The organism is Microbacterium sp. CPCC 204701 (assembly GCF_004010105.1).
Lineage (GTDB): Bacteria > Actinomycetota > Actinomycetes > Actinomycetales > Microbacteriaceae > Microbacterium.
In genome coordinates this window covers 1-44,888 of the sequence record NZ_RRYE01000005.1, presented here as the reverse complement: position 1 = coordinate 44,888, position 44,888 = coordinate 1, and the positions used below count along the sequence as shown (strand labels likewise).

36 protein-coding genes, 4 tRNA genes and 1 pseudogene are annotated in these 44,888 nt (G+C 68.9%); 22 read left to right on the top strand and 19 right to left on the bottom strand.

All coding sequences use genetic code 11. The features are described from left to right. Positions 1-233: pseudogene (locus tag EIO58_RS18580) on the top strand (alanine racemase); the annotation flags it as partial. Between the two features lie 54 nt (positions 234-287). Here the strand turns inward: EIO58_RS18580 and EIO58_RS01380 are convergent. After that, a complete protein-coding gene (locus EIO58_RS01380; RefSeq protein ID WP_127817899.1) occupies positions 288-506 on the bottom strand; it encodes a DUF7455 domain-containing protein in 219 nt (72 codons plus the stop codon). Positions 507-674: 168 nt separating this feature from the next. On the opposite strand from EIO58_RS01380, the gene EIO58_RS01375 reads away from it, so the two are divergent. Next, positions 675-2,762, top strand: coding sequence for a DNA gyrase/topoisomerase IV subunit B (locus EIO58_RS01375; RefSeq protein WP_446723853.1), 2,088 nt, complete (start codon positions 675-677; stop codon positions 2,760-2,762). 40 nt (positions 2,763-2,802) lie between these two features. Here EIO58_RS01375 and EIO58_RS01370 read toward each other — a convergent pair whose 3' ends face one another. Next, entirely contained in the window at positions 2,803-5,262 is a 2,460-nt protein-coding gene (locus EIO58_RS01370) for a DNA gyrase/topoisomerase IV subunit A (RefSeq protein ID WP_127817898.1), read from the bottom strand. Positions 5,263-5,329: 67 nt separating this feature from the next. Between EIO58_RS01370 and EIO58_RS01365 the strand changes: the two genes are divergently transcribed. Beyond that, positions 5,330-6,445: an alkaline phosphatase family protein gene (locus tag EIO58_RS01365; protein WP_205789074.1), complete on the top strand. Its 1,116-nt coding sequence runs from the start codon at positions 5,330-5,332 to the stop codon at positions 6,443-6,445. Positions 6,446-6,458: 13 nt separating this feature from the next. Here the strand turns inward: EIO58_RS01365 and sepH are convergent, their stop codons facing one another. Further along, positions 6,459-7,496 carry a septation protein SepH gene (sepH, locus tag EIO58_RS01360; RefSeq protein WP_127817897.1) on the bottom strand — a complete coding sequence of 346 codons (1,038 nt, stop codon included), beginning with the start codon at positions 7,494-7,496 and terminating at the stop codon, positions 6,459-6,461. A gap of 259 nt (positions 7,497-7,755) precedes the next feature. Between sepH and EIO58_RS01355 the strand changes: the two genes are divergently transcribed. Further along, entirely contained in the window at positions 7,756-8,049 is a 294-nt protein-coding gene (locus tag EIO58_RS01355) for a DUF4193 domain-containing protein (protein WP_127817896.1), read from the top strand. Here EIO58_RS01355 and EIO58_RS01350 read toward each other — a convergent pair. Then, positions 8,024-8,527 carry a DUF3093 family protein gene (locus EIO58_RS01350; RefSeq protein ID WP_127817895.1) on the bottom strand — a complete coding sequence of 168 codons (504 nt, stop codon included), beginning with the start codon at positions 8,525-8,527 and terminating at the stop codon, positions 8,024-8,026. The two genes, EIO58_RS01355 and EIO58_RS01350, sit on opposite strands and share 26 nt — an antisense overlap. Before the next feature lie 12 nt (positions 8,528-8,539). On the opposite strand from EIO58_RS01350, the gene dut reads away from it, so the two are divergent. The 5 genes from dut (at position 8,540) to dxs (ending at position 15,401) form a co-directional block, all read left to right on the top strand. Then, positions 8,540-9,001: a dUTP diphosphatase gene (dut, locus tag EIO58_RS01345; protein WP_205789072.1), complete on the top strand. Its 462-nt coding sequence runs from the start codon at positions 8,540-8,542 to the stop codon at positions 8,999-9,001. After that, positions 8,998-9,597, top strand: a complete 600-nt coding sequence (locus tag EIO58_RS01340; RefSeq protein WP_127817894.1) for a DUF3710 domain-containing protein — start codon at positions 8,998-9,000, stop codon at positions 9,595-9,597. The genes dut and EIO58_RS01340 overlap by 4 nt, the downstream gene beginning before the upstream one ends. Continuing rightward, positions 9,594-10,361, top strand: a complete 768-nt coding sequence (locus EIO58_RS01335) for a DUF3159 domain-containing protein (protein WP_127817893.1) — start codon at positions 9,594-9,596, stop codon at positions 10,359-10,361. The genes EIO58_RS01340 and EIO58_RS01335 overlap by 4 nt, the downstream gene beginning before the upstream one ends. A gap of 136 nt (positions 10,362-10,497) precedes the next feature. Next, complete coding sequence (locus tag EIO58_RS01330) at positions 10,498-13,347, top strand: aconitate hydratase (RefSeq protein ID WP_127817892.1); 2,850 nt, start codon at positions 10,498-10,500, stop codon at positions 13,345-13,347. A 95-nt stretch (positions 13,348-13,442) separates the two neighbouring features. Beyond that, positions 13,443-15,401 (top strand): 1-deoxy-D-xylulose-5-phosphate synthase, encoded by a 1,959-nt coding sequence (gene dxs / locus EIO58_RS01325; RefSeq protein ID WP_127817891.1) that lies wholly within the window; start codon positions 13,443-13,445, stop codon positions 15,399-15,401. A gap of 7 nt (positions 15,402-15,408) precedes the next feature. On the opposite strand, the gene EIO58_RS01320 is transcribed toward dxs, so the two are convergent. The 5 genes from EIO58_RS01320 to EIO58_RS01300 form a co-directional block, all read right to left on the bottom strand. Continuing rightward, positions 15,409-16,086 (bottom strand): TetR/AcrR family transcriptional regulator, encoded by a 678-nt coding sequence (locus tag EIO58_RS01320; RefSeq protein ID WP_127817890.1) that lies wholly within the window; start codon positions 16,084-16,086, stop codon positions 15,409-15,411. A gap of 81 nt (positions 16,087-16,167) precedes the next feature. Beyond that, the gene (locus EIO58_RS01315) at positions 16,168-18,312 is read right to left on the bottom strand and encodes a 3-hydroxyacyl-CoA dehydrogenase NAD-binding domain-containing protein (RefSeq protein WP_127817903.1); all 2,145 of its coding nucleotides are present in this window, start codon (positions 18,310-18,312) and stop codon (positions 16,168-16,170) included. Between the two features lie 11 nt (positions 18,313-18,323). Beyond that, on the bottom strand, positions 18,324-19,529 hold the full coding sequence (locus EIO58_RS01310) for a thiolase family protein (protein ID WP_127817889.1): 1,206 nt from the start codon (positions 19,527-19,529) through the stop codon (positions 18,324-18,326). 72 nt (positions 19,530-19,601) lie between these two features. Next, on the bottom strand, positions 19,602-20,801 hold the full coding sequence (locus EIO58_RS01305; RefSeq protein ID WP_127817888.1) for a ribonuclease D: 1,200 nt from the start codon (positions 20,799-20,801) through the stop codon (positions 19,602-19,604). Then, positions 20,794-21,384: a DUF3000 domain-containing protein gene (locus tag EIO58_RS01300; protein WP_127817887.1), complete on the bottom strand. Its 591-nt coding sequence runs from the start codon at positions 21,382-21,384 to the stop codon at positions 20,794-20,796. Before EIO58_RS01300 ends, EIO58_RS01305 begins: the two co-directional genes overlap by 8 nt. Positions 21,385-21,409: 25 nt before the next feature. Between EIO58_RS01300 and EIO58_RS01295 the strand changes: the two genes are divergently transcribed. Continuing rightward, positions 21,410-22,645: an alpha/beta hydrolase family protein gene (locus EIO58_RS01295; RefSeq protein ID WP_127817886.1), complete on the top strand. Its 1,236-nt coding sequence runs from the start codon at positions 21,410-21,412 to the stop codon at positions 22,643-22,645. A 1-nt stretch (position 22,646) separates the two neighbouring features. Here the strand turns inward: EIO58_RS01295 and EIO58_RS01290 are convergent, their stop codons facing one another. Both EIO58_RS01290 and EIO58_RS01285 read right to left on the bottom strand, forming a co-directional pair. Further along, a complete protein-coding gene (locus tag EIO58_RS01290; protein WP_240658515.1) occupies positions 22,647-23,087 on the bottom strand; it encodes a SufE family protein in 441 nt (146 codons plus the stop codon). A gap of 41 nt (positions 23,088-23,128) precedes the next feature. Continuing rightward, positions 23,129-24,025: a sulfurtransferase gene (locus EIO58_RS01285; RefSeq protein ID WP_127817885.1), complete on the bottom strand. Its 897-nt coding sequence runs from the start codon at positions 24,023-24,025 to the stop codon at positions 23,129-23,131. 153 nt (positions 24,026-24,178) lie between these two features. Here EIO58_RS01285 and zapE point away from each other — a divergent pair, with 153 nt between their 5' ends. From zapE to EIO58_RS01270, 3 genes are all read left to right on the top strand, one after another. Beyond that, entirely contained in the window at positions 24,179-25,207 is a 1,029-nt protein-coding gene (gene zapE, locus EIO58_RS01280; protein ID WP_127817884.1) for a cell division protein ZapE, read from the top strand. A gap of 188 nt (positions 25,208-25,395) precedes the next feature. Then, on the top strand, positions 25,396-26,619 hold the full coding sequence (locus EIO58_RS01275; protein WP_127817883.1) for an ammonium transporter: 1,224 nt from the start codon (positions 25,396-25,398) through the stop codon (positions 26,617-26,619). 79 nt (positions 26,620-26,698) lie between these two features. After that, complete coding sequence (locus tag EIO58_RS01270; protein WP_127817882.1) at positions 26,699-27,211, top strand: type II toxin-antitoxin system PemK/MazF family toxin; 513 nt, start codon at positions 26,699-26,701, stop codon at positions 27,209-27,211. Between the two features lie 67 nt (positions 27,212-27,278). Here the strand turns inward: EIO58_RS01270 and EIO58_RS01265 are convergent, their stop codons facing one another. Continuing rightward, positions 27,279-29,414: a glycoside hydrolase family 43 protein gene (locus EIO58_RS01265; protein ID WP_127817881.1), complete on the bottom strand. Its 2,136-nt coding sequence runs from the start codon at positions 29,412-29,414 to the stop codon at positions 27,279-27,281. A 356-nt stretch (positions 29,415-29,770) separates the two neighbouring features. After that, positions 29,771-29,843, bottom strand: a tRNA-Val gene (locus EIO58_RS01260). 156 nt (positions 29,844-29,999) lie between these two features. Between EIO58_RS01260 and EIO58_RS01255 the strand changes: the two genes are divergently transcribed. From EIO58_RS01255 to EIO58_RS01245, 3 genes are all read left to right on the top strand, one after another. Beyond that, positions 30,000-30,072 (top strand) — tRNA-Gly (locus EIO58_RS01255). 54 nt (positions 30,073-30,126) lie between these two features. After that, a tRNA-Cys gene (locus EIO58_RS01250) sits at positions 30,127-30,200 on the top strand. Positions 30,201-30,227: 27 nt separating this feature from the next. After that, positions 30,228-30,302 (top strand) — tRNA-Val (locus tag EIO58_RS01245). 40 nt (positions 30,303-30,342) lie between these two features. On the opposite strand, the gene EIO58_RS01240 is transcribed toward EIO58_RS01245, so the two are convergent. The 3 genes from EIO58_RS01240 to EIO58_RS01230 form a co-directional block, all read right to left on the bottom strand. Further along, positions 30,343-30,555 (bottom strand): KTSC domain-containing protein, encoded by a 213-nt coding sequence (locus tag EIO58_RS01240; protein WP_127817880.1) that lies wholly within the window; start codon positions 30,553-30,555, stop codon positions 30,343-30,345. A gap of 62 nt (positions 30,556-30,617) precedes the next feature. Continuing rightward, on the bottom strand, positions 30,618-31,655 hold the full coding sequence (locus EIO58_RS01235) for an alpha/beta fold hydrolase (RefSeq protein ID WP_127817879.1): 1,038 nt from the start codon (positions 31,653-31,655) through the stop codon (positions 30,618-30,620). Continuing rightward, positions 31,652-34,075 (bottom strand): GMC oxidoreductase, encoded by a 2,424-nt coding sequence (locus tag EIO58_RS01230; protein ID WP_205789070.1) that lies wholly within the window; start codon positions 34,073-34,075, stop codon positions 31,652-31,654. The genes EIO58_RS01235 and EIO58_RS01230 overlap by 4 nt, the downstream gene beginning before the upstream one ends. A 316-nt stretch (positions 34,076-34,391) precedes the next feature. Between EIO58_RS01230 and EIO58_RS01225 the strand changes: the two genes are divergently transcribed. From EIO58_RS01225 to EIO58_RS01210, 4 genes are read left to right on the top strand one after another with little or no spacing between them, the layout of a single operon-like run. Beyond that, positions 34,392-36,236, top strand: coding sequence for a peroxidase family protein (locus EIO58_RS01225; RefSeq protein ID WP_205789068.1), 1,845 nt, complete (start codon positions 34,392-34,394; stop codon positions 36,234-36,236). Positions 36,237-36,246: 10 nt separating this feature from the next. Then, positions 36,247-36,711, top strand: a complete 465-nt coding sequence (locus EIO58_RS01220) for a nuclear transport factor 2 family protein (protein WP_127817878.1) — start codon at positions 36,247-36,249, stop codon at positions 36,709-36,711. Beyond that, entirely contained in the window at positions 36,708-38,069 is a 1,362-nt protein-coding gene (locus EIO58_RS01215) for a cytochrome P450 (RefSeq protein WP_127817877.1), read from the top strand. The genes EIO58_RS01220 and EIO58_RS01215 overlap by 4 nt, the downstream gene beginning before the upstream one ends. Then, positions 38,066-38,956 carry an alpha/beta hydrolase gene (locus EIO58_RS01210; protein WP_127817876.1) on the top strand — a complete coding sequence of 297 codons (891 nt, stop codon included), beginning with the start codon at positions 38,066-38,068 and terminating at the stop codon, positions 38,954-38,956. The genes EIO58_RS01215 and EIO58_RS01210 overlap by 4 nt, the downstream gene beginning before the upstream one ends. Before the next feature lie 50 nt (positions 38,957-39,006). Here the strand turns inward: EIO58_RS01210 and EIO58_RS01205 are convergent, their stop codons facing one another. Both EIO58_RS01205 and EIO58_RS01200 read right to left on the bottom strand, forming a co-directional pair. Then, entirely contained in the window at positions 39,007-40,467 is a 1,461-nt protein-coding gene (locus tag EIO58_RS01205; protein ID WP_127817875.1) for a hypothetical protein, read from the bottom strand. 18 nt (positions 40,468-40,485) lie between these two features. Continuing rightward, positions 40,486-41,559: an alpha/beta fold hydrolase gene (locus EIO58_RS01200; protein ID WP_127817874.1), complete on the bottom strand. Its 1,074-nt coding sequence runs from the start codon at positions 41,557-41,559 to the stop codon at positions 40,486-40,488. Between the two features lie 180 nt (positions 41,560-41,739). Between EIO58_RS01200 and thrS the strand changes: the two genes are divergently transcribed. Both thrS and EIO58_RS01190 read left to right on the top strand, forming a co-directional pair. Further along, complete coding sequence (thrS, locus tag EIO58_RS01195) at positions 41,740-43,731, top strand: threonine--tRNA ligase (protein WP_446723852.1); 1,992 nt, start codon at positions 41,740-41,742, stop codon at positions 43,729-43,731. A 47-nt stretch (positions 43,732-43,778) separates the two neighbouring features. Further along, complete coding sequence (locus EIO58_RS01190; protein ID WP_127817872.1) at positions 43,779-44,327, top strand: HIT family protein; 549 nt, start codon at positions 43,779-43,781, stop codon at positions 44,325-44,327. Between the two features lie 72 nt (positions 44,328-44,399). Here the strand turns inward: EIO58_RS01190 and EIO58_RS01185 are convergent. Next, positions 44,400-44,888 (bottom strand): PfkB family carbohydrate kinase (locus EIO58_RS01185; RefSeq protein ID WP_205789067.1); only part of this gene is annotated, 489 nt, incomplete at its 5' end.

Sequence of the window (44,888 nt, the reverse complement as noted above, 5' to 3'; positions counted from 1 at the left end):
GTCGCGCCCGCGTCGCGACGCCCGGCGGGTCGCGTACGCTCCTGCGCATCGGGCCGTTCGACGCCGACGTCGCGGGCTGGGACGGAGCGCGCATCGGCGACGAGGTGGTGATCTTCGGGTCGCCGGCCGACGGCGCGCCGAGCCCGACCGACCTGGGCGAGGCCGCCGGGACTGTCGGCGAGGAGCCGCTGCTGCGAGTCTCGCCGCTGATCCCGCGGGTCTACGCGGGCTGAGAACGGCGACGGCGCCCTCCGGAAGAACCGGATGGGCGCCGTCTCTGCCTGGAGTCAGGCCTGAAGTCGCTCGGTCTCGTCGTGCCACGATGTGGCGATGGTGCGCAGCTTCTCTTCGTACTTGCGGCCGTGGTGCGCGCAGAAGAGCAGTTCGCTGCCGTTGACCTCGGCCGCGATATAGGCCTGGGCCCCGCACGAGTCGCACCGGTCCACCGCGGTGAGGCGGTAATCGAGGACGGTGGCGTTCTCCGTGGGTGTCGAAAGCGTGGTCATCTCGTTCCCTCCTCGTATGCGTAGAACTCCGTTGCGGTCATGAAATACAACCACGGCCTGGATGCGAGAATGCCGCGAACCGGGGACATTTCGCTGAGCGCGTAGCGCGCGCCGTCGGGGAGCGTGTCGACCCTGCACCGGGCGACCCCGCGATTACGATGGGAGATTGTGACCGCCGAGTACTCCGCCCATCATCTCCAGGTGCTCGAGGGACTCGAGGCGGTCCGCAAGCGCCCGGGCATGTACATCGGATCCACCGACTCCCGCGGCCTCATGCACTGCCTCTGGGAAATCATCGACAACTCCGTCGATGAGGCGCTCGGGGGCCACGGATCCCGCATCGACATCGTGCTGCACGCCGACGGCAGCGTCGAGGTCCGCGACCGCGCGCGCGGCATCCCGGTCGACATCGAGCCGCGCACCGGGCTCTCGGGCGTCGAGGTCGTCTTCACCAAGCTGCACGCGGGCGGCAAGTTCGGCGGAGGCTCCTACGCGGCTTCGGGCGGACTGCACGGTGTCGGCGCATCCGTCGTCAACGCCCTTTCGGAACGCCTCGACGTCGAGGTCGACCGCGGCGGCAAGACGTGGGCGATGTCGTTCCACCGCGGCGAGCCGGGCGTGTTCGCGAACGGCAGCCCCGACTCGGCCTTCACGCCGTTCGAGGATCGCAGCGAGCTGCGCGTCGCGGGTCGCGCAGCGAAGGGCGTCACCGGCACACGCATCCGCTACTGGGCGGACCGTCAGATCTTCACGAAGGACGCCGCGTTCAACCTCCAGGAGCTCGAGCAGCGCGCGCGGCAGACCGCGTTCCTCGTTCCCGGGCTCGAGATCGTCATCCGCGACGAACGTCCGGCCTCGACCGCCGACACCGGGGCCCCGGTCGAAACGAGCTATCGCTTCGACGGCGGGATCTCGGAGTTCACCGAGTTCCTCGCTCCGGATGCCGCCGTCACCGACACGTGGCGGCTCACCGGCTCGGGCACGTTCACCGAGACGGTGCCGGTGCTGCAAGCGACCGGAGCGATGATCCCCACCGAGGTCGAGCGCGAATGCCATGTCGACATCGCCGTGCGCTGGGGGACCGGGTACGAGACCGTATCGCGCTCGTTCGTCAACATCATCGCCACGCCGAAGGGCGGGACCCACCAGCAGGGCTTCGAGCAGGCGCTCATGAAGGTGCTCCGCACACAGATCGAGCAGAACGCCCGCCGCCTCAAGGTCGGCAACGACAAGCTCGAGAAGGACGACATCCTCGCCGGCCTGACCACGGTCCTCACCGTGCGACTGGCCGAACCGCAGTTCGAAGGGCAGACCAAAGAGGTCCTCGGCACGCCGGCGGTGCGACAGATCGTCTCCAACGTCGTCACGCGCGAGCTGACGGCTCGCTTCACCTCGGCCAAGCGCGACGACAAGGCCCAAACGTCGCTTCTGCTCGACAAGGTCGTCTCCGAGATGAAGGCGCGCATCTCGGCGCGCACCCACAAAGAGACTCAGCGCCGCAAGAACGCCCTCGAGTCGTCGTCGCTGCCCGCCAAGCTCGCCGACTGCCGATCGAGCGACGTGGCCGAGTCGGAGCTGTTCATCGTCGAGGGCGATTCGGCGCTCGGCACGGCCAAGCTCGCGCGCAACAGCGAGTATCAGGCGCTGCTGCCGATTCGGGGCAAGATCCTCAACGTGCAGAAGGCGTCGATCAGCGACATGCTCTCGAATGCCGAGTGCGCCGCCATCATCCAGGTGATCGGTGCAGGCTCGGGCCGCTCGTTCGATCTCGATACCGCACGCTACGGCAAGATCATCCTGATGAGCGACGCCGACGTGGACGGCGCCCACATCCGCACGCTGCTGCTGACGCTCTTCTTCCGCTACATGCGCCCCCTCATCGAGGACGGCCGCGTGTTCGCCGCCGTCCCGCCACTGCACCGGGTGGTCGTCATGAACCCGGGCTCCAAGCCGAACGAGACGATCTACACCTACTCCGAGCAGGAGCTGCACGGTCTGCTCGCCAAGCTGAACAAGGCCGGCAAGCGGTGGCAGGAGCCGATCCAGCGGTACAAGGGCCTCGGCGAGATGGACGCCGATCAGCTGGCGACGACGACGATGGATCGTGCCGGCCGCACGCTCCGCCGCGTGCGGATGACGGATGCCGAGGCTGCGGCATCCGTCTTCGAACTGCTCATGGGGAACGACGTCGCGCCTCGCAAGGAGTTCATCATCGACTCCAGCGACCGCCTCGGACGCGAGCGCATCGACGCGTGACGCAGGCGCGGCTTCCCACGAATGAGGGGCCGGCCCGACGTCAGCGGACGCCGGTGCCGATCGCGCCGATCACGCCGTCGAGAGCGGTACCCGACGCGTCGCGCTTGGCTCCCGAAGCCGGAAGGGTGCGTGTGGCGCCGTCCGCACCCACAGCGCGCGGCTCGGTGCCCACCCAGGCGACGGTCACGGCGTCCTCGCCCTTCAGGAACCGCTGAGCCCGCACGCCGCCGGTCGCACGACCCTTCGCCGGGAACTCGCTGAACAGCGACACCTTGGCGCTGCCCGCGTCCGTTCCGGGGATCGCGGTCGTCGAGCCGGCCACCGTGACCACCACCGCCTCGAATTCCGACGGCCCGACGACATCGAACGAGACGACGTGCGCACCCTCGCTCAGGCGGATGCCGGCCATGCCGCCCGCCGAACGCCCCTGCGGGCGCACCGACGACGCGTCGAACCGGAGAAGCTGCGCGTCGCTGGCGATGAACACGAGTTCCGCACCATCCGAGGCGGGGGCGGCGCCGACCACGCGGTCGCCATCCTTGAGGGCGATGATCTCGATGTCGTGCTTTGTGCCCAGCTCTGAGGCGGCGACGCGCTTGACGACGCCCTCCAGGGTTCCGAGGGCGATCGGCGGGGCATCCGTCAACGGCACCAGCGCCACGACGTGCTCACCGCCCGAGAGGCCGAGATACTGGTCGGCGCGGGTGCCCGCGGCGAGCTGGACCGAGTTGCCCGGCACCGACGGAAGGTCGACGGGGGACAAGCGCACCAGGCGGCCCGCGCTCGTGACAGCTCCGAGATCGCCGCGTGTCGTCGCATCGACGGCCGAGCGGATCGCATCGTGCTTGGAGCGCCGCGCGGGCGGCACGATGCCCCCGCCCGGCGCATCGGCGGTGAGCTCCGCACGGACCATGCGCCCGGTCGCCGAAAGGAACACCCGGCAGGGGGCGTCCGCGATCTGCAGGTCCGCGGCTGCGGCGGCGGCACGCGACCGCGGCACCACCGGACCACCGTTCATCAGCAGCGTCCGCCGAGGTGTCCCGAACGCCTCTGCCGCGGCGTCCAGCTCGCGCGCGACCTGGGCGCGCAGGAGCACGTCGCTGGCCAGCAGCTCCTCGAGCTGGGCGATCTCGGCCTTGAGGCTGTCGCGCTCGGTCTCGAGCTCGAGGCGCGAGAACTTCGTGAGGCGCCGCAGGCGCAGTTCGAGGATGTACTCCGCCTGGGCGTCCGACAGGTCGAACACGTCGATGAGGCGGCCGCGCGCCTGCTCGCCGTCGTCGGAAGTGCGGATGACCTGGATGACCTCGTCGATGTCGAGGATCGCGATCAAGAGGCCCTCGACCAGGTGCAGACGCTCCCTGCGCCGGTTGAGGCGGTGCCTGCTGCGGCGGGTGACGACGCTGATGCGGTGATCGAGGTAGACCCTCAGCAGCTCGCGGAGACCGAGCGTCTGCGGCTGCCCCTCGACGAGTGCGACGTTGTTGATGCTGAACGAGTCCTCGAGAGGCGTCAGCCGGTAGAGGTGGTCGAGGACGGCCTGCGGATCGAAGCCCGTCTTGATGCCGATCACCAGGCGCAGCCCGTTGTGGCGGTCGGTGAGGTCGGTGACGTCGGAGATGCCCTGGAGCTTCTTCGCGTTGACGGCGTCCTTGATCTTGTCGATCACCCGCTCAGGGCCCACGAGGTACGGCAGCTCGGTGACGACCAGGCCGGTGCGGCGCGGGCCGAGCGACTCGATCGAGACCTTCGCGCGTGTGCGGAAGCTGCCGCGCCCGGTCGCATACGCGTCCTTGATGCCGTCGAGGCCGACGATGATGCCGCCGCCGGGCAGATCGGGACCCGGCACGAACTCCATGAGCTCTTCGACGGTGGCATCCGGGTTCTCGAGCAGGTGCGTGGCCGCCCCGGCCACCTCGATGAGGTTGTGCGGCGCCATGTTCGTCGCCATGCCGACCGCGATGCCCGCCGTACCGTTGACGAGCAGGTTGGGGAAGGCCGCCGGCAGCACCTCGGGCTGCTGGAACTGGCCGTCGTAGTTCGGGATGAAGTCGACGACGTCTTCGTCGAGGTTCTCGGTGAGCGCGAGCGCTGCCGCCGCGAGCCGGGCCTCCGTGTAGCGGGGCGCGGCGGGGCCGTCGTCGAGCGAGCCGAAGTTGCCATGGCCGTCGACCAGCGGCACGCGCAGCGAGAACGGCTGCGCGAGGCGCACGAGGGCGTCGTAGATGGGCGCGTCGCCATGGGGATGGAGCTTTCCCATGACCTCGCCGACGACCCGGGCGCTCTTGACGTGGCCGCGGTCGGGCCGCAGGCCCATATCGGACATCTGGAACAGGATGCGCCGCTGCACCGGTTTGAGCCCGTCGCGCGCGTCGGGAAGGGCCCGCGAATAGATGACGGAGTAGGCGTACTCGAGAAACGACGTCTGCATCTCGGAAGAGACGTCGACATCTTCGATACGACCGTGGTCGGCGGGTGCGGAGTCGGTGCGGGAAGCGGGCATAGACGTGTGAGGCCTCGGGTGACGGCGGAGCGGAGGGGCGGTTCAGCGGTATGCGAGACTGGCCCCGATGTCCCTCAGCCTACCCGTGGACCCGCCCCGGGCCCGGAGCCTCACCCGTGTCGTGCCCGAGATGTCGGCGGCGCTCGATGGCCGCTCGGACTGGCTCGCACCCGCAACGAGCGCGATCGTGTGGGTCGTGGACGGCCTCGGCGCGCACAACCTGTCGGCGCGGGCCGGGCACGCGCGCTCCCTGGCGGACGCGCGTGCGAAGCGGGATGCCGTGCGCACGGTATTCCCGTCGACGACGGCGGCGGCCCTCACGAGCCTGCTGACCGGCGTGATGCCGGGTCAGCACGGCATCGTCGGCTACCGGGCACGCGTGCCAGGGACGGACGACGTGATCAACCAGCTCCGCGGCTGGGAGACAGACGGCCTGCCGCCGTCCTTCCAGCGCGCGCAGCCCCTGTCCGCGACCCTCGGCCGGCCGTTCTTCGCGGTGTCGCGCCGGGAGTACGAGGGCACGGGCTTCACGGCGGTGACCCTCGCCGACGCCGTCTTCCACGGCTCCGACGATCTCGACGAACGCGTGCGCATCGCCGCCGACCTCGCGGCGCGGCATCCGGGATCCCTCACGTACCTCTACGCGCCCGATCTCGACAGCATCGGCCACAAGCGCGGCTGGGAGTCGGACGAATGGGTGGCGGTGCTGGAACGCGTGGATGCCGCGGCCCGCGCCCTGTCGTCGGCCCTCGCGCCCGGCACCGGTGTCATCGTGACCAGCGATCACGGCATGATCGATGTCCCCCGTCACCGCCACGTGCTTCTCGCCGACGGCGACCCGCTCCTGGACGGCGTCCACCTCCTCGGCGGCGAGCCGCGGATGCTGCACGTGTACACCGCGCCAGGGGCGGCCGATGCGGTACTGGCGCAGTGGCGCGAAGCGGAGGGCGCGCGCTCGTGGGTGCTGTCGCGCCGCGAGGTCGTCGAGTCGGGGCTCATGGGCGTGGTGGATCCCGAGGTCGCCGGGCGGATCGGCGACGTCATCGTCGCACCGCGCGCAGGCATCGCGTACTACGACGACCGGCTCTCAGACAAGGCGCCGCAGAGGATGGTCGGTCAGCACGGCTCGCTCACCGACGAAGAGCGGATCGTCCCGCTGATCCGCCTCGGAGCGTTCGCCTGATCTCTCTGCGGGGTCAGTCGTCGGTTCGTGCGCCGAAGACGATCTCGTCCCACGACGGCATCGAGGTGCGTCCCTTGCGGCGCCCGGCCTCGGCGACCGCCGGGGACGACGGCGGGTACTCCGCCGGCTCAGGCTGCTCGTCAGCAGGCGCGTCGTCGTACCCGGGCTCGAGGGCATCGAACAGAGCCACGGGCGCCGACCCGCGAGGCGGCGCGGCTGCCTCCTCGGCACCCGGCAGCGGCTCACGCTGCCCCCGTCGGCGTCGCAGAGCCTCCAGCAGGTCGGCGGTCTCGGCCGAGGTCACGGTCGGCTCCTCGGCACGCTTGATCGCGGCCTGCTGCACCGCCGGGGCGGAAGGTGCGGGAAGATCGGGCGACTCGAGGTCGGCGTCGGGCAGACGCCGAGGGCCGAACGCGCCGCTGTCGAAGCGGGACTCGTCCTTGGCCGGGACCACCTCGAGCGCACGGAGCCGGGGGATGAGGCCTTCGGGCAGTGAGCCCTGACGCGACAGCTGGATGGCGTCGTTGTTCAGCGGCGAGAGCGTGGAGCGGCGCGGGTCGAAGCTCCATCGCGCATCGTGGTCCACCTCGTTCGCTGCGAACTCGAGCTTGACGATCCAGCCGGTCGGCTCCTTCCAGCTCGTCCACCGCTCGCCGATGGCGCCCGCCTCGGCGAGCTTCGTGCGCACGGCGGATCCGAACGTCGCGTGCCCATCGCCGTCGAACTCGCCGCCCAGCAGCACCGGCACCGCGAGAGCCTGCCCGACGACATGCTCCCGCTCGGCGAGGACCGGGCCTTCGAACCTGACGACGTCCTCGATCCGCGTGCCGAGCAGCTCGGCGACCTCCCGTGCCGACAGTCCGGCACGGATGTGCGACTGGATCTCGCGCGGACTCGGACGCGGACCCTGAGCGTCGCCGTCGCGCTCCCGCCGCGCCCTGCGCAGTTCGGCGCGCAGCACGTCGTCGACGTCGAGCGCGAATCTGTCTCCGGACTCGGTCGCCAGGATGAGCTTGTCGTCCTCGGTGCCGATGACCTTGAGCTGTTCCATGCGAACGCCTCCGCTTTCCAGCCCGGCACACGGCTGCGTGGGTCCCGCCGGGCTCATGGCTGTCGATCCTGCCTGTGCGCCCCATGGTGTCACAGCGGATCGCGTGCGCCGGGAATATCCGGCGCGTGCCGCGAGTTTCACGGGAGCGCACACCGAGGCCCGTCCCCGCGCATTTGCCAAACGGGATGCGGTCGTGCAAACTATCGCCGCCCGCAACGGCAGCGCAACCCGCGATACCCGGAAGTTGAGATCTTCACGAATGGCCACCGATTACGACGCCCCCCGCAAGACCGAGGACGACAGCGAGTCGATCGAGGCTCTGAAGGAGCGCGTTCCCGACAAGCTCTCGGGCTCGGTCGATGTGGAGGACGCCGACAACCCGTCCGGCTTCGAGCTGCCGGGAGCCGACCTGTCGGACCTCGAACTCGACGTCGTCGTGCTGCCGCCTCAGGAGGACGAGTTCACCTGTTCGAACTGCTTCCTCGTGAAGCACCGCTCGCAGCTCGACCACGACACCGCCGACGGGCCTATCTGCTCGGAGTGCTCCGCGTAGCCTGAGCCCGCCGCACCGCGGCAGCGAGCCGATCCGGCGTCCGCGAGGAGATCACCCACGCGGTCGTCGGATCGTCGGGGTCGGTCAGCGGGATCACGACGATCCCGTCGATGCCTCCCCTGATGAGATGCCATGATCGCGGGTCGAGTCCGGCTCCGCGCGCGTGACGCGCATCGTCGCCCACGTGAACCTCCGGGTCGCCGAGGTGGCGGACGTCGATGTGCGCCGGACCCGCTCGCAGCTCGGCGTCGCGGACGGCCACGACGGGCGCCGCAGCGACCAGCAGCACGATCACGAGGACGCCGACGACCGCTCCGATCAGCAGCGCGGTGGTCGCGTCCACCGGTGTGAACACGAGGGCCGCCATCGGGGCGGCGACCGCGGCCGCGACGAGGATCCACAGGGAGGGCCCGAGCCGCTCCCGATAGCCGTGTGCGCGGGCGTTCGCCGCCCGGGTACTGCGCGCTGTCTTCTGCATTACCCTCGTTGGGTGACTGAAACGGTGGACGTCCCCATTATCGCCCCCGACGTTCCGGTGTACGCGCACCCCGGGGATGCCGGTGCCGACCTCGTCGCTGCGGAGGCGGTGCGCCTCGAGCCCGGCCGGCGTGCGCTGGTGGGCACCGGGGTGCGGATCGCGCTGCCCGAGGGCTACGTCGCCTTCGTCGTCCCCCGCAGCGGTCTGGCGGCCAAGCACGGCATCACGATCGTGAACGCGCCAGGGACCGTCGACGCCGGCTACCGCGGCGAGATCAAGGTCATCCTGCTGAACACCGACTCCGAGCACGCGCACGACATCGCCGTCGGAGATCGCATCGCCCAGCTCATCGTCATGCCGGTGCCGCGTGCCCGCTTCGTCCCGGTGGAGGCGCTCCCCGACAGTGCCCGGGGCGAGGGCGGCTTCGGCTCGACCGGCTACCAGAAGGACAACAAGGACGGAGTCCTCGCATGACCGACCCCACATCCGCCGACGGACCGCGCAAGGTCGCGCCCCTGGACCGCGGGACCGACGGCCCTTTCGACGAGTCCGAGGCGAACCCGGTCCGACCGTACATCGACCTCGGCGGCATCAAGATCCTGCCCCGCGAAGGGCTCAACCTGCGCCTGGAGGTCGAGGAGCAGACCAAGCGCATCGTCGCGGTCGGTCTCGACTACGCCGGCTCGACGCTGCAGGTGCAGCCGTTCGCCGCGCCCCGCTCGGCGGGGCTGTGGGATGAGACGCGCGAGCAGATCCGCCAGCAGATCCGCCAGCAGGGCGGGCGCGTCGAGGAGCGCGAGGGCCCCCTCGGGCCCGAGCTGCTCGCCGAGGTGCCTGTCGTCGCGGGACCCGAGGGCACCGCGGGCAAGCGTCTCGCGCGCTTCGTCGGCGTCGACGGACCCCGCTGGTTCCTCCGCGGGGTCATCGGCGGGGCAGCGACGAGCGACGTCGAGGCCGCGGCCAAGGTCGAGGAGCTCTTCCGCTCGATCGTGGTGGTGCGCGGGGGCTCGCCGATGCCGCCCCGCGACCTCATTCCGCTGCGCATGCCGGCCACTCCGGGCGTCGCGTGAGCGACGAACCGCGTCCCAGCGACGCCGGTCAGGACCCGGACGCCACGGCCGATGCATCCGCCCCGCTCACGCCGCCTCCCGCAGAGCCGAGCGCGTCCGACGTCCTGGGCGCGGCACTGGGCAGCGCGGCGCGCCGCGCGGGGCTGGACCCTGCCGAGGGCAAGAGCACGGGCCATGTGGTCTGGTCGGCGATGGGGGGCTGGCGCGGCATCCTCGAGTCGGTCCTTCCCAGCCTCGCGTTCGTGCTCCTGTTCACGTTCACCCGGGAGCTGGTGATCTCGCTCGGGGTCTCTGTGGGCCTCGCCGCGATCTTCACGATTGTGCGCCTCGTGCAGCGGCAGACCGTCAGCGCGGCGCTCGGCGGGCTGATCGCGACGGTCGCGGCCGCAGCACTGGCGCTGTGGACCGGGCGCGCGGAAGACAACTTCGTGTGGGGCTTCCTCACGAACGGCGCCTACGGCACGGCCTTCCTGATCTCGGCGATGGTCGGCTGGCCGCTCATCGGACTCGCCGTCGGCTTCCTGATGGGGGAGGGGACGCGCTGGCGCGCCGACAAGCGCAAGCGCCGCGTGTTCTTCTGGCTGTCGATCGCGTGGGCCGGACTCTTCGCCGCACGCCTGCTCGTGCAGCTGCCGCTGTACTTCGCAGGCGATGTCACCGCCCTCGGAACGCTGAAGCTCGTGATGGGTCTCCCGCTGTTCGCCCCGCTCGTCGCGGTCACGTGGCTCGCCGTGCGCGCGCTCTATCCGTCGGCGCACAAGTGATACATTTATCTCGATATCGAGATAAATTCTTCCCCGATGCGATTAGGTTGACCTCACTAGCAGAGGGCTCCGGAGCGGGGGAAGATGGGGATGCCGGGCTCTCGGCCCGCTCCCGCCGCCGACGAAGGAGACACACGTGTCCACGGTTGACAGCTTCGGTGCCAAGAGCACCCTGACGGTCGGCAGCACCGACTACGAGATCTTCCGCATCGACACCGTCGCGGGTTACGAGAAGCTCCCCTTCAGCCTCAAGGTGCTGCTCGAGAACCTGCTCCGCACCGAGGACGGGGCGAACGTGACGAAGCAGCAGATCCAGGCGCTCGGCTCGTGGGATCCGGATGCCGAGCCCGACACCGAGATCCAGTTCACGCCCGCGCGCGTCGTGATGCAGGACTTCACCGGTGTTCCCTGCATCGTCGATCTCGCGACGATGCGCGAGGCCGTCGAGGCCCTGGGCGGCGACCCGAAGAAGATCAACCCGCTCTCGCCCGCCGAGATGGTCATCGACCACTCCGTGATCGCCGATCTGTTCGGCACCGAGAACGCCCTCGAGCGCAACGTCGAGATCGAGTACGAGCGCAACGGCGAGCGATACCAGTTCCTCCGCTGGGGCCAGACGGCATTCAACGACTTCAAGGTCGTGCCGCCGGGCACGGGCATCGTCCACCAGGTGAACATCGAGCACCTGGCGAAGGTCATCTACGACCGCGCAGTGCCCGATCCTCAGGGGCAGAGCGTGCTGCGCGCCTACCCCGACACGTGCGTCGGCACCGACTCCCACACCACCATGGTGAACGGCCTCGGCGTGCTCGGATGGGGCGTCGGCGGCATCGAGGCCGAGGCCGCGATGCTCGGCCAGCCCGTGTCGATGCTCATCCCGCGAGTCGTCGGGTTCAAGCTCTCGGGCAACATCCCCACCGGCGTCACCGCCACCGACGTCGTGCTGACGATCACCGACATGCTTCGTCGGCACGGCGTGGTCGGCAAGTTCGTCGAGTTCTACGGCGAGGGCGTCGCATCCGTCCCGCTGGCGAACCGCGCGACCATCGGCAACATGAGCCCCGAGTTCGGGTCGACCGCCGCCATCTTCCCGATCGACGACGTCACGATCGACTACCTCCGCCTCACCGGCCGCAGCGAGCAGAATGTCGCACTCGTCGAGGCGTACGCCAAGCAGCAGCACCTGTGGCACGACCCTGCGATCGAGCCGGTGTTCAGCGAGTACATGGAGCTCGACCTCTCGACCGTGGTGCCGTCGATCGCCGGGCCGAAGCGTCCGCAGGACCGCATCCAGCTGACCGAGGCGAAGGCGCAGTTCGAGAAGGACATCGTCAACTACGCCGACGCGAGCGAGTCGACGTCGATCGTCGACCTCGAGTCGAAGCACTCCTTCCCGGCGTCAGACCCCGGCGCCGTGCCCGGCGAGGAGGAGCCCGTCACCCGCACGGTGCACATCGCCAGCGGCGGGCCGGCGGCGGCCTCCAAGCCCGTGACGGTCACGCCCGCGCACGGCAGCCCCTTCGTCATCGACAACGGGGCCGTCACCATCGCCGCGATCACGTCGTGCACCAACACATCCAATCCCTCGGTGATGCTCGCAGCCGGCCTCCTGGCCCGCAACGCGGTCAGGAAGGGCCTCAAGGCGAAGCCGTGGGTCAAGACGACCCTCGCCCCTGGGTCAAAGGTGGTGACGGACTACTACGAGAAGGCCGGCCTCACGAAGGACCTGGAAGACCTCGGGTTCTACACCGTCGGATACGGCTGCACGACGTGCATCGGAAACTCGGGACCCCTCATCGAGGAGGTTTCGGCCGCGGTCCAGCAGCACGATCTCGCCGTGACGGCGGTCCTCTCGGGCAACCGCAACTTCGAGGGACGCATCAACCCCGATGTCAAGATGAACTACCTCGCGAGCCCGCCGCTGGTGATCGCGTACTCGCTCGCGGGCTCGATGCACTTCGATTTCGAGACCGATCCGCTCGGCAAGGACCAGGACGGCAACGACGTGTTCCTGAAGGACATATGGCCGGATGCTGCCGAGGTCCAGGCGACGATCGACTCGTCCATCAGCGAAGACATGTTCACCAAGCAGTACGCCACGGTGTTCGAGGGGGACGAGCGCTGGAAGAACCTGCCCACTCCCACGGGCGACGTGTTCGAGTGGGATGAGTCGTCGACGTACGTGCGCAAGCCCCCGTACTTCGACGGGATGACGATGGAGCTCACGCCGGTCACCGACATCACGGGCGCCCGCGTGCTCGCGACGCTCGGCGACTCGGTCACGACCGACCACATCAGCCCCGCCGGCAACATCAAGGCGGAGAGCCCCGCCGGGCAGTACCTGGCCGCTCACGGGGTGGACCGCAAGGACTTCAACTCCTACGGCTCGCGCCGCGGCAACCACGAGGTGATGATCCGCGGCACCTTCGCGAACATCCGCCTGAAGAACCTGCTCGTCGGGGCCGTCAACGACGGCGCGATCGTCGAGGGCGGCTACACCCGGGACTTCACGCAGGAGGGCGGCCCGCAGTCGTTCATCTACGACGCGAGCCAGAACTACCAGGCGCAGGGCACGCCGCTCGTGATCTTCGGCGGCAAGGAGTACGGCTCGGGGTCGTCGCGCGACTGGGCGGCCAAGGGAACCAGCCTGCTGGGCGTCAAGGCGGTCATCACCGAGAGCTTCGAGCGCATTCACCGCTCGAACCTCATCGGCATGGGCGTCGTCCCCCTCCAGTTCCCCGCCGGGAAGACATGGGAATCGCTGGGCCTCGACGGCACGGAGATCGTCTCGATCACGGGTCTCGAGCAGCTGAACGAGGGCGTGACCCCGAAGACTGTGCACGTGACGGCGGCTCCGAGCGAGTTCTCGGCTCCGGGCAAGGAGACGGTCGAGTTCGACGCGGTGGTCCGTATCGACACGCCCGGTGAGGCCGACTACTACCGCAACGGCGGCATCCTGCAGTACGTGCTGCGCTCACTGGTCTGACAGCGGATCCACGGGACCGGATGCCACGGCATCCGGTCCCGTCTCATTGCCCCGGGTAGACTGGCAGGGCCCTCCGGGGCCGGAAAGGAGCGGGGATGTCGCTGCTGTCGTCCATCACCGGACCCCGCGATCTCGATTCCCTCAGCGTCGAGCAGCTCGAGGAACTGGCCGACGAGGTCCGAGGATTCCTCGTCGAGAACGTGGCCCGCACGGGTGGCCATCTCGGCCCGAATCTGGGCGTCGTGGAACTCACGATCGCCCTTCACAGGGTCTTCGACTCGCCCTCGGATCCCTTCATCTTCGACACGGGCCACCAGTCGTACGTCCACAAGCTCCTGACGGGCCGTCAGGATTTCGCGCGGCTGCGACAGCGGGGCGGCCTGGCGGGGTATCCGCAGCGGGCGGAGAGCCCTCACGACGTCGTCGAGTCGTCGCACGCCTCGAGCTCGCTCAGCTGGGCCGACGGCGTCTCGCGCGCGCTCACGCGCACCGGTCGCAAGGATCGGCACGTCGTCGCGGTCGTCGGCGATGGCGCGCTCACCGGCGGCATGACGTGGGAGGCTCTGAACAACATCTCCGACGACAACGACCGCAATCTGATCATCGTCGTCAACGACAACGGGCGTTCCTACGCCCCGACGATCGGCGGCATGGCACGCTACCTCAACCGCGTGCGCACGGCCGATACATACCGCACGCTGCACCGCAGCTCTGACACGCTGTTCCGCAAGCTCGGACCGGCGGCGCGCGCGGTCTACCGCGGCGTCCGCGGCGGCACGCACGGGTTCCTGTCTCGTCTCACCAACAACGCCGCCCTCTACTCCAATCTCGACATCAAGTACCTGGGCCCCGTGGACGGGCACGATCTGCCCGCTCTCATCGAGACGCTGGAGCTCGCGAAGGCCTACGGCGCCCCGGTCATCGTCCACGCGATCACCGAGAAGGGCCGCGGCTACGCGCCGGCACTGGAGGACGAGGCCGATCAGTTCCACGCCGTCGGGAAGATCGACCCGATCACCGGCGAGGCTCTCGCGAGCGCCGGCGACACCACGTGGACCGACGTGTTCGCCGAAGAACTGGTCGCGGTGGGCGAGGACCGCGGCGATGTCATCGCGATGACGGCCGCGATGCTGCGCCCGACAGGTCTCCTGCCTTTCGCACAGCGCTTCCCCGATCGGGTGTACGACGTCGGCATCGCCGAGCAGCACGCTGTCGCCTCGGCGGCCGGGCTCGCGTTCGGCGGGCTGCATCCGATCGTCGCGATCTACGCGACGTTCATGAACCGGGCCTTCGATCAGGTGCTCATGGATGTCGCGCTCCACCGGGCGGGCGTGACGTTCGTGCTGGACCGCGCCGGAGTGACAGGACCCGATGGGCCCAGCCACCACGGCATCTGGGATCTCGCCATGCTGCAGATCGTGCCGAACATCCGCATCGCCGTTCCGCGCGACGAGCCGCGCCTGCGCGAGGAGCTGCGCGAGGCCGTGGCCGTCGACGACGCACCCACCGTGATCCGCTTCCCGAAGACCGGCGTGAGCGCGGAGCTGCCCGCTCTCGAGCGGCTCCACGACGGCGTCGACGTCCTGCTGCGGTCCGACACGCAGGACGTCCTGCTCGTGGGTATCGGTCCGATGGCGCACATCGCCGTCGACGTGGCCGGTCGTCTGCGCGCCCAGGGGATCGGCGCGACCGTCGTCGACCCTCGGTGGGTCGTGCCGGTTCAGGCGTCAATCGTGGACCTCGCGGCGTCCCACCGTCTCGTCATCACCATGGAGGACGGCATCCGAGTCGGCGGCATCGGCACTCGCGTGCGCCAGGTGCTGCGTGAGGCCGGCGTCGACACGGCTGTCGACGAGCTCGGGCTGCCCGACGAGTTCATCGACCACGCCAGCCGCGAGCAGATCTTCGAGGACGCCGGACTCGCACCGGCCAAGATCGCCCAGGACGTCGTGGCACAGGTGCTCGGAACCCGCATCCCGGTCGCCCGAGGAGCCCAGACCAGCGAGATCCCGACACTCGGCTATCTCGCCCGCACCCGCAACGAGCGCGGCTAAGCACCCCTCAGGCGCGCACCTGACCGGCGAGAGCCAGGAGCTCGCGCAGCGGCGCCCGCAGCAGCGGCACCTTCGTGAGCGGCAGCGCGAGCCGCAGCAGGCGCAGCCCGCGCTCGAGCAGCATGCGCGTGCGCTCCTGGCCCGGGGAGCGGTCGTAGACCCAGAACAGCGCCAGCAGCAGGTGACCGAGCACGAGCGCGTGGGGGAGCGCCGCCCGGAACTCCTCGGGGACCGGACTCCTCGGCACCTCGACCGCCTCGCGGAAGAGCTCCTCGACAATCGCGAGCGCCGGCGCGGATTCCTCCGACAGCGGGTTGATCGGCGAGCGTGGCGAGACCGCCGCTGAGAGGAACTCCGGCGCGAACCGGTGATACGGGGCGAGCTGGTCGAGCCCCGTCCGATACACGATCCTCAGTCTGTCGACGAGATCGCCGGATGCCGCGAGCAGCGGTCCGGCGGCCGTGCGGTGCGCGACCTGCACGTCGAGGTAGAGCTCCTGCACGAGGTGGTTCTTCGAGGCGAAGTGGTAGTTGGTGGTTCCGACCGAGACCCCGGCCTCGTCGGCGATCAGGCGTATCGTCGTGGCGTCGTACCCGCGCTCCCGGAACGATCGCAGCGCGATCTCGCGGATGTGCGCGCGCGTGCGCTCGCTCTTCGTGCCCACCGGACCGGCTGAACTGAACATGTTCAAAGCATACGAGCCCGGGCGAGCGCACGAGAAGGGCGCGCCCTCGCGGGGCACGCCCTTCGTGTGGCCGTCGAGCCGTTACGACGCGATGCCGCGGATCGGCGGGTGGTGGAACGTGTCGCCGAAGACGCGCTCGGACGCTCCCTCGCGATCGAGGTAAGGCGACGCACCGCCATCGATGAACGGCCAGCCGGCGCCGAGGATGAGGCACAGGTCGATGTCCTGCACCTCCGGGACGACGCCCTCGTCGAGCATGAGTCTGATCTCCTGCGCGAGTCCCTCCTGGACGCGGCTCAGAATCTCGTCAGGCGACGCGGGGGTCGAGCCCACGGCGGGCTTGAGCACCTTCTCGGCCGCCTTGGTCCAGCCGGTGACGCGGCCGCCCTTGTCTTTCTCGACGACCTCGGGGAGCTCCGCCAGAGCGTGGAAGTTCTCGTTCGCGTAGAAGCGCTCCGGGAACGCGCTCACCATCGTGTCCTGCACGTGGGCCGCGACCTTCCAGCCGACCAGGTCGATGAGCTGAAACGGCCCCATGGGCAGGCCGAGCGGCGCGAACGCCCTCTCGACTGCCGCCACCGGTGTGCCCTCGTAGACTGCGCGCGCCGCTTCGCCCATGACCTTGGCGAGGAGGCGGTTGACGACGAAGCCCGGCGCGTCGGCGGTGAGGACCGCGTTCTTGCCGAGGTTCTTGGCGACGACGAACGCGGTCGAGAGCGCGGCATCCGCGGTGCGCGGCGTCTTCACGATCTCGATCAGCGGCATGACCGCCACGGGATTGAAGAAGTGGAAGCCGACGAGACGCTCCGGGTGGGCGAGCTTCGCGCCGATCTCCTCGACCGAGAGCGACGACGTGTTGGTCGCGAGGACCGCGTCCGCGGCTACGATCTGCTCGATCTCGCCGAACACCTGCTGCTTCACGCCGATCTCTTCGAACACGGCTTCGATCACGAAGTCGCAGTCCGCGTAGAGACTCTTGTCGGTCGTACCCGTGACGAGAGCACGCAGCCTGTTGGCGGTGTCGCCGTCGAGGCGTCCCTTCGTCTCGAGCTTCGCGATCTCGTCGTGGATGTACGCGATGCCCTTGTCGACCCGAGTCTGGTCGAGGTCGGTGATGAGCACGGGCACCTGCAGCTTGCGCACGAACAGCAGCGCGAACTGGCTGGCCATGAGGCCGGCGCCGACGATGCCGACCTTCCCGACCTTCTTGGCGAGCGCCTTGTCAGGCGCGCCGACGGGACGCTTCGCCCGTTTCTGCACGAGATCGAACGCGTACATGGACGCCGCGAACTGATCTCCCGTGACGAGGTCGGCGAGGGTATCGTCCTCGCGCGCGAAACCTTCGGCCTTCGTGCCGCTCTTCGCCTTGTCGAGCAGCTCCAGCGCCGCGTAGGGCGAGGTCGGCACGGTGCCGATCTTCGACTCGAGCATGCCGCGGGCGACCTTGATGGCGATCGGCCACTTCGTGAGCCGCTCGATCTTGCCCGGCTCGTGCTTGCGCTCGACCTTGACGGTGCCGCCGAGCACGCCGTCCGCCCAGCGCAGGGAGTCCTCGAGGTAGTTCGCCGCGGGGAAGATCGCGTCCACGATGCCGTAGTCGAACGCCTGCTGCGGCTTCAGCATCCGGTTCTGCTTCAGCGGGTTCGAGATGACGACCTCGAGCGCGTTCTCGATGCCGATGAGGTTCGGCAGCAGATAGGCGCCGCCCCAACCCGGGATGATGCCGAGGAACACCTCGGGCAGTGCGATCGCGGCGGCCGAGGCATCCACCGTCCGGTAGGTGCTGTTGAGCGCGATCTCGAGGCCGCCACCGAGCGCGAGCCCGTTGACGAAGGCGAACGACGGCACGCCGAGTTCGGAGAGCCTGCCCAGCACGTGGTGGCCGAGCTGGGCGATCAAGCGCGCATCGTCCTTCGAGCCGACACGCGAGATGTCGGACAGGTCGGCGCCGGCGGCCAGGATGTACTGCTTGCCGGTGATGCCGACCGCCTGGACCTCGCCCGCCGCCGCCCGTGCCTTCAGTGCGTCGAGGGTCTCGCCCAGCTCGGTGAGCGTCCCCGGCCCCAGCGTGTTGGGGCGTGTGTGGTCACGGCCGTTGTCGAGCGTGACGAGCGAGAGCACCTTGCCGGAGGGAAGACGGATGTCGCGAACGCGCGAGTGCGTCACCACCTCATCGTCGGCGAAGCCCTGGATGGGGGAGAAGTCGATGTCTTCGTAGCTGGTCATGGCGGCGCTGCTCACTTCTTCTTCTTGCCGTCGTAGTGCGGGTTCTCCCAGATGACCGATCCGCCCTGGCCGAGTCCGACGCACATCGCGGTCAGGCCGTAGCGGACGTCGGGACGCTCGGCGAAGTGCGCGGCGAGCTGGATCATCAGGCGCACGCCCGATGCCGCCAGCGGGTGGCCGAACGCGATCGCACCACCCCACGGGTTCACCCGCGGGTCGTCGTCGGCGATGCCGAAGTGGTCCAGCAGCGAGATCACCTGGATGGCGAAGGCCTCGTTCAGCTCGAACAGGCCGATGTCGTCGATCGAGAGCCCCGCCTTCTCGAGCGCCTTCTCGGTGGACGGGATCGGGCCGATGCCCATGATCTCGGGCTGGACGCCCGCGAACGCGAACGAGACGAGGCGCATCTTCGGCGCGAGGCCGAACTCCTTGACGGCACCGCCGCCGGCGAGCAGCGCCATCGTCGCGCCGTCGGTCAGCGGCGAGGACGTGCCGGCGGTGACCCGGCCGTGCGGACGGAAGGGGGTCTTCAGCCCCGCGAGGTCCTCCATCGTGGTCTGGGGGCGGCGACCTTCGTCCTCCGTCGCGAGACCCCACGCGCCGTCGGCGTCCTTGACGGCCACAGGCACGAGGTCGGGCTGGATCCTGCCCGCCTCGTACGCCGCCTGCACCTTGTGCTGGCTCAGCATCCCGAAACGGTCGGAGCGCTCCTTGGTCAGGTGCGGGAAGCGGTCGAAGATGCGCTCGGCCGTCACGCCCATGTTGAGGGCGCCGGGGTCGACCATCTTCTCGGCGACGAACCGCGGGTTGGGGTCGGCGTTGCCGCCGATCGGGTGGTGGCCCATGTGCTCGACGCCACCGGCGAGGGCGACGTCGTACATGCCGACGCCGATCGATCCCGCCATCGTGGTGACGCTCGTCATCGCGCCGGCGCACATGCGGTCGATCGCGAAGCCCGGAACGGTCTGAGGGAGGCCGGCGAGAATCGCCACGCTCCGGCCGAGGGTCAGCCCCTGGTCGCCCGTCTGGCTCGTCGCCGCGATGGCGACATCGTCGACACGGTCCTTGGGAACGTCCGGGTTGCGCTCCATCAGCCCGATCGTCGCCTTCACGGCGAGGTCGTCCGCTCGGGTGTTCCAGTACATGCCCTTCTCGCCGGCGCGCCCGAAGGGGGTGCGCATTCCATCGACGAAGAAGACGTCCGAGATCTCGGCCACTCTGCCTCCAATAATAGGGATGCCGCCAGCCTAGGAGCGGCGGCAGACCGCAGAGAACCGGGTGGCGGAAACCTACGAAGTCGTCTCGGACGCGTGCAAGACCCCTTGCACGGAGCCCACAAAGGCATCGGCGATCCCCTGTGAGGTCTCCTCAACCTGCCAGGGCCGCGCTCCGAGAGTCAGCAGGGCTTCACCGACGGATGCCGCGGTCACCGGGTCTGGCGGAGACCACGCCAGGCGGCGCAGCAGCTCGGGTGTCAGGAGGTTCTCGGTGGGCATCCGGAGCTCTTCGGCGCGACGCTCGACAACCGGCCGAGCGGCCTTCAGTCGGGTGTCGGCCTCGGGATTGCGATCGGCCCAGGCCCGTGGCGGAGGCAGCGTGTCGCCGCCGCTGGTCCGCTCGAGGGGGAGCTTGGTCGCGGCGCGACCGGCCTCGATCGCGGCCCACCACCGGTCCAGCTGCGACCGGCTCGCCCGCCCGGTGAACTCCTTGACGGCGGCGAGGGCGCTCTTGGACGTCGGGTCGGCCAGCACCGCAGCCACGATCGCCCGGTCGGGCACCAGGCGGCCCGGCGCGACATCCTGCTCGCGTGCGAACTCCTCACGCGCCGTCCACAGTTCACGCGCGATGGCCAGCGCCTTGCGCCCGCGCACGGTGTGCAGGCCCGAGAGCCGCCGCCAGGGCTCCTCGCGAGGTGCCTTCGGCTCGCGCTCGAGCACCGCGCGGAACTCCTGGGCGGCGAACTCCGCCTTACCCTGCTCCACGAGCTCGGCGAAGAGCTTGTCTCGCACGTCGACGAGGTGCTCGACATCCAGCGCGGCGTATTCGAGCCAGGACTGGGGGAGCGGCCGCGTGGACCAGTCGGACGCGGAGTGGGCCTTGGCCAGGGCGATGCCGAGGGTGTCCTCCACGACCGCGCCGAGTCCGACGCGATCGTGCCCGAGCAGGCGCGCGGCGAGCTCCGTGTCGAAGATCCTCGCGGGCTCGAGGCTCAGCTCGCGCAGCGACGGCAGGTCCTGGCTGGCGGCGTGCAGCACCCACTCCTCGCCGCCGATCGCCGCCTGGAGCGCGGTGAAGTCGCCGATGGGCGGCGGATCGAAGAGGAACAGCCCCGCATCGCGGCGGAAGACCTGCACGAGGTACGCGCGCTGCGAGTACCGGAAGCCGGAGGCCCGCTCGACGTCCACCGCGACGGGCCCGTCTCCTCTCGCGAGCAGGCGCGCTGCATCGACGGCACCGGCGAGGTCGTCGATGACGACGTACTCAGCCACGCGTCGTCCTGCGCGAATCCAGCATCGCGATCCCTTCCGAGCCCGGCGGGAGTCCCGCCAGCATGCATACCAACTCTGCCCATGCTTCCACGTGCGGAGCGATCGCGCCTTCCGGAGACCACGACGCGCGCAGCTCGATCTGCGCGCCGTCGCCCTCGTCCGCCAAAGTTCCGAATCCCTTGGACAGCGTCTTCGTGGCCGTCCCGGACGCGGAGTGGAACCCCGCGTGCCGCGACTGCAGCGCATCGGTCAGCCACGCCCACGCGACATCCGCGAGCAGGGGATCGGTGCCGATCTCGGGCTCGAGGGGCGCCTGGGCGAAGCAGACGATGCGCCACGGGCCGTTCCACGGCGCAGGCTCGTCCGGATCGTGGAGCAGGACGAGCCGGCCGGTCCCGTACGGCGAGTCCTCGCCTTCGGCCTCGGCCCGCACGTCGCCGGCGATCGCGAGCGCACTCGGCGCGAGTCCCTGCGGCGCGGGGATCTCGCGCACGGTGAGATCTTCGCGGAACTCCATCGCTCGCACCGCCTCCGCCGCCTGCTCGAACGACGTCGGTGCTGCTGGAGGACGATGCTCAGCCACCCGGACAGACTAGAGTGAGGCCTCGATGGTCGACTCCAGGCGCGCCGCGATGCGCGGCGCCACCCGCCCTGCAGGCGCCGGGCCGAGGACTCCCGCTCTCGTCGCCGGAATCCGCGCAGCGCTCACGGTGCTGAGCCTCGCGCTGGCAGCCGCGCTCGGCATGCTCGCCGCGGGATCCCTGCACATGGCCCGGCGCGTGGTGACGCCCGCGCGCCGGGTGCCCGACACGCGCATCCTCGCACTCGACACGGCGGCTCAGACGATCACCCTCGAACGGACGGCCGACACCGAGCTGCCCGGCAGATACGGTCTTTTCACGACCGGGACCTCGCAGTACGTCAAGCTCGGGTCGGTGCTCTCCGAAGACGCGACGACAGTCAAACGCAAGCTCCTGACCCACATCGGCTCCGATGCACGGCTCGCGCCCGAGGCGGCGTTCTCGGGCTGGTACTACGAGCGGCCGGAAGAGCTTCACCTCGATCTCACCCCCGAGTTGATCGGCTCGACCGTGGGCCCCTGCCCGGCGTGGCTCTTTCCCGCGGGGGACGGCGAGACGTGGGTCATCCAGGTCCACGGCCGCGGCACCAGCCGCGCCGAGTGCCTGCGCGCCGTGCCGGTGTTCCATTCGCTGGGCCTCACGTCGCTCGTCGTGTCGTACCGCAACGACGGCGAGGCTCCGCGCAGCCGCACCGGCACGTACACTCTCGGCGCGACCGAGTGGCGCGACGTCGACGCCGCCGTCGGCTTCGCGCGTCGCCGTGGCGCGCGGCGCGTCGTCGTCATGGGCTGGTCGATGGGCGGCGCGATCGCTCTCCAGCTGGCACTCAACTCGGCCCACGCCGATGTCATCGGCGGGCTCGTCCTGGAGTCGCCGGTGATCGATTGGCGGGTCGTGCTCGACTACCAGGCGCGGCTCCAGCGCGTGCCGAACGCGGTCAGCGGTCTCGCGATCGGAGCGCTGCAATCCGAGTGGGCCGCGCCGCTCACCCGATCGGGCGGCGCGATCCGCTTCGACGAGCTCGACGTCGTCGCCCGCGCCGCCGAATTGCGGCATCCGATCCTCATCCTGCACAGCGACGACGACGGATTCGTGCCGTCCGATGCCTCGCACGACCTCGTCCAGGCCCGTCCAGACCTCGTCCAGATGCAGGTGTTCGACGTCGCACGGCACACGAAGCTCTGGAACTACGACCAGGCGCGCTGGAGCCAGGCCATCGGGTCGTGGCTCACCGAGCAGCGTCTGGCCGCTGCCGAGACGTGACTCAGGCCGTGCTCTTCTCACGCACCTGGCGCTGTGCACGCAGTAGCATGCCGGTCATCCCCGCGAGCCGCAGTGGCGAGACCGCCCGCGTGAGGCCGAGGGTCTGCGGGTAGTCTGCCGGCACGGCCAGCACCTCGTCGACGCGGAGACCCGTCAGCCCCTGAGCGAGGATGCTCGCGAAGCCGCGTGTCGTCGGCGCCTCCGGCGGCGCGGTGGCGTGCATCGCGACGGCACCGTCCGCGGCGACGTCGAGCACGATGTAGACCGGGGACTGGCACTCCAGCACGCGCTCGCAGAGCTCGGGGTGCCCGTCGTACTCCGGCGGGATCGGCGGAAGCTCCTGGGAGTACTCCAGCAGCAGCTGCAGGCGCTCGGGCTCGGGCAGCTCCAGGAACTCATCGCGGATCTCGGCGAGACGCGCGGGAAGGGCGTCGTGGGTCACCCCTCCATCGTCCCACGCGGCGGATGCCTCGGCGCCGTGCGTCAGAGGGTGCCGGGCTCCGCGCCCGTGGCGATCGGGACGCGCACGGCGCTTCCCCATTCCGTCCACGACCCGTCGTAGTTGCGCACGTCGCCGAACCCGAGCAGGTGCTTGAGCACGAACCAGGTGTGGCTCGACCGCTCGCCGATGCGGCAGTACGCCACGACGCTGTCGCCGTCCTCAAGACCCACCTCGCCGCGGTAGATCGCGTCGAGCTCTGCCCGCGGCTTGAAGCCGCCGTCTGCGGCGACCGCGCGCGCCCACGGGACGCTCCGGGCGGTGGGGATGTGGCCGGCGCGCAGCGCGCCCTCCTCGGGATAGGCCGGCGCGGACGTGCGCGTCCCGTCGTACTCCTCCGGCGAGCGGACGTCGATCAGCGGTCCCGCGCCGAGGTGCGCCAGGACGTCGTCCTTGTACGCACGAAGAACCCTGTCGTCGCGGGCGACGACAGGGTAGTCGCTGAGCTCGCGCGTCGACGCCTCGGTCGTGATCGGGCGGCCTTCCGCGATCCACTTGTCGCGTCCGCCGTCGAGAAGTCGCACGTCGGCGTGCCCGAAGAGCGAGAACACCCACAAGGCGTACGCCGCCCACCAGTTGTTCTTGTCGCCATAGATCACCACGGTGTCGTCACGGGAGATGCCCTTGCGGCCGAGGAGCGCGGCGAAACCCGCCCCGTCGACGTAGTCGCGGACGACGGGGTCGTTCAGCTCCGTGTGCCAGTCGACCTTGACGGCTCCGGGGATGTGGCCCGTCTCGTAGAGGAGGACGTCCTCGTCGGACTCGACGACGACGAGCCCCGGGTCGCCCAGGTGCGCTTCGAGCCACTCGCCGGTGACCAGCCGGCCGGGTTCGGCGTACTCGGCGAACTTGGGGGAGGAGGTGTCGTGCTCGACGGTCATGGCTGCTCCTGGACGCGGTAGGTGTCGGATCTCGCTGCCGCACCCGGGTCCGGGCGCGTTCGGGTGACGATTAGGGTTGAACCGTCGTGTCCGACCCTAGATTCCCGGACACGCGAGCACAGCCCAGATGTAAGACTCCGACACAGGATCCCCATGACCCTCTCCGCCGCGCGCACGGGAATCGTCCATCTCGCCGAGCGCACGCCGCATCTCACCGGCACCGAGATGGTCGCCGCACTGGTCCCGCCGCCGCAGTTCGCCGACGCCACGTTCGAGACGTACCGCGCCGATCCGGCGTACCCGTCGCAGCAGGAGGCGAAGGACCTGCTGGCCGTGTTCTCGGGCGCAACGGCTCCGGTCAAGAGCGGCCTGTTCCGTCGGGCGAAGCGCCCCGAGGTGAAGCCCGGCGTCTATCTCGACGGCGGATTCGGCGTCGGAAAGACCCACCTGCTCGCCGCCGTCTATCATGCGATGCCGGCCCGCCGGAAGTACTTCGGCTCGTTCATCGAGTACACGGCCCTCGTCGGAGCGCTCGGATACCGGAGCACGGTCGATCTGTTCCGCGGCTCCGATCTGCTGTGCATCGACGAGTTCGAGCTCGACGACCCGGGCGACACGATGGTGATGACGCGTCTGCTCGGAGAGCTCGTCGCGTCGGGCACCCGGCTGGCCGCGACATCCAACACCCCTCCCAACGCCCTGGGTGAGGGGCGGTTCGCGGCGCAGGACTTCCTGCGCGAGATCCACGCGATGGCCTCGAGCTTCCAGACGATCCGCATCGACGGCACCGACTATCGCCATCGCGCGGTCGACGGGCACGCAGCGGTGCTGACGACGCAGGACTACGAGACGGTGATCGCGGATGCCGCCACCCGCAGCTCCGCCTCGGACGACGCGTTCGGAGATCTCAGCGCCCACCTCGCCCGAGTGCATCCGTCGCGGTACATCAAGCTCATCGACGATCTCTCCATCGTCGGCATCCGAGATGTCGCGCCGTTCACCGATCAGTCGGCCGCGCTGCGATTCGTGGCATTCATCGACCGTGTCTACGATGCCGAGCTGCCCATCCGCGCGACGGGCGTGTCGCTGGACCTGGTCTTCCCCGACGAGATGCTCGCGGGCGGCTATCGCAAGAAGTATCTGCGGGCGATCTCACGGCTCGTGGCCTCGACTCTCGCCTGATTCCCTGCGCCCGTTCGGCCCTGCGAAACACGATGTTTACGCGGCACGGGTGTGCGTAACGTCCGGGAAACACAGCATGGCGCGCTCCGGAAACCACGGGTCGCGAAACTGGCTTGGCCCGGACAGTCCACGACCCGAGTGCGACGCTGCGGCACCTTGAGTAACACGACACATGGATGAGGAATCTCATGGATAGCGGAAACTATGCGTGGTCGATCGCAGCAACGGCGCTCGTTCTGTTCATGACGCCCGGCGTCGCCTTCTTCTACGGCGGACTGGTGAAGGCGAAGAGCGTCGTCAGCATGATGATGATGAGCTTCGGTGCACTAGGCCTGGTGAGCGTGCTGTGGATCCTCTTCGGATTCAACATGAGCCTGGGCGGTGGCACGTTCGCCTTCTCGGGCAACCCGTTTTCGGACTTCGGGCTCGCCTCCGCTGACAGCGCGACTCTTGTCGGCGCCACCTTCGGCGCGACCTTCGCGATCATCACGGTCGCCCTCATCTCGGGCGCGATCGCGGACCGGGCGAAGTTCGGATCGTGGATGATCTTCGCCGGCCTGTTCGCCACTCTCGTGTACTTCCCGGTGGCAGCGTGGGTGTGGGGAGACGGCTGGATCTTCAACTGGGGTGAGAACACGGGGCTGCCGTCGGTCATCGACTACGCGGGCGGTACCGCCGTGCACATCAACGCGGGTGCGGCCGCTCTGGCTCTCGCCCTCGTCCTCGGTAAGCGCCTCGGCTTCCAGAAGGGCATCCACAAGCCCCACAACGTGCCGCTGACGCTGCTCGGGGCCGCCATCCTGTGGTTCGGCTGGTTCGGCTTCAACGCGGGCGCCGAGGGCACGTTCGGCCTTCTCGGCCCTGAGAACACCAGCGCGGGCACGATCGTCATCAACACGCTCGGCGCGACCGCTGCCGCGATCCTCGCGTGGATGATCGTCGAGAAGCTCAAGGACGGCAAGGCCACGTCGGTCGGCGCCGCCTCGGGCGCGGTCGCCGGTCTTGTCGCCATCACCCCCGCGTGCGCCAACCTGACTCCTGGATGGGCGCTGCTGCTCGGGCTCGTCGCGGGCGCCGTGTGCGCCATCGCCGTGGAGCTCAAGTGGAAGCTCGGGTTCGACGACTCGCTCGATGTCGTCGGCATCCACCTCGTCGGCGGCCTCATCGGAACCCTCTACCTGGGTTTCTTCGCCACCGAGACCGGCATGTTCGTCGGTGGTGACGCGGGCCAGCTGGTCTCGCAGGCAGTGGCTGCGGTCGGTGTCATGGTGTACTCCTTCGTCGTCTCGTTCATCGTCGGCGTCATCATCGAGAAGACCCTCGGCTTCCGAGTGAAGAACGAGGACGAGGTCGCGGGTGTCGACTCGGTCGTGCACGGCGAAGAGGGCTATCTCCTCGACGAGCGCGTCTGACCGCACCGGCGCACAGCGAAGGGGCGTCGCGGCTTCCCCCCGGCCGCGGCGCCCTCCTTCGTGCCCTAACGTGAACGACGTGACAGAGCCCTCCCGACTGCTCGCACGACTGGCGAGTCTCTTCCGCCCGCAGAACCAGGCGCCCGCCCCGGCGATCCCCCGCGACGGAAGCAGTGGCCCGGCCGGCACCGTGGAGGTGCCGCCACCGTCGCGTGACGCGCTGCGGATCACCTACTCGCCCGATCCCGACGGCAGTCCCGACGCGGGCGAGATCCTGTGGACATGGGTCCCGTACGACGAGAACGACGGACGCGGTAAAGATCGTCCGGTGCTCGTCGTCGCGCGGCAGGACGACGTCCGCGTCTACGCGGTGCGGCTGACCAGCAAGGCCCATGACGGGGACCGCGACTTCCTCCCGATCGGCACAGGGGAGTGGGACTCCCGCGGGAGGCCCTCGTGGGTCGACGTCGAGCAGATCTACAGCGTGCATCGCGACGGCATGCGACGGGAGGCATCCGCTCTGGATCTAGACCGGTTCGTGCGGATTGCAGATGCGCTGCATCGCCGCTACGGCTGGGCCGTCGGCGGATGACGTGCTGAGGGGCGCGCCGCCGGTGGATCCGGCGACACGCCCCTCACTGCAGAGCGCTGCGTGCGCGTCAGTCGCAATGCGACGACGCGTACTCGACGACGTCCTCGACGCTGACGGTTTGGCCTCCGATCGTTGCCGTGGACGTGATCTCGATCGCACCGGCCTCGACGCTGGCCGCACGCGTCGCGAACACGTGCGAGCGGCTCTTGCCCTCGCCCAGCGCCGGCATGGGCTTCGTCCCAAACGGCGACGTGACGATGGACGACACCGGCGCAGCCTCGAGGTTGGTCACCGTGACCACCTGCAAGACCCTCTTGCCGACGCATCGGTGGTTCACCGCGACGGAGACGAGGCCGGTCCCCTCGACCAGCGCTGTGGCGCTGGTCTCGTTGCCCGCGTGGTCGGTCGCCACGACGGTCACCGTGCGATCGACGATCGACGGGGCAAGGGCGCCGCTGGGCTCGCAATCCGCCCAGTCTCCTTCGGAGATGCGGACCTGGCACGACGCCAGACCCGAGTTCTCCGCCCCGTTGGCGGGCTCCGGATCGGTCGCCGACACCGCCACCTCCCAACCGTCGACCACGACGTCGACCGTCGGCGCCGTCATGTCCAGCCGGTAGGCCACATCGGCGGTCCACAGCATGACGTCGTCGCCGCCCAGCGAGGCGTCCCGGTACTCGAGCTGAGCCCAGTTCGACCCCTCGACCGCATCGAGCGGCACCGTCATACCCTGTGCGATTCCGGTGGTGGTGACTTCATCCGCGACGACGCGAGGTCCGTCGTTGTGACCCTCGATCAGCCGCAGCCAGGCGGGAGCGAGGTCCGTGCCGTTGAAGTCGGTCCAGTTCACCGCGAGCTCAGGCGCCTCATTCACCCAGGCGTCCTCCTCGACCGCGGCGCCGTCGGCCGTGACCAGCGACGCCTCCACGTGAACCGGGGAGTTGTAGTGGGCCATCACCCCCTCCCACTCCTCGAGCGTCACCGGAAGCACCGATCCGTGGCGCGGGCTCACCGGCAGCGACCAGTATGGGGATGTCTCGGACCGGGCCGTGCAGGTACGGGAGAGTCCCGTGGTGTTGCACCAGGACTGCCCCAGGTACTCCCACTCGTTCGGCGCCTTGTCCATCGAGTCGGAGCGCCAGGCGACGTAACCGCCGCCCGAGGCGTAGTCGATGAACACGTACCACATGTCTTCGACGTTGTCCTTGAACACGAGCGGGCCCTCGAGGTTGCCGCCGCTCAGCCCGGGGATCTGCCACTTGCTGGAGCCGTCGGGATTGCCGACTGTCGTCCACGCGTTCGGGGTCTCCGTGAGGGGCGTGATGGGGTTGCGGTTCACCACGTACGGGGTGGTCTCTTCGGCGCCCCACGTATCGTAGAGGTCGTCCAAGGAGTCGATGTACTGCAGCAGCACCCGGAAGCCGTTCTCGTCCTTGGTCAGGCGGTAGATCCGGTCATCCGTCGCGATCATCGTCGAGTCGATCATTCCCCAGCCCTGCCTGCCGGTGGATCGGTCGAGGTTGACCCAGGTCGTCGGCTCGGAGAAGGTCACGAAGTCCGTCGTGGTCGCCATGCGGATGCGATTGTAGGAGATCTGCGACGTGTTGCGGTTCGCGATGTCGTCGCTCGGGTAGAGGTTCGACGCCCAGAACACGATGTACTGCCCCGTGCTCTCGTCGTAGAAGGCCTCGGGCGCCCACACGTTGCCCGCGTGGTCGTCCTCGACCTTCACGAACCGGGGCTCCGACCAGTTCACGAGATCATCGGACTCGTAGACGATCAGATTGCGCGATCCCTTCGACTGCCGGTACGACCAGGACTGACCATCCTGGTAGGTCTTCAGGTCGGTCGCCAGCAGGAAGAAGCCGTCACCGTCGCCGGAACGGATGAGTGAAGGGTCGCGCAGGCCGGTCTCGCCACGCGGCGGATTCACGGTCTGCAAGATCGGCTGCGAGACCGAGGTGCCCTCGTGGTAGTTCAGCTCGTACCAGTCCAGCGGGTCGTTGCCCTTCGACGCGCTGATCCAGATCTGCTCGCCGTTCCTGCCGCCGTCGTCGCCGCCATGGAACGACGCGAACACATAGCGCTCGTACTCGTTCTCTTCCGACGCCTTCTCCGCGTCGGCCGGCTCGGCGATCGCATGAACCGGATCCGTCTGGAGCTCGCTCTTCGGCTGTGCGACGGCCGGTGATGCTGCCAGCATCCCGACGCACACCAGACCCGCGGTTGCGAGCGAGAGGAGACGGGCCGGCAGTCGACCCTTGACTTTTCGGCTTGCGTTCGGCGCGGGAGAAGGGAGGTCAGACATCGGATGCCTCTTTCCGGGCTTGTGAATGAGCATTGCGTTTCCACCAGGGGGAGCGCTCGAACGACAAGCTCGCGCCTACGACGCAGGAGCCGACCTCGCCATCGAGGCTCGCGCGAACCGCGGGGTCGCGGATTCGAGGCCAGCGTACGCGTTAGCGCTCACACTTGGAAGGGCGATCACGCAGGGAACGACGAAACCCCCGCACGAGGCGGGGGTTCAGCATGTGGCCGCGGGGTGTTCCCGACTGCCTGTGGGCGATACCAGACTCGAACTGATGACCTCTTCCGTGTGAAGGAAGCGCGCTACCAACTGCGCCAATCGCCCGTTCCCGTGAGGGGGACGAGTAACGATCCTACCGGATGCGGGGGCGCGGCTCGAACCACGACATGTGACACGCGCGATGCGCGTTCGGTTTTGCATGGGGGCGAGGATCGGCTAAAGTCTTTCAAGTGCCCGGGATGCGAATCCGGGGAACGAAATGCGGATGTAGCGCAGTTGGTAGCGCATCACCTTGCCAAGGTGAGGGTCGCGAGTTCGAGTCTCGTCATCCGCTCGAGTGCAGGGATCCCCTTCGGGGGATCGCGGCACGTGGGGTCAAACCACACGCGGTGGCGTGGCCGAGCGGCTAGGCACCGGCCTGCAAAGCCGTTTACACGGGTTCGAATCCCGTCGCCACCTCCACTCCCGGTCCCGACCGGAGCTCGACTCGGGCGATTGGCGCAGCGGTAGCGCGCTTCCCTGACACGGAAGAGGTCACTGGTTCGATCCCAGTATCGCCCACCAACACCAGCGGAAACCCCCGGAGTACCGGGGGTTTTGTCGTTCACCGAACATGACGGGACGGATAGACGTCCCGGATGTGGTCCCGAAAGAAACGCCCGGCGCTGTCGGCCTCGCGAAGTGCGCGGTAGACCCCCCTCGGCACAGCGAAGTACTGGTACACCTTCCCGGAGGTGAACTCCAGTTCGAGCAGTGCCGTGTCGGGGTCGTAGCCCGCCGATGCGATCGCGCTCGAATCCACGTACGTGCGCCTCATCGCTCCGAGGTTACGCTCGCCGACCCTCGTGACGGTATGCCGGCGCGTTTCGGCAGGAGATCTCAGCGATTCAGCTCGGCCAGCATGCGCGGAAACACGTCCAGATGCGCCCGTGCGCCGAGGAACACGTCGGCGTGCCCGTATCCGTCGAGCACGTGCAGCGAATGGCGTCCCGGCTGATGCCCGTCGAGGAACGTGTGTGTCGCGCGCTGGCTGTCGGGCAGGAACACCCTGTTGTGCGTGCCGGCGAACAGCGCGAACCGGGCCTCGGAACGGGGCGCCGCCGCGGCGAAGTGTTTCGGCAGCCCATGGCGCGCTCGCACCGATACGAACTGGCCCGCGCGATCGGAGGCGGCGAGCTGCGCGTAGAAGCTCATCGGAACGCGACCGAACTCGGTCGAGGCCCACTCGTGGGTCTCGGCGTCGATGTTGGCGTGTCGCCACAGGGCGGGATGCCCGGACCCCAGCGCGAAGCTCGCCATGTTGCAGCTCGGGTTGCCGCACTCGGGGTGCCACAGGCGCACGACATTCCGCGTGAGGCGGGGCACGAGTCGCTCAGGGCCGTCCCGCCACGGGATGTCGACGTACGCGTTCCCGCGCTGCAGCAGCGGGCGCAGTGCGTGGAGCTTCACCCGGGAGAACGGTCGAATCGACGGATGCAGCGACACCGCGTTGGAGATGATCACGTCGATCTCGGGCACGAGCCCGGCGACGGCCGCCATGCTCAGGCTCGTCGAGCCCTGGCAGTGCGCGATCGCCCTGAGCGTGCGGGCGCCGGTGCGTTCGAGGACGTACCGCATCGCAGCCGGATGATCGTGCAGCGCGACATCGTCGAGGGTCCACGGCAGCGGGTCGAGGTCGATCGAACCGCGCCAGTTCAGCATCCAGACGTCCCAGCCGTCGGCCAGCAGGGCATCGACGATGCCGTGCCGTGTCGGCGGGCGGAACGATTCGGCGCGCATGGCGACCCCGTGCACGAGCAGCACCGGCCCCTTGCTCGCGTCGATGTCTCCGAGCACGCGGATGAGCGTGATCGGCGTGCCGTCACCGGCCGTCAGGAAGTGGACCTCGTCCCGCACGCGCGACCGCACGGCCGTCATGACGGATCCTTCGAAGGGGCGGCGGATGCCGCGGGCCGGGGCCGCAGGTAGGCGTCCTTCATCGACATCGCGAAGAAGGCGCCGAACTTCGCGATCGACGCGAGCGGACCGCTTCCCGAACCACGGAACGTGGTGAGCTGACGCGCGAAGTCCAGGGGCAGGATCCGCAGCACACCTGCGCCGAACACGCCGGCCGCGGCATCCTGCTCCCCTGCGGGACCCGGTGGAACGTGACCCCGCATCAGCGTGATGTACAGGGTCGACGTGTCGGTCCACATGTCGAGACCCTTGTCGTCGCGCACGGTCTTGAACCCGTACATCGTCACGGGCTGGCCCGACAGATCGCTGAACCAGAGGCGGTACCGCATCTCGCGGTGCGCGCCGGAGGCGACGAACAGGTTCGCCCATCCGCGCTGGACCGGCAGCCGCCCGCCCAGCACATCGCAGTCGACGTACCCCTCCGCCACGGCGGTGTGGTCGTCGCCCGCGACGAAGCGATCCACGTCGGGCGCAGTGATCGTGAGCTGGAACATGAATCGCTGGGTCAGCTGGCGGCCGATCTCCCAGCCGGTCAGCGGGTCCGTCTCGTCGAGTGCGAGGTAGCCCTTCATCTGCTCGGTGAACTCCATCCCGCGCCCGGGCACCGGATCGACCGGCGCGGTGGACGCCGCGGGGTCCATGCGCGCAGCGGGGCGGCGACCCCGCCCCACTGCCGGCTTGGGCTTGTCGAGGACGTGCTCGGCGACCCTGTCGGCCATGGCCGCGATCGTCAGTGAGGGATTGGGCCCCACCGGACCGGGCACCGCGGCGCCGTCCACGACGAACAGTCCCGGGTGCCCGAACGACTCGCCCCAGCTGTCGACGACGCCGTCGTGCGGCGCGCGACCCATGGGGGAGCCGCCGAGGGGGTGGACCGTGACGACGCGTTTCGTCCACCACAGCGGGTTGTCGCGGAATCGTCCGCCCAGGGACTCCGTGATCTGCTGCATGGTGGTGCGCATCGCGTCGAAGTACGCCTTGCTGGTCGCGGTCGTCCATTCGACGTCGAGCTCGCCGTCGGTCAGCCGGATGCGTCCGTCGGGTGTATCCCTCCCCATGCCGAGCAGGGGGAGCGAGCTGGACGTGAGCCTGCCCTGACCGACCAGCCTGGCGACCTCACCCGAGATCGTCGACTCGTTGCGGTTGGCCAGGCGGTGCGCGACGATCTGCGACACGACGTTCGCCGCCCGTCGCATCGAGGATGTGATCTGCGCGGTCTCGACCAGCCAGTTGGTGAACTCCGGGAAGCCGGCCTCCTGGACGTAGTATCCACGGCCCTGACCCTCTCCGTCGAGCCCGTCGGGCTGGCGGATCGCGGTCGTGATGACGGGTCCGTATGCCGGGTCGAGGATCCGCGTGTGGCCCGACTGCGTCGTGGACTCAGCACCCAGGCAGAAGGTGATCAGGTCGCCGTTCCCGCTGAACCGTGTGCCCAGCGCCCGGCCGATCGCTGGCAGCGCGACGCGGTTGCGCAGCAGCAGGGACGTGGTGCCGAACGTCCCCGCCCCGAGGAACAGCTGTCCGCAGCGGATGACCTCGCGCGTGCGCTCGTATCGTCCGTCGGCGAGGAGTTCGCCGTACCGCACGTAGCGCACTTCGTATCCGCCGCCGTCGAGGGGAGTGATGCCGTCGACGTCGCACAGCGTGCGCAGATCGGCTCCATGCCGTGCTGCGGCCGACAGGTAGTTGTGATCGAGCGTGTTCTTCGCGCCCTCGTTGCAGCCGATGTCGCATTCGCCGCACAGCCGGCAGGTCAGGCGCGTGACGCCGTGGATGTTCCCGTACTCGGGCGTGTCGACGATCTGCTTCTGCATCGCCTCGGCCCCGGGCCGCGCCGAGAACGACACGGCCAGCGGCGGTGAGAACGCCTGCAGCCCCAGGGTGACAGCGACCTCCCGCAGCGCCTTGGCCTTCGGCAGGTCGGGGTAGGGGTTGGGCACCGGCGTCATCATGGCCTCGACGGCGTCGTAGTGTCGATCGAGTTCGTGACGGCCGATCGGCCAGTGCTCGTAGCCGCCCCCCGGAAGGGGCGAGTCGTGGACGAACCATTTCTCGTCCTTGCGCAGGAGCACGTTCGCGTAGATGAGCGACCCGCCGCCGAGTCCCGCCGACACGATCGCCTCGAGCTTGCGGAACGATCGGATGTCGAACAGTCCGAGCAGCTCGTCCTTCGGTTCCCAGAAGGCTCTGCTCATCTCGTACGGATTGCGCGCGAAGCTCCCCGGCGGATAGGCGCGCCCGCGTTCGAGCACCACCACCGACCGGCCTGCCTCGGCCAGGCGGTACGCCGCCACCGACGCACCGAATCCAGATCCGACGACGACCGCGTCCACGTATTCGACGGCGGCCATCTCAGCGCACCCCGCTTCGATGAACAGCATCCGGCAGGCGCGGGTGAACGTGAGGCAAGGGAATCATCGGCTCGCTCTCTCGGGGATCGATGACAGGATCAGGACAGGCGACACATCTCAAGGAGAAGGGGCCGGCGCCGCAGATACATGCCGCACCGGCGATGATCCGGTCGCACGTGGGACACAACCTAGTGACCTCGCACGGCGGCCCGCAATGGACGCGTGCTGAACGCGCCGGAACACCGATGTACGAACCATGGCCGGTCGATGCTCTGTTCACTATGATTCGGGCAGATCCATTGACCTGCCCTCCTGCGAATCCCGCTCGGCTGTGAGGAGAACCTAGGTGTTGCGACGCTTCTATGCACGGATCAACCGAAGTCGACCCTGGCATCGGCTGCCGTTCCTCCTCGGGCTGTTCAATCTGATCGCGCTGCGGGACGAGCTGCGCGAGCAGAACCTTCACGACACGCGCACTCCCGAGGATCCCGGCCGCAGTCCGGCCGTGGCGACGGATGACGCCACCGATGAACAGCGGCGATTCCGGACTCCCGACGGCTCGTACAACGACCTCTCCGATCCCGACATGGGCCGCGCGGGCACTCGCTTCGCCCGCAACATCCCGCTCGCGCACGCGTGGCCGGCCGAGGGCGACGAGCTGATGACGCCGAATCCGCGCGAGATCAGCCGGAGGCTGATGCGGCGTGACGCCTTCACGCCGGCGACGTCGCTCAACCTCCTCGCCGCGGCGTGGATCCAGTTCCAGACGCATGACTGGTTCGCACACGCTCGGGAGCCCGCCGATGTGATCGAGATCGATGTCGCCGAGGACGACGATTGGTTCGAGTCGCCGATGCGGGTGCCGAAGACCAAGGCCGACGACACGCGCACCGACGCCGACCGCGATCTCCCGCCGACCTACATCAACAGCCAGTCCCACTGGTGGGATGCATCGGCGATCTACGGCAGCACCGCCCAGCGCCGCGACGAGGTGCGCAGCCACGTCGATGGAAAGCTGGTCCTCAAGGACGGACACCTTCCGCTGGACCCAGAGACCGGCGTCGCCCTGACCGGGTTCAGCGAGAACTGGTGGGTCGGGCTGGGCCTGCTGCACACCCTGTTCACGCTCGAGCACAACGCGGTGTGCGACCGGCTGAAGAACACCTACCCCGGCATGACCGACGATGAGCTGTTCGGCACCGCGCAGCTGGTGATCTCGGCGCTCATCGCGAAGATTCACACCGTGGAGTGGACACCCGCGATCATCTCGCACCCGGTGCTCAAGGTCGCCATGCGGGCGAACTGGTGGGGCCTGGCCGAAGAGAAGCTCCACCGCCTCTTCGGACGGATCAGCAAGAGCGAGGTGATCAGCGGCATCCCGGGTTCCGCCTTCGACCACCACGGGAGCCCGTACCAGCTCACCGAGGAGTTCGCGGCGGTCTACCGCCTGCACCCGCTCCTTCCCGACACGCTCGAGGTGCACTCCGTCGACGACGGCTCGCTCATCGACAGCATGGAGTTCCAGGAGATCATCCTCCTCGACGCGCACCGCGTGCTGACTTCGGGCACGCGGGTGGCGGATCTCTGGTATTCGTTCGGAGTGCAGCATCCGGGTGCCGTGCAGCTGCACAACTTCCCGCGCTGGATGCAGGACCTCACGCTTCCCGACGGTCTGCGGCTCGACCTGGCGGCGCTCGACATCATGCGGGACCGCGAACGCGGAGTGCCCCGCTACAACGAGTTCCGCCGGCTGCTGCACCTGCGTCCGGCCGCGACATTCGATGAGCTCACCGACAACCCGGTGTGGGCGCGCGAGCTCGAGGAGATGTACGGCGACGTGGAGCAGGTGGACCTGCAGGTGGGCATGCATGCCGAGACCCCGCCGCGCGGCTTCGGCTTCAGCGACACCGCTTTCCGGGTCTTCATCCTCATGGCCAGCAGGCGCCTGAAAAGCGACCGGTTCCTCACGGACTGCTACACCGAGGAGTACTACACGAAGACCGGCATGCAGTGGATCGCCGACAACGACATGTCGAGCATCCTGCTGCGGCATTACCCCCAGCTCGCTCCGGCGCTGGCCGGGGTCGACAACGCGTTCGCGCCCTGGACAATGCGCAGGGTCGGCGGCACTGCGCCGCGACAGACTGCGCCGGCAACCGCCGCCGCCGATACCGCACCGGCCACGAGCTGAGGAGAATCCGATGACGATCACCGAGGCGGACCGCGCAGAGCGCGTCGCCGTCATCCAGACTTACTGGGACGCCCTGATGGCGGCAGACATGGCGACGTTCCGCTCGCTGCTCGCGCCCGACGCCGTCATCCACTACCCCGGCCGGCACTACCTGTCGGGCGACTACACCACCAACGACGAGATCGTGGGGCTCTACACGAAGCTGACGGGATTCATCCTCGACGGCGTCTTCGTCGGCAAGGTGCTCGACATCATGCTGGGCGACGTGCACACCGCGGTCGTGATCGAGTACGACCTCCGGATGCCGTCCAAGACGCAGCACGGACGCGCCATCGGCCTTTTCATCCTCGAGAACGGCAAGATCAAGGAGTACTGGCTGCACGAGTGGGACCAGCACATGATCAACTGGGTGTTCCGGTCCTCCCGCTGGTTCGGCTGGCTCATGCCGCTCTTTCGTAGGAAGGACGCGAGATGACGGTGGCCGATGCGCGACGTCCCCTGCCTCCGGGCAGGTTCGGGGCACCGTGGCTGGGCGAGACGCTCTCCCTGGTGCGCAGCAACCACGGGTTCTACAAGGACCGGCTGGACAGGTACGGTCCCATCTTCAAGACGCGGCTGTTCGGCAGCGACTTCGTCGTGTTCTCGGGGCACGAGGCGTTCCACGCCTTCGCGACCGACCCTCGCATCGAACGCGGCGATGCCGACCCGATCACCGCCGAGAAGATGTTCCGCGGATCGCTGGCGCTGATCGACGGCGACGAGCACCACCTGCGCAAGGCGCTGATGCTGCGAGGCGTGGGTTTCCGCTCGGCGATCGAGGCGTACGTGCCGCGGATGCAGCGGCTGATCGACGTCGTCGTCTCGGGGTGGATGACCGCCGCCCGGCCCGTCACGATCCAGCCGGACCTGCAGCGGCTGGCCGCGAGGATGACCGGCGCCCTGTACACGGGCGACGAGAGCGAGGAGGCGGCCGCCGAGATCGATGCCGCCTCCGGCGACGCACGCGACGCGTTCATGACCCTTCCGGTGCCGCTTCCGTGGACGAAGTTCGGCCGCGCGATCAAGGGGCGCGACCGGCTCGCTCGAGCCGTGGACGACGCCGTCGCCCGTCACCAGGAGCGCGAGTTCGACGACATCACGTCGAGGCTGCTGACCGCCGCGCAGGAGGCCGAGGTGCCGCTCGAGGCCGTCAAGGGCGATCTGCGCCACTTGATCTTCGCCAGCCAGGGCGGCTACTTCGTGCCCTTCGTCCTGGTCACGATGGCGCTGGCGCAGCACCCCGACATCCGCGAACGTGCTCGCGAGGAGGTCATGCGCGTCGCGCCGGAGGGAGAGGTGACGCTCGACCAGCTGCGGCGCATGGAGTACCTCGAACAGGTCTCCAAGGAACTGCGCCGCTACTTCGCCATGAACTCCGCGACGTTCTTCGGGCGCGTGAAGGAGCCGATGGAGGTCAGCGGCTACCGCATCCCCGCCGGCTGGGGAGCGATCGGCGGCATCCACATCAACATGCGCAATCCCGACGTCTTCCCCGACCCCGACCGGTTCGACCCGTCTCGCTTCGAGCCGGCACGCGAGTCCGCATTGCCACCCGGAAGCTACGTGCCGCACGGCGGCGGTCACGCGACGCATCATCGATGCCCGGGCGAGAACATCGTCACGGTCGCGGTCCAGCTCTACCTGACGCTGCTGCTGCGGCAGGCGACGTGGACGCTGCCCGACCAGGACCTCACGCTGACCAACGAGCTGTTCCCGCTGCCGGCGAGCGGGCTGACCGTGGATTTCCGCGTACACGTTCCGGCACTGCCCGCGATGGGGGAGCGGACGCCGTGACCGAGAAGCAGCCCCGCGGGCTCGCGAAGCTCGTCGTCCTGTCCCGTCTGATGGTGTGGGGACGGGTGCTCCCGCCGACTCGCACGCCGGCGGAGGTCGGGCTGACGTTCGAGGACGTGGCGTTCCCATCGACGGACGGCCTCCGGCTGCGCGGATGGTTCGTGCCAGCTGCAGCCGCGCGTCGGCCGACGATCGTGTTCGTGCACGGATGGCTGTGGAACCGCACCGGGAACGTGGCCGGGCAGGTGCCGTTCCACGATGTCGACGTCGACTTCCTGCCCATCACCAAGACCTTGCACGACGCCGGTTATCACGTGCTGCTGTTCGACCTCGCCGGGCACGGCGAGAGCCAGCCGCGGCCGCCGCTCACGTACGGGCCGCACGAGGCGCGCGACTTCGCCGGCGCGGTGGCATACCTGCGCACGCGCGAGGACGTCGACCCGGGTCGCATCGGGGTGATCGGCACCTCGGCCGGCGGAAACACCGCGATGTACGGCATCCCGCAGTGTCAGCCGATCCGAGCGCTGCTCGCGGTGCAGCCGACGCGAGTGCCGAGATTCAACCGGCGGTTCGCCCGAACCGAGATGGGTCCGCTCGGGCCGCTCGCTGCGCGCAGCGTCGACCTGCTGTATCTCGCCATGCGCGCGCCGCTGCCGAGCCGGCACGACCCGGGCGTGGCGGCGCCGCTGCTGGGCGAGACCGTCGTGCAGTACGTCCAGGGAACCGGCGACCCGTGGGGCGAGATGTCGATCGTCGAGGAGTTCTCGCGGCGCACGCCTCGTTCGCTGGGCGTCCTCACGCATCCGTCGACGGGCCGCTACGAGGGCTACCGCTACATCAACGAGCGCTCCGACGACGTCGTGGCGTTCTTCGACCAGCACGTGTGACAGGCGAGGGGCCCGGCGCACCGCAGCGCGCCGGGCCCCTCGCGCGCGCGTCAGCGGTGCCAGAGCCCGTCGTGCGCGGCCTGGCGGGTGTACTGCGCCGGGTCGAAGTACCGGTCGTAGTACTCCATCTCGAGGTGCGAGAACTGCAGCCACATCCCGGGCGTGTAGAACGCGTCGACGTGGGCCGGGAACCGGCCGTACGTGTCCCAGATGTAGTTGCAGATCTCCTTCGTGTACGCGACCTCGTCGGGTCCGAACCTCGTCCCCTTCTGGACGAACGTGCGGGCGTCTTCCCGGTTGCGGTAGGGACGGGCGAACACGTCGTCGTTTCCGTACGCCGGGCCGCTGGCGCTGTATTTGGACTCGATGACCCGGTCGACGGCCTCGTCCATCGACGACACGTAGGGCGGCGTCAGTCCTTCGAGGATGCCGTCGATGCCGACGGGGTTCGCCTGCGAGGCGGGGACGGGCGGCCACTTCCGGTGCTTCTTGGGCTCCTCGAGGCGGAAGCCGAGCCCGTGCCAGCCCTTCGCCTCGTCCTGCTGCCAGATGTACGGCGGGAACACGGACCCGTGGATCCATCCGCCGAGGCCCATCGCCTGGCCGAGCAGCATGAGGTTCTGGAAGTAGAAGAACGCCTCGTAGTCGGTGCGCATCGCCCCGGCGAATCCGAGCGGCGCCTGGCTGTCCTTGCTGACGTAGCCGCTGCGCACCCGCGACAGTCCGCCGATCGGGTGGTAGGGGATCTTGGGGGTGATGCCGAGCCCGCCGCCGATCTTGGCCATCCACTCGACGAATCCGCTCGGATGGAAGCCGCGCCAGTCGTCGAGGAACAGCGGCCGCATGCCGCCCGGCTCGGTCAGCAGGATGAGGATCGCGTTGATGTACTGCCACGTGCAGTCGACGACCGGGAAGAAGACGGTCGTCCCCGGCGCGTTCGACGCCTGGTTGTTCCAGCCGAGGTAGTACGGCCACTCGCGGGGGAAGCTGAGCCGACGGTCGGACACCCGGATGAGGCACTCGTCCGCCGCGGCGATCCAGTCCGCGTCCGACCAGTCGCCCCACTTCGGCGGCAGCTCCTTGAGGAGTTCGAGCGCACGCCTGCCGCGCGGGGCGCGCAGCAGGAAGATCCCGTCGTCGTTGATCATGAAGAAGTGCGTGGCCTGGGCGTTGTCGGCGCTGCTGCCGGTGCGCGCCATGATGTTCAGGAACGGCGTGCCGAGCTCGTTCACGCCGTTGTTCTCCACGAGCGGTCCGTCGTGCGTCGTGACGCCGGTGATGCCGGTGATGCACGTGATGAGGATCGCCTCTTCCAGCTTGCTCAGCGGGGCCGGCGCGTTGTGGCTCTCGTGACTGAGTGGGCCTGCGTTGACGGAGAAGCCGCGGGGGATCCGCCGCGTCCGCCGCTCGGTCAGCGCCGACAGGAACGGGTACTGCGCCAGATCGGCGAGTGCCGGGTGGGGGTGCGCGGATGCCGCCGCTGCAGCGTCGGCCTGGTCGATCGTGCTCATCGCGGGTCCTCGTTCCGGTCAGTTGTGCGTGTCGAGCTGGGCGGTGATCACCGGGTAGACGTCGCGCGCGGCATCCTGCCCGATGAAGAGATCCATGTGGGCGTAGCCGGGGATCACGTGCCGGCTGTAGTACTCGGCGCCGTTGCGCTCACTCAGCTCCCGGTAGGTGATGGCGCTGCCCTCCGGCACGAAGAGGCGGTTGTCCTGCCCGTGGAGGAACGCGATCGGCACGCGCAGTCCCGACACGTCGTCGAGGTAGTCGTGCTCGCCGTCCATGCTGATGGCGTGGTCGGCGCGGAGGATCTTCGTGATGTGCCGCAGCGTCGTCATGTTCGCCACGCCGAACGCCTCCCCGAGGTGGTCGTGAGTCGCCTCGTTGATCCGGTCGTGGTCGTAGACCTCGCCGTACATGAACATCACGCGGCGGCAGAACGGGCGGTCGCAGGGCTCGTCGCCCGACGGGTAGATCGCGAGCGCCTTGTCGTAGAGGGTCTCGAGCCATGACGGATCGTCGTCGAACTCGGTGGTGAGCGTGTCGATCCCGAGCGCCTGGATGAGATCGCCCGCGTAGATGCCCGCGCGCAGCTCATTGAGCGTCCCGGCGCGCGGATGCAGCGTCACCTGGGATGCCACGGCCGACCGCACGCCGTGAAGGCCGAGACCCATCGCCATGAGCATGGTGAGCGACCCCACGCAATGCGCCATGATCTGCACCGAGTCGGCGCCGCTGATGCCGCGCACCGTCGCGACCGCGGCCGGGTAGTCGTAGCGCGCGATGTCGTCGAGCGTGAACTGCGTGCCGCCCGACGGGAGCGCAGGACTCGCACGGTAGTCGAGGACCCACACGTCGTAGCCGTGCTCGTAGAGGTACTCGGGAAAGTTCGTGTCGGTCGTGTCGATCGTGTACGCGAGCGCCGACGTTCCGAAGCCGGGGGAGAGGATCACGGGACCCTTGGCACCGCCCTCGAACCGGGTGAGCCGCAGTCTCACGCCATCCTCGGTGCTGAACTCATGGATCGTCGGTTCGCCGCACCGGAGCGGCCGGCGCGTCCGGCTGGGCGCATCCGCCGTCGTGGTCTCGCCGTCGCTCATGTCGACCCCTTGCCATCTCGAAACGAATGCGGATGCCGCACGGAGTGCGTCGCGACAGGCAGGCTCTCGAACCAGGGGGCGACGACGGGGTCAGCATATTGCCCGGAGTGCATTCGCGTCACGCAGTTCTGGAGCGCGCGACGGACGGCGTGATACGTCCGGGACGATAGCCTGGATGCCGTGTCTGACGCCGTGTCCTACCCCGCCGATGGGTTCGCCCTCTTCCCCGATCGCTCCGTCGTCGCCCTCCGCGTCAACGGCGAGCTGAAAGACCTCGCCACGACGGTGACCGAGACGGATGCCGTGGATCCGGTGACCATCGACAGCCCGGACGGGCTCGACATCCTCCGCCACTCTGCGGCGCACGTGCTGGCGCAGGCGGTGCAGCGCATCAACCCGCAGGCGAACCTCGGCATCGGCCCGCCGGTCACCGACGGCTTCTACTACGACTTCGGCGTGGAGCATCCCTTCACGCCCGAAGACCTGAAGGCCATCGAGAAGGAGATGCAGCGCATCGTCCGCGAGGGCCAGCGGTTCGTCCGCCGTGTCGTGACCGACGACGAGGCACGCGCTGAGCTCGCCGCCGAGCCGTTCAAACTCGAGCTCGTCGGACTCAAAGGCGGTGCCGGCACGACCGAGGGCGCTTCCGTGGAGGTCGGCGCCGGCGAGCTCACCATCTACGACAACGTGGACCGCGACGGTGAGACGGTCTGGAAGGACCTCTGCCGCGGACCGCACCTGCCCAGCACCCGCATGATCGGCAACGGGTGGGCGCTGCAGCGCATCGCCGGGGCGTACTGGCGAGGGAGTGAGAAGAACCCGCAGCTTCAGCGCATCTACGGCACCGCGTGGCCGACCAAGGATGAACTTCGCGCCTATCAGACGCGCCTCGAGGAAGCGGCCAAGCGCGACCACCGCAAGCTCGGCAAGGAGCTCGACCTGTTCTCGTTCCCCGACGAGATCGGCTCGGGGCTGTCCGTGTGGCATCCGCGCGGCGGAGTCGTCCGTGGCGAGATGGAGCTGCACGCCCGCCGCCGCCACGTCGAGGGCGGCTACACCTACGTGTACACGCCGCACATCTCGAAGGAGGATCTGTTCCTCACCTCGAACCACCTCGTCACCTACAAGGAGGGCATGTTCCCGCCCATCGTGATGGACGAGGAGCGCGACGATCGCGGCGAGATCGTCAAGCACGGCCAGGACTACTACCTGAAGCCGATGAACTGCCCGATGCACATCCTCATCTACAAGGAGCGGGCACGCAGCTACCGCGATCTGCCGATGCGGCTGGCAGAGAACGGCACCGTGTACCGCAACGAGCTGTCGGGCGCGCTCCACGGCCTCACCCGCGTGCGGGGCTTCACCCAGGACGACTCGCACCTCTTCGTCACTCCCGAGCAGCTCGAGGAGGAGACTACCCGCGTCCTCGAGTTCGTGATCTCGATGCTGCGCGATTTCGGCCTCGACGAGTTCGAGCTCGAGCTGTCGATGCGCGACGACGAGAAGGACAAGTGGATAGGCTCCGACGAGTTCTGGGACTACTCCACCGACGCGCTGCGCAACGTCGCCCTGGCGAGCGGTCTGAAGCTCACCGAGGTCCCGGGCGAGGCGGCCTTCTACGGGCCCAAGATCGACCTCAAGACCCGCGACGCGATCGGACGCGTGTGGCAGCTGTCGACCGTGCAGGTCGACCCCAACCTGCCCGAGCGCTTCGAGCTCGAGTACACCGACCGCGACGGCCAGAAGAAGCGGCCGATCATGATCCACCGCGCCCTCTTCGGCTCGATCGAGCGCTTCTTCGCGATTCTGCTCGAGCACTACGCGGGGGCGTTCCCGGTGTGGCTCTCGCCGGTCCAGGTGGTCGGCATCCCGGTCGCCGAGGAGTACGCCGACTATCTGGGCGACGTCGTCCGGCAGCTGCAGGACGAGGGTGTGAGGGCCGAGCTCGACCGCTCCGACGACCGCATGCAGAAGAAGATCCGCACCCACACCACGCAGAAGGTGCCGCTCCTGCTCATCGCGGGTGAGCAGGACCGCTCCGCCGGCACGGTCTCGTTCCGGTTCCGCGACGGCTCGCAGGAGAACGGCGTGCCGATCGCCGACGCCGTCCGCCGCGTGCGCGACGCCATCGCCTCGCACGCGCTGGTCGACACGGCGGAGGACTTCGCGTGAGATCCCTTCGACAGGCTCAGGAACCGCCTGCGCTCAGGGGCAGGCCGGTGTCTGACTCCGCCGATCCGGCGCGCGTCGACGCCGCGACGCTCGCCGGGGTGCCCGACGGGTTCCAGCGCCTGTGGACGCCTCACCGCATGGCCTACATCCAGGCCGGTCCCGAGGTGCTCCGTGAGGAGTGCCCGTTCTGCGAGGCGCCACGCAAGTCCGACGAGGACGGGCTCATCGTGTTCCGGGGCGTCACCGCGTACACGCTGCTGAACCTCTTCCCGTACAACTCCGGCCACATGCTGGTGTGCCCCTACCGGCACATCGCCACGTACGACCAGGCCACCGATGAAGAGGTCGCCGAGATCGGCGCGCTCACCCAGCGCGGCATGCAGGTGCTGCGGACGGTGTCACGCTGCGATGGCTTCAACATCGGCATGAACCAGGGCCACGTCGCCGGTGCGGGGGTCGACGAGCACCTGCACCAGCACATCGTGCCGCGGTGGGCGTCCGACGCGAACTTCTTCCCGATCATCGCGAGGACCAAGGCGCTGCCGCAGCTGCTCGGCGACGTGCGCCGTGCGATCGCCGACGCCTGGGAGGAATGACCCTGGGGGCAACGGATGCCGTGGCCGCTGCTGCACCCCACGCGCCCGGAGGGGCACCGTTCCCTCACGGCGTCAGCGGACCTGCGTGACCTCGAACTGCATGCGCGGGTTCGCATAGGCCTCCTGCGACTCGACCAGCTGCAGCTCGCGCTCACCCGACGCGTGCGTGCGCGCGAGCAGGTCGAACACGCTCGACGTGGTGCGCGCGAGGGCGTCGGCGGCGTCGCCGGTGCGACGGTAGTGCGCGGTGAACAGCGCCGCCGTCACATCGCCCGAGCCGTTCGCCTTCATCGGGATGTGGGGCGTCTGCACGATCCACGCACCCTCGTCGGTGACGGCGAGCATCTCGATCGTGCCCTCGGCGCGATCAGGGCGCTCGACGCTGGTGACCAGGACCGTGCGCGGCCCCATGGCGCGGGCGAGATCGGCCGAGACGAGGGTCGACTCGAGGTCGGCCGGCTCGGTCTCGGTGAGGAAGCCGAGCTCGAACTGGTTCGGGGTGATGATGTCGGCCGCCGGCACGACGCGGTCCCGCAGCAGCACCGGGATCGCCGGGGCGAC

Excerpts from the sequence above, each read along its gene's own strand:
- EIO58_RS01380 (WP_127817899.1), bottom strand. The coding sequence starts at position 506 with ATGACCACGCTTTCGACACCCACGGAGAACGCCACCGTCCTCGATTAC.
- EIO58_RS01370 (WP_127817898.1), bottom strand. The coding sequence starts at position 5,262 with ATGCCCGCTTCCCGCACCGACTCCGCACCCGCCGACCACGGTCGTATC.
- EIO58_RS01365 (WP_205789074.1), top strand. The coding sequence starts at position 5,330 with ATGTCCCTCAGCCTACCCGTGGACCCGCCCCGGGCCCGGAGCCTCACC.
- sepH (WP_127817897.1), bottom strand. The coding sequence starts at position 7,496 with ATGGAACAGCTCAAGGTCATCGGCACCGAGGACGACAAGCTCATCCTG.
- EIO58_RS01355 (WP_127817896.1), top strand. The coding sequence starts at position 7,756 with ATGGCCACCGATTACGACGCCCCCCGCAAGACCGAGGACGACAGCGAG.
- EIO58_RS01350 (WP_127817895.1), bottom strand. The coding sequence starts at position 8,527 with ATGCAGAAGACAGCGCGCAGTACCCGGGCGGCGAACGCCCGCGCACAC.
- EIO58_RS01340 (WP_127817894.1), top strand. The coding sequence starts at position 8,998 with ATGACCGACCCCACATCCGCCGACGGACCGCGCAAGGTCGCGCCCCTG.
- dxs (WP_127817891.1), top strand. The coding sequence starts at position 13,443 with ATGTCGCTGCTGTCGTCCATCACCGGACCCCGCGATCTCGATTCCCTC.
- EIO58_RS01320 (WP_127817890.1), bottom strand. The coding sequence starts at position 16,086 with ATGTTCAGTTCAGCCGGTCCGGTGGGCACGAAGAGCGAGCGCACGCGC.
- EIO58_RS01315 (WP_127817903.1), bottom strand. The coding sequence starts at position 18,312 with ATGACCAGCTACGAAGACATCGACTTCTCCCCCATCCAGGGCTTCGCC.
- EIO58_RS01295 (WP_127817886.1), top strand. The coding sequence starts at position 21,410 with ATGGTCGACTCCAGGCGCGCCGCGATGCGCGGCGCCACCCGCCCTGCA.
- EIO58_RS01285 (WP_127817885.1), bottom strand. The coding sequence starts at position 24,025 with ATGACCGTCGAGCACGACACCTCCTCCCCCAAGTTCGCCGAGTACGCC.
- zapE (WP_127817884.1), top strand. The coding sequence starts at position 24,179 with ATGACCCTCTCCGCCGCGCGCACGGGAATCGTCCATCTCGCCGAGCGC.
- EIO58_RS01275 (WP_127817883.1), top strand. The coding sequence starts at position 25,396 with ATGGATAGCGGAAACTATGCGTGGTCGATCGCAGCAACGGCGCTCGTT.
- EIO58_RS01265 (WP_127817881.1), bottom strand. The coding sequence starts at position 29,414 with ATGCTGGCAGCATCACCGGCCGTCGCACAGCCGAAGAGCGAGCTCCAG.
- EIO58_RS01240 (WP_127817880.1), bottom strand. The coding sequence starts at position 30,555 with ATGAGGCGCACGTACGTGGATTCGAGCGCGATCGCATCGGCGGGCTAC.
- EIO58_RS01235 (WP_127817879.1), bottom strand. The coding sequence starts at position 31,655 with ATGACGGCCGTGCGGTCGCGCGTGCGGGACGAGGTCCACTTCCTGACG.
- EIO58_RS01230 (WP_205789070.1), bottom strand. The coding sequence starts at position 34,075 with ATGCTGTTCATCGAAGCGGGGTGCGCTGAGATGGCCGCCGTCGAATAC.
- EIO58_RS01220 (WP_127817878.1), top strand. The coding sequence starts at position 36,247 with ATGACGATCACCGAGGCGGACCGCGCAGAGCGCGTCGCCGTCATCCAG.
- EIO58_RS01215 (WP_127817877.1), top strand. The coding sequence starts at position 36,708 with ATGACGGTGGCCGATGCGCGACGTCCCCTGCCTCCGGGCAGGTTCGGG.
- EIO58_RS01205 (WP_127817875.1), bottom strand. The coding sequence starts at position 40,467 with ATGAGCACGATCGACCAGGCCGACGCTGCAGCGGCGGCATCCGCGCAC.
- EIO58_RS01200 (WP_127817874.1), bottom strand. The coding sequence starts at position 41,559 with ATGAGCGACGGCGAGACCACGACGGCGGATGCGCCCAGCCGGACGCGC.